Genomic DNA, 57,671 nt, shown 5'->3' with positions numbered 1-57,671 from the left:
GCACGCATTGTTCTGGATGGAATTAATCCAGCGATCGAACGGATGATGGAGCAAGTGAACAAGGACGAGAAGTTGTCCAAAGCATTTGTATCACCGGAACAAGCAACCCAGATGATGACAGAGCACACGCTGCTGGTTGTGGTGGATACACACAAGGCCTCTATGACCATGGAGCCGAAACTGGTGCAGTCTGCAACCCGTGTTGTCGTTGTGGATCACCATCGTCGGGGTGAGGAGTTCATCAATGATGCTGTGTTGATTTATCTGGAGCCTTACGCTTCTTCAGCTGCGGAACTGGTAACGGAGCTATTGCAATATATTCATGACAAAGTACAATTTACTCCACTTGAAGCTACGGCTCTGCTTGCCGGAATCACGATGGATACGAAGCATTTTGCATTGCACACTGGTTCCAGAACGTTCGAAGCGGCAGGCTTCCTGCGACGTAGTGGTGCGGACACCATTATGGTCCAACGGTTGATGAAAGAAGATCTGTCAGAATATATTGCTAAGGCAGAAATCATAAAGCATGCTAAAATGGTATACGGGAACATTGCGCTGGCGGTCACGGACCCTGGTAGCAAGATTTCACAGATGATGATCGCCCAGGTGGCGGACACATTGCTGAACATGACCGACGTGGTCGCTTCATTTGTGATTAGTGAGCGTCCGGATGGACTGATTGGCATCAGCGCGAGATCGCTGGGCCGCATGAATGTTCAAGTTGTCATGGAACGACTGGGCGGTGGCGGACATTTGACGAATGCTGCCGTGCAGCTTGAAGGAACGCTTGGAGAGGCAGAAAAACGGCTGACGAACGTACTGGCTGAAATCGAAAAGGAAGAGGGGCTGTTCGAATGAAAGTCATTTTTATAAAAGATATGAAGGGTCAAGGCAAGAAAGGGCAAGTGAAGGAAGTATCTGAGGGCTACGCACAGAACTTCCTACTGCCACGGGGAATTGCACGTCCGGCAACGGATGGCAACATGAAGACACTGGACAACCAGAAGGCAGCTGAAGAAAGAATTAAACAAGAAGAGAAAGCAGAAGCGGAAGCACTCGCGAAGAAGCTGGAAGCAGAAGTGACTGAACTGAAAGCCAAATCCGGCGAAGGTGGTCGTCTGTTCGGCGCTATTACCAGCAAACAGATTGCAGAAGCTTTGTCTAAAAAAGGTCTGAAAGTAGACAAACGCAAAATTGAGCTGGACGAGCCTATTCGTACACTCGGCGTAACACAAGTAACTGTCAAGGTTCACCCTGAAGTGAAGGCAACCTTGAAGGTACAGGTAACGGAAGAGTAAGATGGGCGGCGAAATGTTATTCGACCGGATTCCCCCGCAGAACCTGGAAGCCGAACAGGCCGTGCTGGGTGCAATCCTGTTGCAGGGTGAAGCCCTGATTACAGCGATGGAACGGGTGCAAACCGAGGATTTCTATGATAAGCCCCATCAATTAATCTTTGAAGCGATGATCCAACTTGGCGAGGGAAATCAACCGATTGACCTCGTTACACTGACCTCGCTTCTGAAGGATAAAGGTGAGCTGGAGGACATCGGCGGCGTTAGTTATCTGGCTAAGCTGGCTCATGGTGTACCTACAGCTGCGAACGTAGACTATTACGCTCAGATTATTGAAGAGAAATCGATGCTGCGTCGTCTGATTCGTACGGCAACACAGATCGTAAGCGAAGGATATACAGGCGGCGAAGATGTTGCAGCCATGCTTGGAGAAGCTGAACGTCGTATTCTGGAGATTTCCAATCGTCGCTCCAGTAGTGGTTTTATAGCCATTCAGGACGTATTGATGGAAGTATTCGATAAAGTCGAAACGCTGCATCAGAACCGGGGAACGACAACCGGCATCCCTTCCGGCTTTATCGATTTGGACAAGATGACTGCCGGCTTCCAGCGCAGTGACTTGATCATTGTAGCGGCGCGTCCATCCGTAGGTAAGACTGCCTTCGCCTTGAATATTGCTCAAAATGTAGGCATCCGCGCGCAAGAAACGGTAGCCATCTTCAGTCTGGAGATGTCGGCTGCACAGCTCGTACAACGGATGATCTGTGCGGAAGCCAACCTGGACGCGGGAGTTCTTCGTACAGGGGAATTCAAAGGGGATGAAGATTGGCAGAAGCTGACGATGGGTATCGCAGCTCTCAACGAAGCTAATATCTATATCGATGACACACCTGGTATCACGGTAGCCGATATTCGTGCCAAATGCCGTCGTCTGAAGAAGGAGAAAGGTCTGGGTATGATCCTGATTGACTACCTTCAATTGATTAGTGGACGCGGTAAAGCCGGGGAGAACCGTCAACAAGAGGTATCCGAGATCTCACGTACACTGAAGCAGATTGGCCGGGAACTGGAAGTTCCAGTTATCGCCTTGTCTCAGCTGAGCCGGGGTGTAGAGCAGCGTCAGGATAAACGTCCGATGATGAGTGACTTGCGGGAATCGGGTTCGATTGAGCAAGATGCCGACATCGTAGCGTTCCTCTACCGGGATGACTACTATAATCAGGATACCGAAAAGAAAAATATTATCGAGATCATTATCGCGAAACAGCGTAACGGTCCGGTAGGTACAGTAGAACTGGTCTTCCTGAAAAACTTTAATAAATTCGTCAACTACGAGAGGGCGCACAATGACGCCTTCGCGATGTAACGGGCAGGTGCTGACGGCTCTGATCAGGAAGCAAACTCGTCTGTCCCGAAGATCAACTATTAGAGCAACTGAACTCATTCATGTGTTATAAATACCAGATATAGATTCACATTAAAATAGATATCCTTGAACCGGTGATAGCAGTCAAGCAAGATTGGACTGAGGTCTCCGGTTTTTTGTGTCGAAATTATGGGTAAATCCCGAACATTACGGTTGTACTATATCTAATTGTTCGCCATTTGATTTGACTTTGAAAAAGGGTACTGGTACACTAATACTGCTGCGTTAAAGCAGCGCAAACCTTCCCTTGAATGTAACGGAAGGACATTTTTACTGTCCGTTAGCACGCTTCTCAGTCGGTTTATTGCGTAACATGCCTGCCGGGATAGAGGACGGACAGACCAATACAAAGGTGCGCAAGGCACCCACGGAGGAATGTTAACTATGTCAACGGTAGTTGTAGTGGGAACGCAATGGGGAGACGAAGGAAAAGGTAAAATCACGGATTATTTGGCGGAGAGCGCTGATGTGGTGGCTCGTTATCAAGGTGGTAACAATGCGGGTCATACAATTCTGATTGATAACAAAAAATATAAACTGACGATGATTCCATCAGGGATTTTCTACACGGATAAAGCGTGTGTTATTGGTAACGGAATGGTTATCAACCCGAAGGCACTCATCGAAGAAATTAACTATATTCATGACAACGATTTTACAACCAAGAACTTGTCCATCAGTGAGCGCGCACATATTATCCTGCCATATCACATGGTATTGGATGCACTCGAAGAAGAGAGCAAAGGTCCGAACAAAATTGGTACGACTGGCAAAGGAATTGGCCCATGTTACATGGACAAATCAGCTCGTATTGGTATTCGGATGGTTGACCTGATGGATGCTGAAGATTTCGAACTGAAACTGCGTCATCTGGTCAAAGAGAAGAACCGCGTCATCGAGCAAGTCTACGGCGGCCAGCCTGTTGATGTTGAAGAGATTCTGCAAGATTACCTCGGATATGCTGAAATTCTGCGTCCATATGTACGTGATACATCTGTTGTTCTGAACGAATATATTGATGAGGACAAAAAAGTACTGTTTGAAGGCGCACAAGGCGTTATGTTGGACCTTGATCAAGGAACTTATCCATTTGTTACATCATCCAATCCGTCCGCAGGCGGCGTATGTATCGGTTCTGGCGTAGGCCCGGCTCGTATTCAGCAAGTCATTGGAGTAGCGAAAGCTTACACAACCCGTGTAGGAGATGGCCCATTCCCTACGGAATTGCATGATGCAATCGGCGACCAAATCCGTGAGACTGGACATGAGTACGGCACGGTAACTGGACGTCCACGTCGTGTGGGTTGGTTCGATAGTGTTGTTGTTCGCCACGCACGTCGTGTCAGCGGAATTACAGGTTTATCCCTGAACTCTCTGGACGTAATGACAGGTCTGGAAACCGTAAAAATCTGCACAGGATACAAATTCCGTGGCGAGGTCATCACACACTATCCGGCAAGCCTCAAAATGCTGGCAGAATGTGAAGCGGTATACGAAGAGATGCCAGGATGGAGCGAAGATATCACCGGAGCGAAGAAACTCGAAGACCTGCCAGTGAACACACAGAATTATGTAAAACGTGTTTCCGAACTGACAGGCATTCCAATTGCCATCTTCTCCGTTGGTCGTAACCGTGAGCAAACAAATCAAGTTCTTCCAATCTACGAGTAATCGAAGAAATAGAGAGATTGTTTCTTGAATTATAAAATAGGATAGACTGCCGACTTAGGCATGTTAAGCCTCCAGTTGTTGCTTTTATAGCGATGACTGGAGGTTTTTTGTATGTATATCGGATATAATCCCGAGATTTCCGTCAATACTGGTTAACAGTAGAGTCACAGATCCCGACATGCGCATGCTAGACGGGGGGATAATCGGAGGGAGAGAACGGAATGAAGTTGCTTGTGTGGTTTGTCAAAATCGTGCTAACCGTGTTGCTGGTCAGTTCACTGACACTGCTCACGACCGGATTAATTGTACAGTCATATGCGAAGTCGCTACTCGCGAGTTTCAATATTCAGTGGGAAGGTCAACCCATGGGGTTAACCGCCATGTTCCAAGGTGCCTTGGGCGGTAAAACCAGCGAAGGGAATAAATCGGGAAATGGGACAACAGATCAGCCGACAGGAGCGGACGAAGAGCAGGTTCCAGAAGATGCTGTTTCAGTTATGGGGAATGGTACGGAGAGCGGTAAATCTGGCGTAGATGCAGGCAACGATGCGTCCCAGGGGAGCGGTTCGGGCGAGGGTGAAGGTTCAGGTACAGATACGAGCGTAGGATCAAACTCAGGCGCAAGTACAGGCAATGGGACGGATACAGGCACGGGTAATGAGTCGGGAACAGCCCAGGGGAGTGGTCCAGCTTCGGGGAACGGAACCGGAACGACTAGCGGCGGTGCTTCCTCAGGTAATGATGCTATCGTTGTATCACCGGATGACATCACAGGAGCGAAGGACAAGCTGCCCGCAGAGGAGAAAGAAAAAATCTTCAGCTTGCTCATGAATAAGCTGCCGCAGAAAGAAATGCAGCAGATCTCAGGCGCCATGGAAGGTGGCCTAACGGAACAGGAACTGCGTGAGATTGAACAGGTGATCTCGAAGTACCTGACCAGTGAAGAGTATGACAACCTGATGGAAGTCCTACAAGCAGAATAAAATAAGCAGGCGTGCTCTAGTTGGGCATCGCCTGATTCATATTGTAATGGACTTGTCGATGGTGATTGAATATAATCTATTTAAATAAATGCTGGAAATTTTATGAATATAGAATTAGATACTTAAGCATTCTAGTTTTAAAGCAAATAGTGCTTATGTTTATTTTATTAGCTTATGTAGGAGGGAACATTGTATGAAATATAAAGGTAAAGAACACGACATATAAAAACGAATTTGCGACATTGCAGGAAGCTTCCGCCCAATTCGTGGACCTCCATTCATAGGTGCATTCAAGAGATACGATGGACTTGTGTTTATGAATACACTAATTGGAGGTTTTATTGAACATGAACTTATATCAATCTAATTCAGAACTGTCAGTAAAAAAGTTTACCGAGGCGATGAATGAGCGATTCGAGCAAGGGTTGCAAGAGGCGGATCAGCCGTTTAGTGGTTGGGATTTTAGCTATGTAACTGGGAGTGAGCGACTTCAGAGCGGAATGTTGCCTTGGTCTTTTGGAACGATGGCGCGCCGATTGTTGAATCAGACAGAACGAATGCTCGACATGGGGACTGGTGGAGGAGAAATGTTGTCCAGACTCCTTCCACTTCCTCCATACACATGTGCGACCGAAGGCTATCTCCCGAATATACCGATTGCAGAGGAACGTTTACAGCCGTTAGGTGTGAAGGTGTTTCAAGTGACTGATGATTCGATACTTCCTTTCGCAGACGGGGAATTCGATCTGATTCTTAATCGGCATGAGTCGTATGATGAGCAGGAAGTAAGGCGGATTCTATCGGTAGGCGGATTATTTCTAACTCAACAGGTAGGTTGGTCAGATTGCAGGGAGATCAATGATCGACTCGGCATTCCTATGCCAGCGGATTACGCTGGATGGGAGCTGGATCGTGCTGTTCTTCAGCTGGAACAGTGTGGATTCCGTATTTTAGAGAAATGTGAAGCAACTCCCGCGCAACGTTTCTATGATATAGGCGCACTGGTCTATTATCTGAAGACCATCCCATGGCAAGTACCTGATTTTAAGGTACAACAGTTCCGTGATCAATTAATGGATATTCATATGGAGATGGAACACAATGGATTTTGGGAAGTACAGCAGAAACGATTTGTAATTCTTGCAGCGAAAGAATAGAGACATTAATGTTAAATTATAAATTGTCATGAGATGAAATCCAGTTTACGAGAAACCAAAAACAGGTTGTTTACCTTATCCCTTATCAGAGTTAATCTGGTGAGGGATTTTATTTGTATTTTTATGAAAAATAAAGCATATTTCACTGGGTCTTAGAACCTAGTCTTAAATTGTGAGTAAAAGTACATAGTATAGCGGGTGTTGAGGCATAATGGGTGATGGATTAGCCGTACGATCTTATGGATAATACAGGGAAACCAAGCGGGGCGTGGCTTTGCGGTGTGACGTGTAGAGTTGAAATGAGTGTAAAACCTGTGTTAAAGTATACGGGTGTGATAAAAGGTTAAAATTTTGACACTTTTACGAGCGCAGTTAAAGTCCTGATTTTGCGGACACCCAATACAATTATCAACGAGCATGGGACAGACACGATGGGTGATGTCTTGACAGAAATGCGAACTGAGAAGTGCTGAAAAGGAGAGAATCATGAAAGGTTTCAGAGGCATACGCCAACCGGGCAAAGACCGGGTACACGAACAATCCGGGGAACACCGGACGGCCGAAGACAAAAACAACATGAGCATGTCCACCTTCAGTGTGAATAAGAAGCGCGTTCTGGCCTCGCGCAAATGGATCATTACAGCAGCTTTTGGTGTATTCATCGCAGCATCGCTCGGGTTCGCAGGCAAACAATATGTTACTGCAAACACCGTGCCGTATTATAAAGTCATGGTTAAAGGTAGCGAGATTGGTACCATTGCAGATGAAGCACAATTACAACAACTATTTACAGACAAAACCGAGGAATATCAAAATAAATATCCGGATGCAGAGATGGTGCTGAACACGGATGGCATCACAACTGAAACGGTAAGAGCCTACAAACCTGAAGTGAACAGTGACGAGACGCTGGACAAACTGGGTGACATGCTGACAGCCTACGCCAAAGGTGTGGAGCTTAAGGTAGACGGTGAAGTCATTGGTATTGTGAAAGATCAGGCAACAGCGGATGCAATCCTGGAACAAGTGCAGAGCAAATACATATCGGCATCGGCTGTGCGAAGTTCGCTTAAGACGAAGTCGGTATCGGCTAACTCCTCGAAGAAAAACGAGGGACCAAGTACAACCCTGAAGTCGGTAGGCATCAAGGAAGACGTAGCGACAGATGTGGTGAAGGCTGATCCAAATAAAATATGGGATGTGTCCGAGGCGGTTAAAGCATTAACCGTTGGTAAAGACGCGCCTGTAACTTATGTGGTTCGTGAAGGAGATACGATCTCTTCGATTGCGGCCAAGTATGACATTACACAAAGCGAGATTCGTAAGCATAATCCAGGTATCAAGGAAACGTCGCTTCAAATCGGAGACGAACTGACCCTGACCGTTCCGAAACCGGCGGTAACCGTTAAATCGGTTGAGCAGGTTGTTGAACAGATTGAGATCAAACCGCAAGTGGAAGTGCGCAAAAGTGCTGAGTTGAAAGCAGGTACAACTAAAGTCGTGCGCCCAGGACAAAGCGGGTTGAAAAGCATGCAGTACCGTATAACCAAAGAGAATGGTGAAGTGGTTCAGGAAGAGTGGCTTGGTCAGGAAGTGATTAAAGCAGCTGTAACTGAAGTTGTCCTTAGCGGGACCAAAGTGGTTGGTGAGGGCACAGGTGAATTTGCTTGGCCGGTATCCAATGCAACGATGAGTAGTAGCTATGGACAACGGTGGGGGCGCCAGCACAAAGGTGTCGATCTGGTAGGTAACCGCGATGTGAAAGCGTCTGACGAGGGTGTAATTACGTTTGCTGGACAGAAAAGCGGCTATGGTAATGTCATCATTATTAACCACCGAAACGGATACGAAACACTGTATGGACATCTGAACAGCATTGGCGTTAAGGTTGGACAAGTGGTTGAAAAAGGCGAGAGTATTGGCGTTATGGGCAACACGGGTCGTTCGACCGGAACACATCTGCATTTTGAGATTATTAAGAATGGAACGGTAGAAAATCCGTTAACGTATCTGAACTAATAGAACTTAAGGAAGCAAGGTTGGCAATGATGCTGGCCTTGTTTTTTGCTGCTGTAAAAAAATTTCAAATGAAAGACCTTTCAAGCCTCTGATCGGGATGTGACGGTGCTTCAGGTATGTTAAACTAGAGAGTATATACAACAAGCTAGAGGAATCAATCAACCAGGCTTTGGTACAAGCTGAACATAGAAGATAGATATAGACGCTAATGCGGATTAAGCAGGATATAGGGGTGAATTCAGCCGATGCAGGGGAAGATTTTGGTGGTGGACGATGAACAGCCCATCGCAGACATTCTAAAGTTTAATTTGGAAAAAGAGGGGTACGAGGTCATCTGTGCATTTGATGGCATTCGTGCGGTTGAACTGGCGTTATCCGAAAAACCGGATCTGATGCTGCTGGATCTGATGCTGCCGGGCAAGGACGGTATGGATGTATGTCGTGAGGTACGTGCTCATCTGGAGATGCCGATCATTATGCTTACCGCCAAGGATGGCGAGATCGACAAGGTACTCGGGTTGGAATTGGGTGCGGATGATTACGTGACCAAGCCGTTCAGTACGCGTGAGTTGCTTGCACGGGTGAAGGCACAGATGCGCAGACGGCAAAAGCTCGCGATTACGGCAGAAGCGCCGGAAGATGAGGAAAAGCAGGTCATGCGGCTATTTGATCTGGCGTTTGATATGGACATGTATACGGCTTACAAGGGCGGGGAACCGCTCGATCTGACCCACCGTGAGTACGAACTTCTCTATTATATGGCGAAGCACTCCGGCAAGGTTATGACACGGGAACATCTGCTGCAAGCGGTATGGGGATATGAATATTTCGGCGATGTACGTACTGTGGATGTCACGATCCGTCGTCTGCGTGAGAAGATTGAGGAGAATCCGAGCAAACCGGAAACGATTCTGACACGCCGCGGGCTTGGTTATCTCGTGCGCAGTGCCAAAAGCGTGGGGATATAATGGGCCGATTCGCGCGATTCTCGTTCTTTCGAACGATTCAGGCGAAATTGATTATTATCTATGTACTGCTGATTCTGATTGCGATGCAATTGATCGGCGTTTATTTTGTGAGCGCGATGAAGAACTCGCTAACGAGCAACTTTACAGAAGACTTGCAGGCGCGTGCGGAGATGCTGTCAGTTCTCGTAGGAGAGACGATGGCGGGCGGAGAAGCAGAGGCTGGCGAGGACAAAACGGAAAATCTGCGTGTGCTGGTGAATAACCTGTTCAACATTAACGGTGCCGAGATTCAGGTACTGGATGCCAGCGGAAAAGTACTGACGACCTCGCTAAGTTCACATTCAGACTATGTGGGGCGCAAAAACACCCAGACCGTTGTTAGCCGTGCGTTGCAAGGCATTCGGGACAATGAGGAATATATCGTGGATGAGGATAATGTTCGCAAAAAAGTTGTCGCCAAGCCTGTGCTGTCTGGCGGCAAAATCATTGGTGCGGTCTACATCGCAGCATCCATGAACGAGCTGTATTCTACGATGGAGGGAATCAACAAAATCTTCATCTCCGGTATCCTGATTGCCTTAGTGTTAACGGCAGTGCTTGGCGTGATCCTGTCCCATACGATCACGCAGCCGATTAAAGAAGTCACTCGGAGAGCGACAGCGGTCGCAGAGGGTAACTTTGATCAGCAGACACCTGTATTCGGCACGGATGAGATTGGTCAGCTCAGTCGGGCTTTTAACTATATGACCAGCAGACTTCGGGATGCACTCTCCCAGAATGAAGAGGAGAAGGAGAAACTGACTTCCATTCTGACCAATATGAGTGATGGTGTGGTAGCTACGGATGAGTACGGGAAAGTCATTCTCGTAAACCGTCGTGCCAGCAGCATACTGGGTATGCATCCTGCGGATATTGAAGGAAGACATTTTGCCATATTACTCGGCATTGATCCGGAGGATGCGGAAGCTCTCGCGAGTGGGTTCACAGGTTCTACGCTGCTTCAGATTGCACCCGCAGGACAAGAAGAGCCTGTGGTCATTCGGATGACGTTCACACCTGTTCATCGGCGTGAACGGGGGATCACGGGAACTATTGCCGTACTTCAGGACGTTACCGAGCAGGAAGAGCTTGAGGCATCCCGGCGTGAATTCGTGGCTAATGTATCCCATGAACTGCGTACACCATTGACTACGATCAAGAGTTACGCGGAAGCGCTGGATGATGGTGCACTGGAAGACCCGCAGCTTGCCGGTCGTTTTGTTGGTGTTATTCAGAACGAGACGGAGCGAATGATACGACTGGTTACGGATCTGCTACATTTATCGCGGCTGGATTCCAAAGAGGCTTTGCTGCGGAAACAACCAACCGACATTCTGGAAATGCTGGAGGAAGTGACAGATCGCTTCTCGTTCCAAATGCACCAGAAGGATATTCAACCTGTACTATCTGTGGAGAATGATATTCCAGCTGTCCCACTGGATCGCGACCAGATTGATCAGGTGCTGGATAATGTCGTGTCCAATGCGCTGAAATATACATTGGAAGGCGGCACCATTACGATTGCAGCTAGACGCAGTGATGAACATGCACTTGCCATCTCGGTATCGGATACTGGAATGGGTATCCCACAGCGCGATTTGGATCGCATTTTTGAGCGGTTTTATCGGGTGGACAAGGCTCGTTCCCGCAGTATGGGAGGCACAGGGCTAGGTCTGTCCATTGCCCGGGAAATTGTGAAGGCACATGATGGCAGCATCTCTCTGGAGTCCGAAGTAGATGTAGGAACGACAGTAACGTTCACACTGCCGATGCGTGAGAAAGGGGGTGAGCACCTTGAAGGAACGGATTAAATCCTTGGTGCTTGCTGCCCTTGTTGTAGCCAGTCTGGTTCAGAGTTATTTTCTAATCTATCGTTTGCCCGGAGGCGGGGATTCCATTGTGACGTCAGAGACGAACTATGTGAAGACGGAAAATATGGGTCAGGAACGCAATATTGAAGAATTGATCTTCCCCGATCAGATGATTATTCATCTGGGCGAAGATAAACATACGGTGTTTTACCCTGGCAATACGTTCTATCAGTTGATCTATTCAAGGTTGCAGGGGCGGGCGTTCGATGATTTTCAGCGCCGTAGCGTGCAATCGGTGAATTGGGATCAGATTCGCAAGGAGAACCCTGGGTTTGAGCTATCGTTCAAAGAAGGGATTCCCGTAGCATTGTTGCAGCGGGTAATGAGGCTCGGGACGGATTCCTTATTCCAAGGGGAGACCATTAACCGAATCTCGATCTATACGGCTAAAAATGAAACGAAAGCCCATGCGCTGTTCTTCAGCGCCAAGGGAGATGTGGTATACGAAGCAACGCAGGCTGACCTTACAGTACAAGACGTACAGCAGCATGTTGACTTCGGTACGAACTGGACGCCATATACCTTGATGGATGGCGGTTATTATATCCCGGCGGAACCTCTGGAGACGATTGAGGCGGATGTGCCAACAGGTCAGTTCACTGTTGAGCAGATGCAGCGCAGTCTGTTCTTCGATCCAAGTATGACCCGGAACATCCGGGAAAAAGACGGGTCTGAGATTTACACCGACAGTAAACGTAGTCTACAGGTAAAACAGGAACAGCGCTGGATCAGTTACACCGATCCGGCGGCACCGCCTGCGGGACAGATTGATCCTGCGAAGGATGCGTTGTCTGCTGTTGATTTTGTGAATCAGCACGGGGGTTGGAAAGGCCGGTCACGCATGATGCTGGGGACCGCGGACAGCAAAACACGGCTTGAATTCCAGCAGTATTACGGCAGCTATCCGATTATGGATTCCATGCAGTTCCGCTTCGGCACGATCAGTATGGAGATGCAGCAGGAGACGGTATCCAGTTATGAACGATCGCTGGAATACCTGAACGAAGGTGCAGAGACCAAGAAATCGGTCAAACTGCCTGGCGGAGACAAGCTGAAGGCTCTTATTCAGAAAGTAGCCGGTGAGAATCGCCAGGTCGTGGATGTATATCCAGCGTATCGTCCTTCTACGATTGAAGACGGACTAAAGCTGATTCCGGTATGGGTTATTCGCTTCGGAAATGGTGAGGAGACTACCGTATCTTGATGCATTATAGTCATTAAACTGAAGAGTAGCTGTACTTTATCACTACGAGTGCAGAATAACCTTCTGGTCTATAGATGTGAACTGCCTAAGGGGGATGATAGTTTCCCTTGGGCATCGGTCTAACGGCTAACGAATCTGACACGCCTTAAATGCTGAATTAGCCTTAAATGCAAAATCTAACGAATCTCAGCGACGTTATTCCGGCAGAAAACGAGTGAAAACCGATGAAATGCCTACAAATGATAGAAATAACTTCTCTCAGATTCGTTAGATTACAGACTTGTGGAAAATAGGGCAAATAAGGCGTGTGGAGTTCGTTAGCAAGCAGGCAACATGGATAGAGATCAATTTTCCAAGAGGGTTTGAAAGTATTTTAGCCAGCTAACTGAGGGAGGTGAAAGTTTTGGATTGGGGACGGGCCAAAAATGTGTTGATCTATGCCTTTCTGCTGCTCAATCTGGTGCTGGGATACCAGATCTGGATGGATGCGCGGGAGACGGCCGGAGCCAATCTGGACTTCACCTCACTGGCAGACAATACACAGCAGGCGATGGAAGAGAAGGGCATTCAGGTGCTGGCTCCGATTCCAAATGAAACGCCGAAGTTGCCGAAGTTGTCCTATGAGTTCATTGAAGAGGACAAGGCAGGTGTTGATATGGAGCTGGAACAGCCTGTAGATAGCAAGCTGATTTTCTCGCAGAGTGAGCTGGAAGATGCATTACAGCGAGAGATTCCACAGATCGGGACATACCGGCTGGATCAGCTGATGGCCGAGGATGGGGCTTTTGTGCTTCACCCACTGGTGGATGGCAAATGGCCGCTCTTCAATGTGAGTCTGGAGTTGTTCTACAGCGACCAGAAAATAAAGGGTTACCGTCAGACTCCGGTGCGAATTACAACCGCAGAGGAGAGCGATCAGCAGGTGCTTCCGGCGTCGAAGGCGCTGGGAACGCTGATCGAGAACTTTTTGCCAAATGATGCAATTGTCAAAGATATTCAGCTGGGCTACTACGGCCAGTTGTTCAATTCAGATATACAGGTAGCGATGCCGGCATGGCGGTTCGTGCTGGAAAGTGGCGAAGTGTTGTACGTGCAGGGCATCAGTGGGGATGTATTCAGTCCCAAGACAGACAAACCAGGGGAGTAATGCGTTATGGGGATATATTTTACCGTGTTATCCAGCGGTTCGACAGGTAATGCCACGGTCATACAGCATGGGGGGACCTCTCTCATGATTGATGCGGGTCTTAGTGCGAAGCGATTGGATGCACTGTTTCAGGAAAGGGAGATTTCTGGGGCAGAACTGGACGGGATTCTGGTTACACATGAACATTCCGATCACATTAAAGGACTAGGCGCGATGTCTCGGAAATATAATTTACCAATCTACGCGAATCTGAATACGTGGGCGGCACTGGAGAAGTCGGTTGGGGCGATTCCAGAGGAAAACCGGAGGGTATTTGAGACAGGTGAAAAACATGATTTTGGGTCACTGCGCGTGGAATCCTTCGGGATCTCGCATGATGCGGCTGAGCCGGTAGGGTACACATTCGATGATGGTACGGAGAAGCTGTCTGTTGCAACGGATCTCGGGTACATGAGCGACAAGGTTCGCGATGCGATCGCAGATTCTGACGTGCTGGTGCTGGAGGCGAATCATGATGTCGAATTGCTGCGTATGGGGCGTTATCCATGGAACACCAAGCGCCGGATTTTGAGCGACATTGGGCATTTGTCGAACGAAGCGGCAGGGGCAGCGCTTAGTGAACTGATGAACGGACGCATCAAGCGCACGTATCTGGCACATCTTAGCCGAGATCATAATATGATGGACTTGGCGAAAATGTCGGTGCGCGACGCGATGGAGAGCCGTGGATGTTTTTATCGGGATCATGAGTTCAAACTCTGTGATACGTATTATGACCGTCCTACGCCATGGGATAGGGTAGGTGAGCCATAAAGCTGTCCAGTTCGGCGGCTTTGCGCTCGACTTCCTCGCGGGTTAGAATGCCTTTATCAATAAGCAGTTCGATGATGGTACTCAGTGCAAGGGTATTACGATAGTGTTCTTCCTTGAGATCGGCCAGCTTGGCCGCCATATGAACTTCGTCCATGGCTGTGAGTGTACGCGTGCGATCCATGTATACTTCCTCCTCTATGAAGCTTCGAATTGTCTTTTACTATTATTGTAGTCAGGCTGGGTGGAAAACATTCCTCTTTTTGCCGCTATAATTTGTGTGATAAGGCGTGTATGCTGAACCTGTGACTATACAAGGATGAAAAAGTTCTTCATATTTACCAAAATCGCGCTTAGCGGACCGGATTTTGTGGTGATAGATACTATGGACCTTTATTGTTAAGCGCGTTATAGCGGAAATGTGCGTTAATTTACGTAAATATGCAACTTTTTGAGATTTGATGTGTTTAGTATATGAGGAGCATTGTGATTTTGGCTGTTTTGCGTGTGAAATGGCATGTCATAGAATGCGAGAGCATGATTGATAGAGTCACTGACAGAATGGCGTGTCCGTTCTGTTGTACATAGACGCTGTATCTTGATTTGATGCCGGGATGCGGCGATATGCTAGACCATTTTATAAAAATGCAAAAAAGCATGGGAAACCGTTGGAGTCTTCACGTAACGAAGACGACAGAAGAAACCTGAAGAAACAAAGTGTTCGCCTTTAGGAACAAATTTTTACCTTGAAAGAGGGGATCAAAAAAATTTGTGAGTAACAGCGATCGGAAGGTTCGTCTGTTGGCGGAGTGGTGTATGTGAGAACTCCATCGTTGAACCATGCGACAACTTAGGCGGCAGTCAGGGTCTTGATGCGTGACAACGAAGGGGAGAGGATCACGATGGGATTGTTTGGAGACGATTTTTATTCAACCAAAGTATCAAGACGCGCCGAACCTGAACAGAAAGGCAAACTTCAGATCATCCGCCCTGGAGGCAGAGCACGTGGACGTGACCGCTGGAGCAATCCGCGCAGATCGCGTATGGGAATCAGCTCCACAGTGAAAGTAGCTGTGATTAGCTCGGTGATCAGCTCCATCGTGACCGTCATGCTGTTTAGCTTCATCACACAGCCCACATCGTTACCGCTGGCTAATGCTACAGGTAATGGTGGTGGAGGCGGTGCACAGACAGCGCAGGCAGCTGATCCATACGACCGGATTATCCAGGCAGCGGCGAAGGTACGTCCTTCCGTGGTGAGCATCGTGAACCATAAAACGGGCAGCAGCCTGTCGATGGAAGATTCCGCGCTTGGCTCAGGGGTCATTTTCAAGAAGGAAGATGGCAAGGCCTACATTATGACCAACCACCACGTTGTGGAAGGTGCGAGTGATCTGGAGATCGTGACTGTGGATGGGGAGACACATAAAGCGAAGCTGGTTGGTAAGGACCGTGTGAGCGACATTGCTGTATTATCCGCAGAAGATAAAGGGTTGGGTGCAGTGGCGGAGATCGGTGATTCCAGCAAACTTCAGCGCGGTCAAACGGTGCTGGCGATCGGAAACCCGCTCGGTCTGGGCGGTACGCTGACCTCCGGTATTGTCAGTTACACGGATCGTATTCTGCCTGTATCGATTAATCAGGATGGGGTATACGACTGGGAGCAAAACGTGATCCAGACGGATGCGGCGATTAACGAAGGCAATAGCGGCGGTGCTCTGGTCGATCTTAATGGTAAAGTGGTCGGCATCAACACGATGAAGATCTCAGATACGGGTGTTGAAGGTCTCGGCTTCGCGATTCCGATGAACGAAGTGATGAAAACGGTAGATTCCCTGCTCTTGAACGGCAAAGTATCTCGTCCATACCTGGGCGTGTACACGGTCGATCTGAGCAACCCTTATGCACCACTGGATGACGAGCAACGCAAGGATCTGAAGCTGCCATCTCACGTGGACAGCGGTGTGGTTGTGCTGGAAGCATCCGGTCCGGCATCTGAAGCAGGTATGAAGCTGAATGATGTCATTACGGAATTTGATGGGCAGAAAATTACCTCCACGCTGGATCTGCGGAAATATCTGTACGATCAGAAGAAAATTGGGGATACGATAGAAGTGACCTTCTACCGGGATGGCAAAGCGGAGAAAGTATCCGTGAAGTTGACGGATAAACCGGAGTAAGGGAAGATCAAGGAAGCCTATACTTTTGCTTGGATTGAAATAAGGAAAGCTAGAAGAGTGATCAGATCAACTGACCACTCTTTTTTAGTTGTTGGTTCAGTATTATGCTATGGGTGGACGTATTCATTCGACAGTAAATGAGTAGATTAACCATTTTTATGTAACCATGATCAGTTAGACCCGGAGCGAAAGGAGCAGATACATCAGACTTGGGCTGTGGTAAACTGTTGTCAATATGTTCGGACGGTCGCTGATGCAAATAACATCTCTTTGTCGATCACATTTTTATTTCAGAATGGAAGGGGTATTTATAATGAAACGATTGAGGAAAAAGATGCTTGGGGGAACGAGCTTGGCGCTGTCCCTGTTTGTGCTATCTGCCTGTGGATCTGAGGTTGCTACGACAGGAGCATCGGTGGATACAAGTGCTCTGCAAGAGAAAATTGCTGGGCTTGAGAAGAAATTAGTGGAACAGGGAGCCAAGAGCGTTGAACAGGAGCAAAAGATCGCAGCACTTGAGACCAAGTTGAATGAGTTAAGCACAAATATGATTGCGGTAGGCGAGGCTAGTGGTCAAACGCCTGTAGCATCAGGAAACAACGGATCGGCCGGGAAAGGCGATGGGGTGCTGATTACGTTTGCCCAGTATGAGAAGCTTGAGGTTGGCATGTCTGTAGAAGATGTCATCGAGATCCTCGGCGGCGAAGGTGAAGCGCTGAGTGAAGCGGAGAATATGGTGGTCTACAACTATAAAGGCACAGCCGGCAATGGTGCCAATGCGGTTATTGCTTTTCAAGGTGGCAAGCTGTTGACGAAGGCACAGTCGGGATTGAAGTAAAAGAGTATGGGTTAGAGGCTATTCCTAGAATGGAATGGAACAGAATAGGGGAATACGTAACTCTGTTTTCGCAATTCAGGCGTAGGCGCAGGATTCATTCGCTATATGAAGTGATTGTTACTGTTACAGGAGCATTCTTTTCGTGGTACCGTGGAGGTATCGGGAAGGATGCTTTTGGTGTTCTTTTACGGCGTACGGAGGGGTTTGGGAGATGTTGGGCACGATAAATTAGGACTGGGGGTTTCTTTTCGGTGGCAGGTGTGATAGAACTGAGAAGTGGCTATCCTGTAATAGGATACGCGGTTGTGAATCGGGAACATAGCTGGTTACAGAAAGGATGCTTAACGGATGTACGTTGTATGCAAAGAACACGTGGACATTGCCATCGACATGTTTGTCGATGAGTATGAGGACGCTCCAGATATCGTTGATCTGAAGGAGACGGAATTTGCCGATTGGGACCCGCCTGCGAAGTGCGCCGAGTGCGAACAGCACGCGGAATTCCTCGTCGTTTAGCGTACTGTAGGACTTAGACGGCTGAACGCGTGACTTAAGGTGGCGCTTCGGGCTGACTTTCCATCCGGTATGAACATCACAGCAAGAAGCCAAGGAGAGCGTGATGAGCGCTCTTTTTGTGTTTGTGGAGGAATTGGTGTGATTGTTGGTAGGCAGCTTGGAGTTGGGCAAGGGTTGTGGGGGATGAAGGTGGAGATGGGGAGAGTAGGAGAAGATTCAGGTAGGTAGGTGTCGAGTTCCGAATTGGGAGTGAGTAAGGTTGTAGCAGACGTGCAAGGTGCGTGGGTAATAGAAATGGAAGTACGGGCATGGGGGAAGGTTACGTTGGGTAACAGCGATGTGGGTAAGGACTTGGGTGTGGATTGGTCGAGTAGCGCCGCTAACGAACCTGACGCACCTTATTTGAGGCAAACACCACCTAGTTGAAATCTAACGAATCGTAGACACGTTATATTGCTGAAATGGTCTCAAAAGAGGAGGGGAAAGATAGTTTTGACTGAGATAGCGTGTTTCAGATTCGTTAGATTTTAAAGTAGCCGAAATGAGGCTGAATAAGGTGTGTGTGATTCGTTAGAATTTGAGAAATGTGTAGTATAGGTAATACAGTTGTGACAAACGAGATGCTTTGAAAGCATCTTACTTATAGAATATTGCGCAAGCAAGACAATTTAGGAGGAATGATTTTTCGTGTTTATTCAGATTATCGGCGTAGGCAAATTGAAGGAAAAATATCTGACGCTGGGCATTCAGGAATATGCCAAGCGGCTCGCCCCGTACATCAAGTTTCAGATGATCGAGGTCGCAGACGAAAAGGCGCCCGATACCCTGAGCGAAGCTGAGGTTCGGGCGGTAAAGGAGCGCGAGGGCGAACGCATCCTCGCGCATGTGAAGAGCGAGGCGCATGTTGTCGCGCTCGCACTGGATGGCCAGCTCTGGAGTTCTGAGGAGCTGGCATTGGAGATCGACAAGCTCGGCACATATGGGACGAGCCATGTCGTGTTTGTCATCGGAGGAAGCCACGGGCTCTCCGATGAGGTGTTGCGCCGTGCGAAGCAGCGCTTGAGCTTCGGGCGCATGACCCTGCCGCATCAGCTTATGCGGCTGGTATTGGTGGAGCAGATTTATCGCGCGGTGAAGATAAATCGGGGGGAACCGTACCACAAGTAAAGCACATTGGGAGGTGATAGCGAGAAATGCTGTCCGCTTCGTGGTAGCAGGGAATCCCCTCGGACTTGCAGAAGGGTAGACTTGAGATATCCATGCTAATTTAACTTTAATGCTTAAGCTTTCTGGATGCGCCTTTGGTATCATGAACATGCCTATCATCCTGTTACATCTGAGGGGGAGGAAGTTGCTTGTGAACATGGACAATTACTATAAATATGAGGATGTATCTGTATTAGATGATGCCAATTCAGCGCTAGATAGTGAGGCAGCTCGGTTGGCAACTTTGATTTACAAGCATACTTCGCAGGATGGGACCTATGCTTCACCGATCCATGGTCTGTATGTGAATCGATATTCGCAAGTAGAAGCGGCGGATGATGTTCACACTATGTTATCCCCGGTAATCTGCATTGCAGCGCAAGGGAAAAAGCGAATTACCGTAGGCAAGGATGCTTATGAGTATGGTGCTTCGCGAGTGTATATTGCCCCCGTTGCCTTGCCTGTTGCGATGAAAATCATGCAGGCCAGTCACCAAATACCGTTCTTGGGGATAGGTCTATACCTCGATCCGCAAAGGATTGCTTCGTTGCTGCCGATGGTATTTCCTAATGGTTTACCGGAGGTTCGCAATCGCAGTGCGTGCTACGTCATAGAAGCAGACTTGGCCATGATGAACGCCGCTGCAAGATTGATGGCTTGCCTGTCCTCTCCCGATGATGCTCAAATGCTGGCTCCATTGGTGAAAGACGAGATTTATATCCGCATCCTCCGTAGCCCAATCGGTGTTTATGTTGCCGAGACTGTTCTGGCGGAATCGGGCATGCAGCAGGTTGCAAAAGCGATTGATTGGCTCCAAAATAACTTTTCTCAGCCGTGGAAAGTAGCGGATTTGGCGGAGCTGGTCCATATGAGCGAATCGTCGTTTCGCGAGTATTTCAGATCGGCTACTGCGATGAGCCCTCTGCAATATCAAAAGGTGCTGCGCCTGCAAGAGGCGAGGCGTCTAATGTTATCCAGCTCCATTGACGCAACTACGGCGAGCCGGCGTGTAGGCTATTTGAGTGATTCCCAATTTAGCCGCGATTACAGCCGATTTTTTGGGTGCCCTCCAACTAGAGATATCACAAGGTGGCGTCAGGACCAGCAAAAGTTGAAGTGAAACGCACATGTAAACGGCTTTTCAAATTTCCGCGGGCATAGAGCCTAGCGGATTTTTCCTTTTTAAGCGGCGGAATCTGTTGAATCAGGCAAAAACTCCGATGGAAAAGGCAAAGACCGCAGTAGTCAATCCCCTATACTAAGAGTAAACATCCTAACGATAGAAAAGGGGATTTCTGAAAATGCGTGTATTGGTTACAGGGGCGACAGGATTCATCGGAGGGGCGGTCGTTCGCGAACTGCTGGATGCCGGTCATCAAGTGGTTGGTCTTGCCCGTTCTGAAAAAGCCGGCAAACGGCTTACGGCACTGGGTGCCCAGGTTCAAGTCGGTTCGATTGAGGATTTAGCAGGCTTGCGCAAAGTGGCTGCTGCAGTAGACGGGGTCATTCATTTGGCCTTCTTCCACAAGTTCTCGCATGCGGGCCTTCCAACTCGGCTTAGGGTTTTATTCGGAGGGAATCCTCGTCATGTAGTGATGCGATTTATGAAGGCTGCAATTGAGACCGATAGGCGAGCCATCGAGACACTTGGCACCTCCTTACCCGCCGGTGACCGGGCGCTTGTCGTCGCGATGCCTACGATGACGCTTACTCCCGGTCGTCTCGGATCGGAGGCCAGCGCTGGGGATCCTCAATCGCAAGGTGGATTACGCATCATTTCAGAACATACCACCCTAGACTTGGCGAATCGTGGGATACGTTCCTCGATTGTACGCCTCCCACCGATCGTACACGGTGAAGGCGATAAGACGGGCTTGTTCCCAAATCTGGTGGACATCGCTCGCAAGAAGGGGTTCTCCGCCTATACAGGCTCCGGTAACAACCGTTGGCCATCCGTGCATCTACTGGATGCGGCGCGCCTTTTTAGACTCGCCTTAGAACATGCTCCGGCAGGGTCCCGGTTTCATGCAGTGAGCGAAGAGGGCATTCCATTTCAAGAGATCGCCACGGCTTTGGGCCTCCATTTGAACTTGCCGGTCCAAGGTATTGGGGTTGAAGAAGCAGGTAAACATTTCGGATGGCTTGCACCCTTCACGAAAACGGATAATCCGGCGTCCAGTGCGTTGACGCAGCAGCGTTTAGGATGGAAACCAGTACATCCTACCCTTTTAGATGATATTCGGAAGGGGTATTATTTCTAACTGTAAAGCTGGGAGGACGCGAAGATCCGTTTGCACCAAAAGTACGGCAGGAAACTTGACCACGACAAGCGTTGAATTTGTATGTCCCTTTCTGGCCGATGCCTTAATCGAGAAGATCGGTATTGACTCTATAGCCACTATAGGGTTTAAAGGGACAACAGCTTCACGGTGCATCAACGGAGGAGGATAATTCTAATGGGAAATAAGATGATTCGGGCACTCGTTCTCATTCTTGCATTTTCGATTGCCGGATACGCAATTGTTCAGTATGGCGTGCTTAAAGCTAGTGATGCAGGACTTGTCTCTTTCAAATTGCAAAAGCCGAATTTTGAACTCAAACCATGGTTATATGTACTATACATCCATATTGTTACCGCGATATTTGCCTTGATCATAGGACCCTTTCAACTATTTATGAAGCCAACGAATGATAGGAAACGTTGGCATCGCCTACTGGGGTATGGATATGTTCTTTCGATTACAGTTAGTGGGATCGTGAGTGTTTATTTATCCCTTTTTGCCACGGGAGGTTGGATTGCCGGGCTTGGGTTCATGTCGCTCGATGTATTGTGGGTTGCGACGACGCTTATTGCAACGAGAAAAATTATGGCGAAAGACATCCAAGCTCATAAAGCATGGATGCTTCGCAGTTATGCGCTTACTTTTGCAGCGGTCACGCTTCGAATCTGGTTAGCGCCGCTGAATCTTCTGCTTGGCGATTTCGAGGCGGCGTTTCGGGTTGTCGCTTGGGTTTGTTGGATTCCTAATCTGCTCGTCATAGAAGCCGTGATTTCCAGAATGAGGTTGCGGCAGCGGCAATGATTTACAACTGCCAGCTACAGAAGGAACGCTAAATGCGCTCCTTCTGTACAATTAACCATGTTACCACAAGGGCCTCAAAATCAACCGTCCGACGGGGCGTACTTACCCACGTCCGGCTCAAATGCCGCTCCACTCGCCAGATCCAGCCCTACATGGGTGGTTCCGAGTTCATCGGTCAGCACAATCATTCGCGACCCGACGACGGGAACGCGGTCCTCGCTGGTGCGCATGTGTGCTGAGACGACACGAGGAGCACCGTCAACGATATAATTTACCTCAACCGTGAACATCGGAAAATTAAAGAGCCAACTGTTAGTAAAATTCACGGCGGTCAACGTCCCGGTATATGACGAACCCTCCACGCGGAGTCGCTCGATGTCCGCCTGACGCCGCCGGGCGTGAGTTATAGAGCCGGGCAACCGCAGGAGTGCGATGGCGGCCCAGAGAGCGAAGGCAGCTCCGACGACGGCGCCGACCTCTTTTGGGATCGTCGGCGACGTCGCTATTGCCTTGAGATCGAAGGGGCGCGATGGATTGCTTGTTAGCGTCCATTGCAGGAGGGCTCCCGCGATTACGGTGAGTCCTCCTGTGACTCCTAGCGACCCGAACAGACCAGCTATCCTGATCTGTCCAAACTGATCGACTGCACTTGAGTACAATCGGCTTGTCACACCGATCGAGAGGAAGAGCAGCACCACGGCGACGCTCACAGTGACTGGATGACTGAGGAATATGCTAATCGCCGGTGTAGGTGCTAGGCCGAGCAGGGCGCCGAACGGCACGGAGCCTGTTAGTGCCCACAGTACAGCGGATGTGAGCAACCACGGCAGCAGTGGAGCCACACGTCCTATGAGTCGTCCCGGCTGAAGCGTAGTCATCCGTCCGTTCCTGTCCGTCGTGGAGAACAATGGCAGCATCACAATGTGCTCTTGCTGACCCTCCGCAGCATCCCTCATCGACCATCGCCCTCCCGAGAAAAGTAATCGTACCCTGAGCAGCGGGGGGATTCCCTGCGACGCGGCCGGGACGATCAATTATAAAATGAATGAGTTTCTTCCTTTTTTCTTCCTCATTATTGAACGTCTTTTTGTAGGTGTTATGATATTCTAGGTGTTGTAATAGAAAGTTAAAATTCCTGTTATCTTTGTACTCAGCCATACATAACCACCCCGTTAAGCTAAACCGTGCCACAAGTAACAGCGGAATAGCGGATTTACCCAAAAATATTCAATCACCTGAAATGACAGGACCCTCAATAATAAACTAAATCTCAAACTCAACACTACTATTTCTGATTAACTCGAAGGGACCAGGTGTAACATCTGCATCGGGTCTCTTTGTTCCGAAGAAATCGGAGTCAAAATGATATGGACTGCTGTCCGGCTCCTCAAATTTCATGTTGGCGTGATAAGTCTTTCCAAGCAGATCCGTGGTAACTAACATTTCAGAGGTACCCCGAAGCAATTCGGGATCATGGATCTGAATGTGCACCTTACCTACTGCAGGATCAATCTCAACGATTATATCCTTCTGAGTATATATCTTTGCATCGGATTCATGAGTACTTGGAACCGCATCGTTAAGAAATACATTGCCACCCATAGCCACCGGAAGAACGGCATTGCCTATAAAGAAATCCTTCGCCGCATCGCCAAGCTCAAGAAGCTCCTCTTTGGTATATTCCCACCATTTCTTATCTTTCACATTAGGATGTTGATCGTAGCCGCCCAGTCCCACAGCATGCAGATAACATATGGAATTGTCCGGAACCCCGTCCATGACCGTCTTCCCGTCCTCTCCAACTTCATCCCTTGATTTAAGGGGAAGATGCTCAAAGAAGGTAATAGGAACAGGTTCTTTATTCGCATCGTTATCACCCAAGAAGATATTGTTGTAATACCTGTCATCGCCTCCCGTGATATTGGAGTATCCGGCCATGGCTGTCTCGTGAGGGAAGTGATATGGCGTGATACGGGTAATCTCGGAACGAACGACAAATCGGCCTGCAAATAAATTATGAGCAAAGGCTCCGCCCTGGGCCATATTTCTGAAATTCATCGGGGAGAGAAATAGATTATGATCAACCATATACGGACCATGGCAAACCTCAACGAAGAGGTCTTCCGAAAGATTGTCAAAAAATACATTACGGCTGATGCGAGTACCCTGTGCTTGCCAGTCCAGCCAAAGCGCACGGTAACAGCTATACATTATATTTTCGCTAATTTGAGTATCCAGTGAAGCATGCAGTTTAATTCCCGCTACTTCGGCACCGTGTCTGAGTCGTTTGTGGTGAATATTATAAATACGGTTCTGATAAATGTGGCTGAAGGCTGCTCCCATATGACCCACAATACCTGCCTGTTCACAATCATGAATCACATTACCTCGAACTGTGTGACTGCCGATGTTATCTTTATGCCAGCCGGAGCGTAATGCTTGTAAAATAACTTCCTGCTCGCGTTGAGTACCACCTTTACTATGCTTCTCCAAAGACTTGGTGTGCCCTGTACCGATTTCGGTACCCAGGCTAATACCAACGCATTTGGATTCACTGATGATATTGTTTTCAATAATCCAGCCCTTGCTCCAGTGAGGACCAATTAAACCTTCCTGATAGTCCGTAGGTGGTGCCCATTGGGGGGAAGCTTGACGAAGAGTGAAACCGCTTACGGTAATGTAGTCCAGACCTGGTTTTTCAGGCCAGAAGCAATAAGGACGTACATTAATTTCTACATTTTCCTTACGAGGATCTTTTCCGCCAAAATTGGCCCAGATTTTGGTTGTCGTAGAACCAACCTCGGCATACCATTTTAACAGTGAATCCTTGGGATACTTGGCTTCGGGCCAAACCTCAGGGTTGTTAACGCTTTCAATACTATCGCATTCATATAATGATTTGCCATCCAAATAGACATCACCGAGATGAATTGGGAAGTGTCCGTCAAACAACCAGTCTCCACTGAGCTCCACCTCAAAGGGATTACGGACGGAAAAGATGGAATTGAGCACTTCTGTGCTCCAAACATGGTCTCCTTCAGACTTCCAGTTGGTAATCCGCTCAGCTCCTGTTATTACGACTTCCCCGTCTCCCGCGGATCGATATACGATTCTATGCTCCGCTGTTCCCCCATTAGAAGGGTTAACCCATTCCCTGTAAACTCCCGCATGAACAATAACGGTATCACCAGCCATGGCATGAGCCGCAGCGCGTGATATGGTACGCAGGGGTTGATCTGCTGTTCCTGTTCCTTGATCATTCCCATGGTTAGATACATGATATTCCATATCAACTCTCCTTCTATTTAAAAATGTTTGTTGTATCTCGTTATTATACTAGAAAATAAATGTATTGGGAGAGATAGGAATTCAGGTGTCGGGCTAAAGGTTACTGATATAAGGTAAGCCACATCATTACCCTATGAGGTTGTGGTTTTTTTGTTTTTCGAAACTTTAGATATTGTTAAAAGCTATAACCAGCCATGTTTTTTTCATATAACAGGCATTCCTTTTGACCATGCTATACTCATTAGAATAAAAAGTTAGAAGGAGAAATACTTATGATACCTTTTCGTAATGATCATGTAGGCAGCTTTCTACGCCCTGCAAACTTAAGCCAGGCACGTGAACAATATAAATCAGGCAACATCACATATGAAGAATTAAGAGCTGTGGAAGATCAAGAGATTATTCGAATTGTTGAAAAGCAAAAGGAAAATGGCGTATTGGCAGTTACGGACGGTGAATTCCGCAGAAGCTGGTGGCATTTTGATTTTCTGGGCGGCTTGGATGGCGTAGAACTATATGAGGAAATTGATGGACCTCAATTCCATAATATGCAAACTCGCAAGGGTGGAATTCGTGTTGTTGGTAAAGTAGATTTCTCGAGTCATCCCTTTGTTGAGGATTTTGAGTTTTTGAAAAAGCATGCAGGTGACGCAGTAGCGAAACAGACCATTCCAAGTCCCAACATGCTTCTATATCGATTGGAAAATGAAGCCAATATCTATACGGACCGAGAGCAATTCCTTCAGGATACGATTGCGGCGTATCAAAAAGCCATTCAAGCTTTTTATGATGCGGGATGTCGATACCTGCAATTAGATGATACCGCTTGGGCAGACCTGTTCTCAGAAGCTGGTCACGATAAGCTGCGTGCCAAAGGTCTGGAACCGGCAGAAGAGTTGAAAACGATGCAGCGAATGATTAACGAAACTTTGGCTCATAAACCGGCGGATTTAGTTGTGACGATGCATATTTGTCGTGGTAACTATAAATCAAATTATTTCTCAACGGGTGGTTACGAGTACGCTTCTGAAGTTATCTTTGGTGGCTTAAACGTAGATGGATTATTCCTGGAATTTGATGATGAGCGCTCAGGTGGCTTCGAGCCTTTACAATATGTGAATCGAACAGATTTGAAAATCGTGCTTGGTTTACTTACTTCGAAGACAGGCGAGTTAGAGGATAAAGAACAGATTAAAGCTCGGATTGCAGAGGCGGCAACCTATGTACCACTTGAGCAACTTTGTTTGAGCCCACAATGCGGCTTTTCGTCTACAGAAGAAGGCAACATTTTAACGGAAGAACAACAATGGCGTAAACTTCGTTATGTGAAGGAAATTGCAGAAGAAGTTTGGAAATAATCCATCTAAATAACGGAGGGGATCTAAAGTGACGATCCAAGCAGACCAAGAGACAGTTATCGTTGAAGCGTTCATTAATGGTCAGAATGTAAAATCCCTTTCGCAGGTAGCAAAAGAGAATCCGTCCAAACCAACGGAGATCGTAGGCTATTTCCCTGTCACTACAAAAGAACAAGCGGTTGAAGCGATTGAAGCGGCGGCAGGAGCTTTTAAAACATGGAAGAAGACCTCCATTGATGAACGCATTATGATGATGCGCAAGGCGATTGAAAAGATTAGAGCTGCTGAGAATGAAATTGTGCATTTGCTGTCTAGAGAGCATGGCAAGCCGCTGTATGATGCACACGGTGAAATTTATGTTTCGTTAATGTGGATGGAGTTTGCTTGTAATGAAGCCAAATCGGCTCTACAGGAAGAGATCAAAGAGCATGAGAATGGTAAAACGATTCTTTCCTATGATCCAATGGGTGTGGTGGCAGCGATTAGCCCATGGAACTATCCCATTGCTTTGTCTACGATTAAGATTGCTCCTGCCTTACTTGCGGGCAACACGATTGTGCTTAAACCAAGCCCATTTGCGCCACTGGCGGCAGCGAAGGTGGCAGAGATTATCGCTAGTGAGTTCCCGGCTGGGGTAATCAATGTCGTTCATGGTGATGCGGATGTGGGCGTTGAACTGACCACGAATCCCCATGTGACAAAGATCGCCTTTACAGGTGGAACGGAAACAGCTAAGCATATTATCAAAGCAGCTTCGGAAACGATTAAGGATATGACGCTTGAGCTTGGTGGTAATGATGCGGCGATCTTCTTGGAAAGCTTTGATATTCATGATGAACGAGCAATGCGCCGGATTGTCATTTCTAATTTCTTAACAACAGGACAGATCTGTATGATCGCCAAACGTGTGTATGTACACCGTTCTATTTATGATGAGTTTGTGGAAAAATATATAGAGGCGGCAAATCGTTGGATTCGAATTGGTGACCCATTTGATTCAAATACGACGATAGGTCCGGTTAATAACCTGAAGCAGAAGAATGTCGTGCTTGGTTTGGTTGAAGATGCGCAAAAGCGCGGGGCTAAGGTCATCCCTCTCGGCCAAATTCTGGATCAGAAGCTATTTGATCAAGGTTACTTCTTACAACCAACGCTTGTTTTGGGTTGCGATGTTCATGATCCGATTGTCGTGGAGGAACAGTTTGGTCCAACGGTTCCGATTCTGCCATTTGACGATGAAGAGCAGGTTATTCATCTACACAATGAGAGCATATATGGATTGACGAGTTCGGTGTGGGGCAAAGAAGAAGATGCCATCTCGGTCGCACGTCAACTCGAAGCTGGAACGACCATGATCAATACCGCTGCTGTGCAGGGGCTCGACGTTCGTTTCCCTTTCGGTGGCTTTAAGCAATCGGGTATTGGTCGTGAATACGGCGCGGAAGGGATCCGCACCTATACCGAAAAGCATGTCATCAACGTTCCGAAGACACTGGATCTTCCGTATATCCCAGAATAAATCGTATAGAAGTTATTCAAAAAGGCTCTAATTTTGCGCTTTGTTTACTGATTTTAAGAATCAGTATACGGGGCGTTTTTTTGTCAGAGCAGTTTGACAGTGGTGACTTTTAGAGAAAAAATAACCCATATCTGATGGAGGTGACGCTGAAGAAATAAAGAAGCCACTCCATTGATGGAGTGGCTTTGTACGTACTTAGCTATTATACGAGGTGAACGGCGGCTATCTTCTACCTAGTGTCTCCCAAATACCATGGAGCCATGAGTCGAACTCAGCATCTTTGTCGCCCTCGTAAGTATCATAGAGATCCAGACGTGTCTTTTGCAATTTTTCCTTAAATTCCTCAAATGTGTGACCTTCAGGAAGGCTTTTTTTGATTCGTAGCAAAATCTTGTTAGTACCTTTAAACAGCTCGCCTTTGTTTTTGTCAGGCATTTGTACATCTTCATCCAACTGCTTCAGCTTGAAATATGCGGCTTCACGCACTTGGAACACTTGATCATTTTTCAAAACATGCTGAAGCAACTTAATGGTAGGGGCTGTATCCCAGTTTCCCAATTCGTTCACCGCATTCAGTCTGTCTCTCCAGCTTGAAGTCCGATTAGCCGCTCGTTTGAGCTCTTCAAAGTTCTCCGGTAATTCATTCACTGCTCCAATATCATGGTTGTTCGTCAAAATTCAATCTCCTTAATCATCGCCATCTCGGCAGAATGATGAATGTTATTTATGTGATCACTATTATAGCACGAACCTGACTAAACTACTCCTATGAAGCCGATTGGTTAGCCTTTTCCTTAATGGAGTCTACCATAAACACCCAACCAATTAGTCCACATAAGACAAAACCAAACGCATGCAGAGATCCATAGATAGGAATAAAATCGAGTATGGTTAAGGAGTACATATTTTTCAGTAACGGATAGAAGATGGAAATGACAACAACCGTGTAAAAGGCTAGGCAAGAAAGGCCTAAGAAGAAGGCTGCCTTAATATCCAAAGCATTTTTCCTCAAGTAAGCAAGGAGATAAGCGGTGTAAACCACAATATTGCAGGCGAATAAAGCGACACCAATGTATTCAATTGGCTTGGAGAAAATCATACCCGTAGCAATCAAGACTGGTCCGATGATATCAATGGCAACGACCCAGGGATACCAGCTTTTCTTCGTCATGATGCGTCCCAGTGCACCAATAAAAATGGGAACGATTGCAGATGAAAAATGAAAGTGAACCGAGCTTAACGCGTGCGTTGCCGGATTAGCTTGGAAGAGGTCCAATTGATATTGATATAGGGTAAACCAAATGCCCCCGATAAAAAAATAAACGAGCCCCGCGCCAATGGCTACTTCCGCTGCCTTTCCTTTAGAGATCACAATCGTGGTCAAGCCATAGATGCCAAGCAGCAGGGTGAACAGTAGCCACCCAAGGGACAGAATCCCTGGAATTGTGGTACTTTCTAACCCCCATATCTTACTACTCATTATCGAAGCTAGAGTAAGAAGCGCAGCGGGAAATTGAAGCCATTTCATAGCAGCATAAATCACTCGTTGATATGTATTCTTAGCATCATGGTTCAAAAGTAAAATCACAAGAGGCACAATGACTAAAGCCGCAAAAAGCAGAAATTTATCAACAAGTTCGAATTGAAAGTGATCCAGATAAAATATCAGAATGGTTATGATTCCACCGGGAAATGTGGGTGATTTTATGAGTTGCTTCAAGGAACTATTCATGGGATTTCCTTTCTAACTATGTTTATCGTAAGACCTGCCTGCATTCAGTTATGTAGTGTTTCTTTAGTATAAAACGGCAATTCTCCTTCTAGTAGTCTATCACATTTATTTCTCAAAATATGAACATAAACTTATCTTACTGAGCCTGATAACACCCGAAGACTTTGGTCACAGGTGTACAACCTATGTCATGGACATACGAGTATAGCACTGCTATAATGGACATATGAACACATATGACAAAATATTGGCAGCAGCTCTTAAGGTACTCGAGGAGGATGGCGGAGCCCAATTTACGACGCGAGCCGTAACTGCAATCGCTCAGGTTACGGCTCCTACACTCTACCACCATTTCGGCAATGCCGATGGTCTCCTGAGTGCAGCTATAGTGGAAGCGTTCAAACAGTTATTGGAAAGCAAGATTGCCGCAGTGGAGTCCCCCATTCCAGAGATGGCTCTTCGTCAAGGATGGGATGACTATGTGCGATTCGCGGCAACCCGTCCTCGGATTTATGCGGCGATGATGGGGAGGTTGCTCGAGGGCGCCCATATTGAGGCGGCAGATCATTCGTACCAAGCACTAGTGCACAATGTTCAGAGAGTCGCCGTTGAAGGCAAATTGGCTGTGTCAGCCCAGGCTGCGGCAGATCTGGTCTGGGCTTCCGCCAATACGGCCTCTTGGCTGTATGTGACGGCCCAGATTCGTAAGGCATCCCCACCCCAACCCGAAGTCGTTGATCTCATTCGGGAAAGCGTAATGCAGATCATATTGATCCAAAGTCCGGACGCCGATTCAAAATGAGGGATTCGATGACAGGGCCTGGGGACTTCAGGCAAAGCCCTAATTTAGAAGAAGTAAAAGAAAGATCGCTTATCCAACCTGGACTTCCAGGAGGATGGCGATCTTTTTTATGTTTGGATAATGCGACATTAAACGCACCCCCATTTCCATAAGTTCAACGCAACGATAAATCTCAACCCCTCCCGCCATAGTACTTCGTGAGCTTCGATTGCATCACGCAAAGCCCGTCAAAACGATGTTCGGGCAGCAGGACAACGCTTCGAAAAAAAATTATAGCACTGCTATAGACAATTTTATATAGCGCCGCTATAATATTCGTATAGCACCGCTATACCATGATCCATATCTTATCAAACCTAGGAGGGTTATTATGTCATTCAAAACGCAAGAACTGGTCATGGTCACAGGAACGTCCAGCGGCATCGGTAGGGCTACCGCGGAGCAGCTGGCCGCTGAAGGATTTCACGTTTTGGCGGGGGTTCGTCGTCAGGAAGACGCCGACAAAATCAAACGCAAAAATATCGAGCCGGTGATCGTCGATGTTACCAATATAGACTCACTAAAGGCGCTGGCTGAACGGGTGGAGCAAGATCCGCTTGGTCGCCCTTTGCGGGCAGTGGTCAACAATGCCGGCATCGCCGTTAATGCACCTCTTGAAATGGTTCCGCTTGATGAATTTCGCCGCCAGTTTGAAGTCAGTGTGATCGGACAGGTGGCGGTTATACAGGCACTTACCCCGGCCTTGCTGAACAGCGGCGGTCGCGTGGTCAATATTGGTTCGGTTGGAGGCAAGATCTCCATGCCTGGTTTCGGAATTTATTCGGCTGCAAAGTATGCTATGGAAGCGATCAATGACAGTCTTCGCAGGGAGATGTCCTCTTTTGGTCTCAAGGTGATCATGATCACTCCGGGTGGTGTTAGCACTGGCCTGTCGGAGCAAGGGATTACGACAGCAGACCGGCTGGCCAAGTTGATGACACCGGACCAACACCATCGTCATGATCGTCTCTTTGACGCCGTGAAGGCTCAGGCAGAAACGTGGGCAAAGGACGGTATTCGCCCTGAGAAAGTGGCAGCAGTGATTTCACGCGCAATCCACGAAAGAAAGCCCCGCACCCGCTATACGGTCGGTTCCGATTCGGCACTGCTGACTCGACTGGTCCGTATTCTCCCAGACAAACTTCTCGACCGGATGCTCCGCAGCCAGATGAAACTGCAGTAATGGGCATTTTCACATACCCTCTTGGACAAAAAGCTATACGAAGTGTTTATACATTAGGAGGAATTAGCATGAACGATACAAAGAACCGTTACGTTACTGTACTCTGGGAGGCGAGAGCCAAGGCAGGGAGAGAAGCCGAGATGAAGGCATTCATGACTGCTGCTGTCACTCCGTCACGCAACGACCTGGGCAACATTGACTATGAGGCTCATGAGGTAGAAGGCCAGCCGGGCACATTCATCATCTACGAGCGCTGGGTAAACCGGGATGCCCTCGATCGGCACCTAAGCGCCCCCCGGATGCAGGAACTGGTGCCTCAGCTCTTAGAGCTGATGGAGGGATCCATTGAGGAAGGAATTCGACTCCTGCAACCGTTCCGCCCAGCGCAGTAAAATGCAACACCGCACGGAACTTATTAAGTTCTGTCTGGAAAGCGTGACAGATATTTTCGTGAGCGGTTAAAGACTTTAGTGGAGGAGGCAACAATGCCTAATGATACTCCTATTGCGTAAAAATAAGACTCTAAGCGCCTCATCCTTATAATCAGTGTTTGACGATTAGAGCACCAGGAGGTGCTGACTGCATTCCAGAAGAATGCAGTCTTTGTAGCGATTAAGATTCCGTGTAGCAGTGGAAGCTTCTTTCCTCCCAGACACTGCGAAGTAACGGGGAGAAGGTTAGTAGCATCGGCCGCTACCTCACTTGAACCGATCCATTAATTAAAGGATGTACTTTGATTTCGTAGTCAACATTAATTTTCATATTTTCCCAATACTTCAACCATTGCTCTTCCGTTATTTCTTTAGAAAATGGCTTAAGCGAATGGGTTCCGACTTCTAAGGGATCCACTTTCCACCGTTGCATTTTTTTTATTAAATCTGACGTTTGTTCCTCAAGGTAGACCTTAACTTCATGAATTAACTGTTCCAATTGTTTCTCACTTTGAATATCCAATTCTCCCTGATATTCCTCCATTCTTCCTTGCAATCCCACATGCAAGGACAAGGTTGAATAGTCCTCTGATAATTTCATGCGAACATTGGATCGAACACGTCCTAAACTGATAGATAACTTTGGAATGGCCAAGACTTTTAGGAAATGATCATTATCCAGAAGTTGAAAAATATTATCGTCCAAGTCTTGAATGACCATGACTTCTTTATCGTTTTGGAATAAGGCTGTTCCTAGGTAATCGAAATTGTTCTTATCGGAATGAAAAACGGGCAGGATCGGATCCTTAAGAGGGGAGTATAACATCTTCATAAATTGATGAATATCGACGATGCTCATTTCACCTTGGTTATGTTTCTCGTAATGTTTTAACATCCGATAAAGAAAATAATCTTGGTTTTCTTGCTTCGTCAATTGATTTTTTATGTATTCATCAAAATCGCCTCTGACAATCAACAAGTAGACACGCGTTGAAATATCGGGATCAACCAATATCGTATTGATCATCTTTTCAATGCCTCCCTTTTTTGCCAGCTCCTCATTGATTAATAACATTCGTAGCTGCCCCTGCTTCAATTCCTGATAATAAATTAAATTAAATTCCCTGCCTCCCTGCTTTAACAGATCAACTTCCTTGGAGAGAAGACGTTTTTTTTCTTGAATGAGTGGTGGAACTAAAGTGCTGATTTTCAACTTTCCTTCTGTTCCCTCGCCAATCGACCAGAACACCACCGGAGCGATCTCCTCTATTAAGTTGTTCTCGACATAAGGAGAAGAACAGCCCGCCATCCACATAAGACATACACTCGCTAATAAACCATAGTGCTTGTACGGTAGCATACCTACATACTCTCCTTTCGTTTAACTGCAGTGAAAAGGATCGCAGGAACAAGTAAATAAATGAATGCGCCGAGCCAGATTTGAATGTTCAGTAACATCTTTTGACCCGGAATCGTTTCCCATAACCATTGATCCATTAAGATGATGCTCATCAAAATGATGAACCAACTCGACAAAAATCCGATCCGAGTCGCGCCTTTGTTCATTTTTCTCATAAAGACTCTTCCGGCTCCATATAAAGACAACAGAAGAATTGAAATGTCAAACACATAATTAAACATATGGAAGGAGATAAGGATGTGATCGATTCGTTCTAAACCGCTCGTTTGAATGTAACTTCCCATATATCCTATTGGAAAATTGATCTTGCTTAAGAAGTTGGAACCGTAAAACAATACCGAAGCAATGAACAATAATGAAAATTCTATGATCGTCAGCATGTTTCCAATCACCAGATATTTCGATATTTTTTTATTGGAGCTTAACCATGGAACCATAAAGACCAGATATACTGGACCGGAAAAGGCCGACCAAATAAACAGCAAACCCTGCCATGATTGTCCCGACCATTCAGTGGGGATGAGAGGATACAAATCGCGGTAATTTGCAATCGGAGGAAAGAAAAAAGGAATAAACATGATTACGATCCAAGCCCCGCAAAGAAAGGCGATGATGACAAAACGCAATGTTTTTTCCATTCCATGTGAAGCCACAAATAAACTGATCAAAAGAATCATTAGGATCAGCCATTTTTTATTCATCGATGGATATATAAAACTATGGAGCATTTCAACGTATCCCAGTGTGATGATTGAAATTTTGAACAATATGATCAAAAAACCAAGTATCGCGAAAACCTGAACTGCCCGTTTGCCAAAAAGCTGCAAAAATCCTTGATAGCCCTTCGCTGCATAACTGGAATTAAACCATTTGGACATCATCATCAAGTTAAGTTGGGACAGCAGTCCCATCACGATAATTCCCCAAACCATATACGAATGGACCAAATAAACGGGCATGATTAAAATAAAATAATGCATTTGCATGCGATTGACCAAAAAAAGAAAATAAATTCCACCAATAGGGGAAGTTCGATTGTATAAGAATAAACTTCTCACTTCTTCATCTCCTTCCGCGATTTCCGCAGTGGTTTTAGGTATTTCGGACGTGTTTTCATCCAAATTAAAGGGCCGCGGATAAAGAGATCGATCCAATCCTTCCCATGAAAAGGAGAAATCGGGGCTAAAAAAGGTTGACCTAATGACGTTAATCCATGGAGATGTGCTAGAATCCCAATCAGCCCGATTACGATTCCCGGCAACCCAAGAAACGATGCAAGGATAAGAAGAACAACTTGCAACAGCACCATGGATTTTGTCATTTGATAATTGGGAACTAAAAAGAAAGCAATAGCCGATATACCCATCAATACAATTAACACCTTACTTGCAAAGCCTGCTTCGACAGCCGCTTGTCCAATGACGATACCACCGATAACCCCTAGCGTTTGACTGGTTTTGGTCGGCATTCGCAAGCTCGCTTCTTTGATGATTTCCAGCGTTACGATCATGAATAATCCTTCCACAAACGGAGTAAAGGGCAATTTGCTTCTCGATTCCAATAATACGAAAAGAATAGGGAGTGGAACCATTTGGTAATGAAATGTTGTTAACGCAACATAAAAAGGAATCATCGTCAAAGAAACAATAAAACTCCCATACCGGATTAAACGTAAAAAACTGGCTATCGGCCAACGAAGAAAGTAGTCTTCTGGTGATTGGAATAGATGAAATAAAGTAATAGGACACACTAGGGCAAACGGTGAATTGGAGACCAATATTGTCAACTTTCCCTCACCTAATGCGTAGGCGCAGGCATCCGGCCGATCCGTTTGTAGAAACTGTGGAAAGACCGTATGATTATGATCTTCAATAAAAGCTGCAAGCTGAGAGGAGTCTAAAAATTGATCAAAATTCACACTATTAATTTTATCTCTTGCGAGGGAAACGAATTCTGGATTAGTTAATCCGTCTATGTACATTAACACGACTTTCGTTTTACTTAATGAACCGATCGTGAAGCTTTCCGTTTTTAACGTCGTTATAGGTAAACGCCTGCGCAACATGGTAATGTTTTTATCGATTTGTTCACTGAAGCTGTCTTTCGCTCCGTATATAACCGTTTCCGTTTCGGAAGGTTCTACTGCACGACCAAGAGGGTTTTCCAGTTGCACACTTAACCATTGATTGTTGACTGAATCATTTAGAAGAATGAATCCTTGCATTATTTTTTGCTCTGCATCTTCGATCGATATAACTTCTGAAAGTTTGGAGTTGGTTAAGCATGAAGAAAGCGAATTGCCGGCAGATTGCTGAAGTGGCTGAATAATCGCCTCGTTTAAACGCTCTTGATTGATTAACGTTTTTATGTATAAAAGATGGACTGAAGCACTGGGACCCATTCTGTGCTCAACAACTTCGGCATCATCCATATGGTTTAATTTCTCTTTTAATTCATCAAGCCATTTGGACATATGATGATTATTCATTTGGGGGCCGTATTGTTCTACCATAGTCTTCTTCTCCTTCCTTAAAGTAATCAAAATCATTTCGTGTTATCTTGCTCTGTAATCGGAAAATTATACAACCGTTTATTTGCATTTCAAACCGCATGACGTTTCAGAAAGCAGTTTACGATCCTCTTAAAGTAAAAAAAACGAACATGCTATTGTTGTCCAGCGATATCTAGAGATCAGAAAAAAAGAACGGTCTCCAAAGACCCGTTCTTGGCAAGCAATAAAGAAAGGTACATACCCGTTATGAGTACAAGTTAACATGGAGAGCTGTCCATCAGGGTACAATGCCCCGTGGAACAGCCCCTCTTTTCATGCCATCATCTAAGGCTTCAGGATGAATTTAATGCACTCATCCGCATGGTTATAGAAAGTGTTATACGCATTATGCGCCTGATCGAGCGGCACTTTATGCGTGATGATCTCCGTGGGATCGAACTCGCCTGCCACAATTTTTTGATACAGCATCGGCATGTAATGAATCACGGGCGCCTGTCCCATAGTCAACTTTACGTTTCGTTCCCAAATGTTTCCGAACATAAACTGGTTGTATTTAGAACCGTATACCCCCGTAATCTGAATCGTGCCGAATTTCCGTACCGCATTCATCGCGATGTTGATCGGGCTGAGCGTTCCGCCAACCAGCTTGGCCTTCTGCTCTTCCTCCTCCAAGGGGGTCTTCTTGCCGTCCATTCCAACGCAATCGATGACGACATCCGCACCCCCGCTCGTTATTTCTTTTATATGCAGCCCCATGTCTTCGAAATCTTCAAAGTTGAAGATTTCGACATTATTCATTTTTTTGGCATGGTTCAGTCGGTACGGAAGATTGTCGACCGCAATGACCCGTTTAGCCCCTTTCATCCAGGCAAATTTTTGTGCCATCAAGCCCACAGGGCCGCAGCCGAGCACCACCACCGTATCTCCCTTCTTCACGCCGCCATTGTCCACGCTCCAATAGGCTGTCGGCAGTACGTCGGATAGGAAGAGGAGATTCTCATCCTCCAATTCGCATGACTCCGGAATAACGAAGGGCATAAAATTGCCGTACGGCACGTATAGCAATTCGGCTTGTCCGCCCGAATAATTCCCGTAACGTTCGGTAAATCCAAAGTAAGCTCCCGTATCCACTTGGGGATTGGGGTTGGAGTTGTCGCATTGGCTCTCCATTTCATGCTGGCAGTAATGACAGCTCCCACACGAGATATTGAACGGGAGCACAACCCGGTCCCCTTTTTTGACTTTTGTCACCTCGGGGCCCACTTCTTCGACAATGCCCATCGGTTCATGTCCGACCACGTATCCGGGTTGGGCTTGAATCGCCCCCTGGTATATATGAAGATCGGAACCGCATATGGCGGTCGAGGTGACCCTGACGATAATCCCGTCGTTTTTCTGAATCGTTGGATCCGGGACCTGCTTCACTTGCATGTTCTTCATTCCACCGAATGTTACAGCCTTCATAATCGCCCTCCTGTAATAACATGCTTTGAATTCTGCACGAATGGATCTATTATGGAATTGGAGCGTGAGGAATATACATTCGATGTTTTTTCTGATATTGCTACACCATTATTTGATGAAATCCCTATTTCGTGGGGTTGTGTGCGGAGATCAATATTTATTAATTAAGGCAAGCCAGACGTTTCGGGTACGTTACTTTAGCAAAAACCAGAAAAGAAAGGGCCATCCCACAAAGGGATGGCCTTTATATTTATCTCTAATTGCAATTATCGAATCACCGATTTATCGAGAAACCTCATTTTTTTATACTCTCTGCAAACAGGTTTTTAAATGAAACCTTCTAATACAATTTTACCAATCGTCCTATTGCTCTCCAAAAATTTGTGGGCTTGACGGAGATTCTCTGCTGAGATGGGTCCAAGAACCTCGGTCAGTGTTGTCTTTAATTTTTGATGGTCCACAGCATCAGCAATACGATTAAGCAATAGATGCTGCTCAATCATGTCATCTGTTTCGTAAATAGCGCGAGTAAACATAAACTCCCATACGAAGGTGACGCTTTTTTGCTTAAGCAATTTGAGGTCCAGCGGAGAGGTTGGATCATCAATTGCGCATACAACGCCTTGCGGAGAGATAGCTTCGCTAATACCGGCCCAGTGTTTTTCCAACGCATTCAGGCAAAAAATGTACGGAACGTTTGTAAATCCAATTGCTTGAAGTTGTGGAAGGAGCGGTTCATGGTGATTAATGGTATAGTCCGCGCCCATCGATTTAACCCAGTTAACCGTTTCCGATCGGGAAGCAGTTCCGACTACAGTAAGCCCCGCTTGTTTTGCAAGCTGAATGGCAATGGAACCTACGCCCCCGGCTGCACCAATGATCAGCAGAGTCTTTCCTTTATTGAGGCCCGGATCTTGGGAAATAGACATTCGGGTAAATAACGCTTCCCAAGCTGTAATGGAGGTTAGGGGAAGAGCGGCGGCTTCCACAAAACTTAAGGAAACAGGTTTGCGCCCGACGATTCGTTCATCGACCAGATGGTATTCACTGTTTCCGCCTTGTCGTGCAATACTGCCAGCATAAAAAACTTCATCTCCGGGACGAAACAATGAACAGTCCGGTCCTGTCTCTTCCACGACCCCTGCTACATCCCAACCTAGAATTTTAGGGTTTTCCTCCACTCTTTCCTTAGGAGCTCGTACCTTTGTATCTACAGGATTGACCGATATGGCCGCAACTTTGACCAAAATGTCACGACCTGTTGCTTTAGGTTTTTCTACAACTATGTCCACCAGGCTTTGGGGATCGTCAATTGGAAGGTAACGAGTTAATCCTACCGCCTTCATTGTAGTCATGATGAACCACATCCTTTCCTTATTAGTATGCCCTTTATTAGTACTATATTGAAATGATCACTAGCCTTAAGGTCTTAAGCATAAATGAATTTTAGTTGAATACAGAGGTGAAGGCCAATTAAACGAATTGATTTGAAAAGTAACGCCAGGAAGATCATATAAAGGAAGGAACGATGAGTGGAGGCTTAATTGTTTGATTCCGGAATATCTATTTCTTTTATGATTTCTGCTATCCGATTTTTTCCCCATTCATACATCATTTCAACGATAGGAAGTAGAGTCATTCCCAATTCAGTCATGGAATATTCCACTTTGGGTGGAACTTCTGGATAAACTTCGCGATGAACTATTCCATCTTCCATCAGTTCTCTTAATTGATTCGTTAATATTTTATGAGATATTTTTGGAAAAAGCCTTTGGAGATCACTGAACCGATAGGGTCCTTCTACGCCCAAATGCCATAAAATAACAATTTTCCATTTACCACTTAGAATGGATAAGGTAAGTTCTTTTTCACAATTATAATCACCATTTATGATCTTTTCTTTAACTTCATCTCTAAAAGTATCTGGCATAAGCTCGTACCCCCTTATTCCTATCAATTGTAACCTGTAGGTAACCTTCTTACACAAAAGTGCATTCTTCACAGTGAAGAAAACAAGCATTAGAATGAAATAGTCGTCTTACCGGCAAATCTTTTTCACTAATTAGGAGGAACTACAAATGAGTAAAAAAGCACTCTTTATTATACCACCAGAACGTTTCAATGAGGACGAATTATTTCAACCAAAAGCCGAATTGGAAAGCAACGGAATTGATGTGACCATTGCAAGTACAAAAACAGGTGAAATCATAGGGGATTATGAAGGTAAAGCAACTGCTGAGGTCATTTTCTCAGACGTTATTGCTTCTGATTATGATGTTGTATCCGTTATTGGTGGATCCGGCACGAACGATCATCTATGGGGGAATCAAGAATTACAAGATTACTTGAAACAAGCGTACACGGATAAAGTTCTTGTAACAGGAATCTGTGCAGGTGCGGTTACTGTAGCTAAAACCGGTTTACTTACCGGAAGAGAGGCTACTTGTTATCCAGTAGATGTACAAAAAGATCAATTAAAAGCCAATAAAGTAACATATGTTGAAAAACATGTTGTTGCTCATGATGATATTATCACTGGTGATGGTCCGGATGGCGCTAAAGAATTTGGAGAAGCTTTAGTAAGAGCATTAAGCTAATTCTACATTTCCTCCTTGAATTTTTATATAATCGAAGCCTACGGACTTAATTCCGTAGGCTTTTTGCTAGTTTTATGGAGAACAGGGTACGGCATATGGCGCAGAACGGAATTAAGGTGACCCGGTATGCAGATGACATCATGAATCTGGGGAAGAGTAAACGAGCAGATTAAAATAAGTAAAACTATGAAACCTCAAGTATCCATATAAAGGCTTTAAATATCTGCAATTCCAATCACCTTATTTGTATATGTTAAACAAAAAAGAGCCTCACCTTGGTGAGGTTTCTTGAAGATTATAATGAAACTACTAATTACTATAATATGATTCAAACCAGTGTTTTAATTCGTCACTCATGATCTCATAATCCATCTCAGTTCCCTCTGGGTGCAATTCGATTCCTCCAGATGGTCCGAAAATAACGATGTCTAGGCTCGTTTCATCTGTAAATGTAATTTTCCCAGCATTGTTTGATCCAAAAGCATTACCTGTATCAAAAGGTCTAAGTTCTGCATCTTGTATCATATCAATAACCGTATGTTTTTCTTCCTCGCTTAATATCGTGGGATTAAACATACCGATACTGATTTCTTTTACTTGTCCTGCATCGAGTTTCTCATTAAACTGTTCTTCCCACTTACGCTCTGCCCCGCTGCCTGTGGAACAACTTGAAACAATCAGAATAAAACCGACAATTACAAAGACAATACCTGAAATCCGTCCAGCACTCAGTGCTAAATCACTTGGCTCCGCATTTTTAAACTTCCATCCCAGTCGCAAATACCAAGTAAAGTAAGGCCAAATCGCCATAATTAATCCGATTATTAAGACTAAAACACCTATAACTCCTGTCAAATAACCACTCCCTATATATGTTAATTATTCTATTTAATACGACATAAACATATTAAAGTTTCTAATATGTATCACAACCCTAGCTAAACTTCAGTAATCTATCAGCTTCCTTGGAAAATAAAAAAAGAGCCGCGTATCCGCAGCTCTCCATTTAACTTTAGCGACCGCCCGTATTAGAAGCCCAGACCGGAATCCAACTATTTGGATAATAGTCATTGGTCAGGGTTGTGTTATAGAGAACTAGATTACCATCACTTTGCATGACTAGTGTGTCACCTGTTGTGTTAGATGGTAAGCTGCCCCCATGATGACCTGGAATCCATGAGGTGGTGTTGGGAGACCAAGCAGCTACCTGTACAGAAGTATCAATCACCAAAACTTTATCCCATCCCCAACCAGTGTAATATTCGTATTTACCTGTAGCCGGGTTGAAACCATAGCGATAACCATATTGGTACACATCTTGATATTTCATGCCATATTTATACATGACGGGTTTCCCGTATTGTGGTTCAAACTTGAACGAAAGAGCCCCACTGTTACTGGTACCGCTACTCCAAAGAGAAGAACCATTCTGATAGATGACAAAATTCCCGTCATTCTGCCAAATGGCTGAAAATCTTCCATCTTGCGAAGTGAGATAGTCTCCCTTAGCCATACTTTGGCCGATCGTGAGCTTATCTCCAAGATAGCCGGCAGAAGCGGTCGCTGGTACGGCAAATGCAAGAATCAACAAGCAAGCCAAAAAAACTCGAAAAGATTTGGGGAAAAATAGATGATTCATTGGACACACTCCTATATTCCTTAGAATGGTTGAGGCTTCGAACGTAATACAATAAACCCTTACAGATAAGGCAAATGGCGATGCAGTGTTCGGTTAGGAGTGGTGAAAGAGCAATCAACACATCCCCCAATGATAATTAAAGGGAAATCAGATATACAGCGCTCTCCGGTTCACCTCCTTTAATAGACAAAATTAGTGGCTTGAATGCACTATATGTAAATGGATGTGTTACCTAGAGTGGAGGGGGTGAGAGCTCGATGGAAACTTGTTATTCAGCTGACTATGTAGGTGATCGCTCAGATATATTACTTTTTATTCCATTATAGCAACTAAAAAGATAAAATACATTATTTTCTACGAAAATCTATCTGTTCAATAGAGGAAGACATCAATCAATACTGCTACTAGTTCGATCTCGACTTACGGTTCATAGTTTCTGCTTGGGAAATGATTTATTTTTATTTGTGGGTATAGGAATTCGAACGTATGTGTCGAATTGATTAGATTAAATTTGAAGTATTTAAGAGGGAATTGATTTTATTGAGTAGTCCAGAGAGCGTTAAGAGGAGGAGCATATGTATTTAAGGAAGAAGATTGGAATTATTGTTCTGGTGGTATCCCTAATGGCAGGATTGTTGTGTCTTAAAGCATCAGATAAGGTGTATGCTGCGACTCCAACATCAACAATTTCGATGGAATATACGCTGCTGGGAATTGGCAGCACCGCAAAGGTATTCTTTACGTTCTCGGAACCGGTACAAGGGTTGGACAATGGAGACTTAACGGTTCCAGAAAGCGGCACACTGACTGCACCGGTCTCTTCGGATGGAGGTTATACGTGGACGGCAACTCTCACACCTATACCAGATATTACAGATGCGACCAACGTCATAACCCTGAACAACGAAGGTGTGATGAATCTAGGCGGTATTGTAGGTGTGGGCACGTCCGCTTCGAGTAATTATACTATTGATACATTAAGACCGACAGCAACCATTGTTGTAGCCGATACGGCTCTAACCGCTGGGGAGACATCACTGATCACCATCGCATTTTCCGAAACAGTGACCGGCTTTAGCGTTGCCGACCTATTAGTAGAGAATGGTACGGTGAGTGACCTTAGTTCCTCCAATGGAGGTATAACATGGACCGCGACATTAACGCCAGATATTGGTATCACCGATGCAACCAACATTATCACGCTTGATAATACGGGCATTCGTGATATTGCAGGCAATACGGGCACGGGGACAACGCCTTCGAGTAATTATGAGGTCTATACCGCCCGGCCAACGGCAACGATTGTCGTAGCCGATACAACGTTGAATATTGGCAAGACGTCTGATGTGATCTTCACCTTCTCTGAAGCAGTGGCCGGTTTTACGCTTGCCGACCTTGTGGTGACAAATGGAACCATTACCAATCTGGTTACGAACGACAATATTACGTATACAGCAAAATTGACCCCTACCCCCGGCATCACTGCGGGAACGAACAAGATTACACTTCATAATACGGGTATAGAGAATCAAGGCGGCATAACAGGTATAGGTACAACGGATTCCAATAACTTTGCCATTGATACGGTCAGACCGACAGCAACGTTTGACGTCGCCGATATGATCCTGACTGCCGGCAAGACATCAGAGGTCACCTTTACGTTTTCGGAAGCAATTACTGGCTTTACCAATGAGGACCTGACCGTTGCAAACGGCACGCTGAGTGCTGTGCATACATCTGATGAGGGGATTACATGGACTGCGACATTGATACCAACTGTAGGTATTGATGATGGAACCAATGTCATCACGCTTGATAATTCGGGTATTAGCGATATTGCAGGCAACGCAGGCACGGGAACTACTGCTTCGAATAATTACGCGGTCTATACCTCCCGACCAACGGCAACGATTGTTGTAGCTGATGGAACGCTTACTCTTGGCAAAACATCCTTGGTAACAATCACATTCTCTGAGGCGGTGTCAGGTTTTGATAATGCAGATCTGACGATTGCAAGCGGTACACTGACTACTGTCCGTTCAACCGATGGGGGAGTGACATGGACAGCAACGTTAACCCCGCAAGCGAATGTGAGCAAATCGGTCAATGTCATCACTCTTCAGAATACGGGAGTGTTTAATGGTGCAGGTAACGCAGGTCAGGGGATAACGGAGTCCAATCCGTACTCTGTTTTTACTGTACAGCCAGTACAAACAACAAGTCCGAGCAGTCCTTCTGCACCAATGGCCCCGATAGACAATACAGTCAAATCAACAACGGGTAAAATAACCGTTCCGATTGGTAAGTCAGGGTTGGTTAGCCTGGGTAAAGAGATTCAAATCTCAATTCCAGCAGGGGCATCATCTCGCGAGCTGATATTATCCATTGATAAAGTTTCTAATACGGAACCTTTGCTAACAAATAAAGAAATTCTGGCCAGCCCGGTATTTGAACTTATGAAGAATTTTACGGAGAACTTCCTCATACAGGTGAAACTGACATTTACATTTGATTCAACAGGTCTTGAGCGTCATCATTCGGCAGCTGTTTTTTATTTTGATGAAGCGAACAAGACATGGGAGAAAGTAGATGGAGATATTATTCAAGGGAATCAAATCACAGTCGAGGTCAATCACTTCACGAAGTATGCTGTCCTTGTTGTTGATCAAACTAGTGGAAAGCCCATCTTGAATACTCCAGTTGAACCGGCGACGGAATTGGACTTTAGCGACATCTCTGGACATTGGGCTGAAGCAAGAATTCAACAAGCGTTAAGCAGCGGTATAATTACCGGATATCCAGATGGAACGTTTAGTCCGGGGAAGAACGTTACACGTGCTGAGTTCTCAGTCATGCTGATGAACGCGTTGAATTCACAAAAAGCTGGGGCAGAACTGGTATTCTCAGATACAACGGAAATCGTATCTTGGGCCAAATTGGCAGTCTCGCAAGCAGTGCAGGAGGGCATTCTTAGCGGTTATCCCGACGACACGTTCCGGCCGAATGCCAATATCACACGTGTCGAGATGGCCATGATGGTTGCGAATGCGCTCAAGGTACCTACTACAGGCAATGCTACAACATTTTTTTCAGATGAAAAATCTATTCCTGTATGGGCAAAAACCTCTGTGGCAGCGCTGAAGGAACTTGGCCTTGTCGAAGGAATGGGAAACAACAATTTCATACCTAAATCACCAACCTCCAGAGCAGAGGCCGTCGTTCTATTAATGAACATGTTAGAGCATAAAGGAATCGTAGTTAACTGAGCAGTATCTCAATCTCTATAGAGTTGAAAGTAAACTTGGATGAAAGATACTCTTGTTGTTGAACGTGATGAGCTAGTTTATGAGCCGTTATATGAAGGTAATAAAGGCACCCTGCGGGGTGTCTTTATGTTTAGTCAGTAGTAAACATACCTCTTCTCTATCAATCTCCGAAATATTTTTTACATACATTTAATATAATCTATGACTTTTCTGAATTGAACTATGGTAAAATATCTCAGGATCGATAATTGGAGAGGGGTTTTGTAATTCATGTCTTGGAAAAACGTTCTGGGCAAAAGCACAATTCGTATCGCTACTACTGCACTATTACTCACACAACTGCTGGGGGCAGCAGGTTCAGTCTCTGCCGCAGGCAATGATGTAGAGGTACACTTGATTGGAATCAATGATTTTCACGGTCAGTTAGATACCACATCAATCGTTGGTGATAAAAAGGCAGGATCGGCTCCAATTCTAGCAACCTACCTGAAAGAAGCTCAAGCGAAATATGAACATTCCCTACTCTTCCATAATGGAGATTCTGTTGGTGCATCTGCTCCGGTCTCATCTATGGATCGCGACGAGCCTACCATGGAATGGATGAATATGATGGGATTTGATGTAGGGTCCCTGGGGAATCATGAATTTGACCAAGGTGTTGCTGCTTTGAAGGCACAGATCTTTGGTGGCCTGGATCCAAAAGAAGGTAAGGTAACACATGCTAGTGCAAAATTTGATTACGTTAATGCAAACGTCATTGAAACCGCTACCGGAAAAACACTGATTAAACCCTATGTCATTAAAGAAGTAGGCGGAGTCAAAATTGGATTCATCGGACTAGTGACCAAATCAACACCTGCCAAAGTATCCCCATCGGGTACAGCTGGTGTGCGTTTCTTAAGTCCGGAAGAAGAAGTTGAAGCCGTTAATAAATATGCAAAAGAATTGCAAGATCAAGGTGTAGAAACGATCATCGTTTTGGCGCATGATCCAGCAACCACCAAAGAAGGCGTAACGACTGGTGAAGCAGCTGATCTGGCAAAAGCTTTACCAGCAGATTCCCCTGTTGACGTGATCGTTGCAGGTGATAATCATGCTTTGGCTAACGGTGAAGTGAACGGAAAGCTGATCGTTCAAGCGTATTCTTATGGTACGGCTTTTGAAGATATCAAGCTGATGATTGATCCTGCAACGGGCGATGTAACTGAAAAATCAGCTACGGTTACAACGACTTTCCAAGAGGGTGTGAAAGAAGACCCTGAAACATTGGCAATTATCAAAAAATCATTGGACAAGCATCCTGAACTGACGAAGCCAGTGGGTACAACGGATGGTTCTGTATTGCGTACAGATGCCTACAATAATGAAGCGCCTCTAGGCAACCTGATTGCAGATGCAATGCGTCAAGCAGACTTTGGAGATAAAGCAAGCGCTGCTGACTTTGCATTTATGAATCCAGGTGGTATTCGTGCGGATTTACCAAAAGGCGATGTAACCTTTGCTGATCTTGCAAAAATCCAACCATTCGGTAATACATTAGTGAAACTGGAGCTGACTGGCGAACAGGTTAAAACCTTGTTGCAGCAGCAATGGGGTACTAATGCTGACGGTACACCAAACACCAAGACACTACAAATCTCTGGTTTGAAATATGCTGCAGATTTCAATAAGCCTGTTGCAGAGCGCATTACTGGACTTAGTCTGGAAGACGGCACAGCCATTGATTCTGCAAAAACATATACGGCTGTAGTTAACAACTTCATGGCTGCAGGCGGAGATAACTATAAAGTGCTGCTGGATGCTAAATCATCCTTGGCAGGTCCGATCGATCTGGATGTATTCTACGATTACATTGTGGAAACATTTAAAGGCGGTAACATTGAAGCTAAAAATGAAGGGCGTATCACAAACGTGGCTGTATCTAATGAGCCGACAGAAACACCTGCGACAACAGAAGTCATTTCTCGTGCTGAATTTGTAAGTGCGCTGGTGGATATGTTGAAATTAAATGAAGTAACTACAGCACCTGCATTCAAGGATGTAGCGGCTAATGCGACCTATGCAGATGCGATTGCTGAAGCTACGCATGCTGGATTCATTCAGGGCTACGGTGGAAACTTCTATCCTGATCGGGATATCACACGCGAGGAAGCTGCTACAATTCTTGCTAAATTGGTAAAAGGTCAAGCTACCGATAAAGAGACTGCCACGATTATTGCTAGTTTCGAAGATGGTAAATCCGTGTCTGCCTATGCAATGAAGCCTATGGCAAAACTGATTAATAAAGGTATTCTTGGTGGAACAGATCAAAAATCCCTTCAACCAAAACAAGGCCTTACTACTAACGATGCCAAAGTATTGATTGAAAAAACAGTTGCAGCTAAAGCCTCATAATGTAGAACTTATTAAACCTTATATTAAAAGGGGTTCTTTCTGGTAAGGAAGAGCCCCTTTTCCTTTTTCCATATGGATTCTAGAAGAGGTAGACGATGTTCTATCATTTACTTCAGGTTGATCGACAAAAGGTTGTTTCTATGATAGGGTTGAGGCATCCCAAAGGCATTCTACTCTTCCGAGTAGAGTGCCTTCATGTATATCATGGGAGCTTACATTAAATGTATTTTAAAATCAAATCGGATAGTATTTGGAGGTGGTGATGCTATGTTTCTCTCTTTAGCCCCAACAGGGGATGGTTGGATGCGTATGAAAAATGTGAAAATATCATTTAATAAAGAGGAGCGAACATAGCATGACTACTCGTTTTCAAGCGGAGACCCGCATTCCATTAAATTCATCCCGACTTAGGGATCTACGTAAATCCGGGCGGTTGCCAGGCATTGTTTTTGGCAGAAATACGGAGAATGAGATGGTTCATATTCCAACAATAGATTTTCAAAAATGGTTGAAGCAAGGAGCAACTGGTTTTATTGAATTGCAGTTTGAAGAGAAAGGCTCATTGACCGTATTATTGGAAGACCTCCAACGCGATTCGGTTACACGAGATTTGCTTCATGTGGATTTTCAACAGGTGCAAACTCATGAGATTATGCGTACTAAAATTCCTGTAAAGTTCAACGGCACACCGATCGGCACAAAACAGGGCGGAGTCGTGCAAGTTCAATTAGCTTCTATTGAATTGGAGGCATTGCCGAGACACTTGCCAACGTCGATTGAATTTGACATTAGTGATATGGAACTTGGAGAAACGCTACATGTAAGTGATGCAACGTTTGCACCAGATGTGACGGTGATCTCTGAGGGAAATGAGTCTCTTCTCTCTGTAGTTAAACCTTAACAATCCCAAATTCGCAGAGCCGAACAACTCGAAATTAGCCGTACGGATAATAATCTGTACGGCTAATTTGTGCTTTCATTCGCAAAATTCAGGTGTAAAGTAGGTAGACTCAGGAAAGGTGACCACTATAATGGAAATAAGATACATAAATAGGGAGGTGAGCGAAAAGAATGGACAAATTAAAGAATAGCGGATTCTATAAACTGAAGTTCTTCATCACTCCTCAGGAGTTTAAAAGTCTTTTGCAGCTTTTCGAGCAAAGACAAGCGCAATTTTACCGTACCAATGCGGACCGGACAGCGTATGATTATGATCAGGTGTACGAGGCGTATCAAACGTTTTATCAGTATTTTACGGCAGGAGAAAAGAGAAATGATGTCCACGCCTTCTTTGTTTACTCGATTTCTGTTGCGTCGAATCAAGAAAGTTCCGGATTTTTTGTGAGAAATGAAGGTGTATCTTTTCCATATCACGGACAATGGGCAGAGGAAGAACTGCCGTGCATCATGCTTTCATTTCCGAAAGGCGTTCAGGTTAATTTGGAAGACGAAAAAGGAAAATACTATATATATGAGGATATCCGGGATCATATGCCGCTGACCTATGCGTTTTTTGATGAGATTAGAGACTCTATCCAAAAAATAGCAAAGCCGCTTCGCTTCTCGGCACAGGACACAAATGCGATGAAGGTGCAGAAGCCCTCTGTACGTATAAGCCATGATGCGATGCATGATTTGAGCCAATCGTGGAGATTCAGTAAATATGGACTTGTGATCCAGGGCAAATAGGAGGGGGACGAAATGATGTTCGCCCTAAAGCTTATCTGTACCTGGGTACTGCTAGTTGCCTCATGTTCAGCAGTATGGTGGAGCTTCAGAACAGAAAAGCTTATAACCGTCTCTTGGCTGGTGTTTCTGCTACCGGCTGTCTTTCAGCTTGTTACGGCTTTCCGGATTGGTCCAGGCCAAGCAAAGTCACTCATCGTGTTCGGCTGCATCAATCTGGTGTTTGCTGCCCTTGTGGGTGCGGGTGTCTGGTATCTAGTCCAAATAGCCAATTCATATCGAAGGGGCAAATGATCAACGAATGGAAAGGGGAACTCTATTCATGAAGCCAATGCAAGAAATAGAGACACTGGCCATAGAAATCGCTGCTGCCGCCAGAAAGTCTTTTTGCACCCTTTTTGAAAATGGTGAACGTTACTATTATTGTACGTTATACACTACTGGCGAAGGACATGCGCCAAGCATCTCTGCCTGGTCGTGGGAAGCTTTGGGGTTGGAATCGGCTAGGCAAGCAGAGGAAAGTGATACGCCGGTATCCACGATTGCGGATCTCATCAAATGGTCGTATGCGAATTCGCCCTATTGTTGTTTTGGGGATGATCACTTTGACGGTGTCAAACAACGATTTAACGCGCGTCCTTCTATTACGGATCTAGAGATCGATGATTGGAATGTCGAGTTTAATTTGAGACTGAAAGCCATGGAGCTGGCAATGAAAATGCTCGATGATAAAGGCATATTTGCCTTGAATCAACCTCGAGAGTCTGTATGTGTCCTTGTTGAGATCATGCCGCCGGATAAGATCAATACCGAAATTGCCTTACGTTTGAATCGGGCGGAATCTCCGGCTATGCAAGCATGGTTGGCGGAGGCGGCAGAATAGAAGTATCTGCATTTGGGGAGTTTTGACCGTCTATGATGTACCGTTTCGACTCAATTGGCCCAATAAGATGATACTGACAGTAGTTCTATAATTCGCGAACCACCTTTGTATAGTAAAGGGTGGTTTTTTTGTGTTTGAGTTATGACATCAAGCTACTAGTTTCCCTCTACCACTGTACAAACACACTTTTTCTACCTTGTCCACATTTATACCTCACCAAAACTATTTAATTGCATTTAATAGACTATCAATAAAAAAGGAGGTTTTGAGAATGGGAAATAGAAGACCTGGAGCACCAAGAGGTGGTTATGACCCCGTTCAGATCTATAACTCGACTTCATTTAATGCGAGTGGAGTAGTGGAGTATGCATCTATCTTCTGTAGCAATGATAGATATAGTGTTCAGCGTGACGAGACTTGGAGATCTTCCGACCGTGGTGTGTGCCTGGTAACTAGAATCACCGCGACGGTTAGAACACCGAGTGGAAATATTGAAGCCGAGCCGTATACCTCTTCAGGTACGTCGTACAGCCAGTTCGCCATTATACAGGTAGGGGTAAATCAGTTCCGAGTGACGCGTGTTACAAGTGCGATTAGAAAATGCCGGAAATAACCGAAGAGGGTTAATATCAAGAACAGATACTAAACAGGAAGAGACGACTGGCCATGAGTAAAAGGCTGGTCGTCTTCTTTTGCTTTAATGTTCTTTGTACCATAATATTCTGCGGTGCATCGAGGAATCTTTTAAAAGTCGGAAAGGCCGTAAGGCTGGTTGATAATTGCCTTCGATAATCCAAATTCGCCGTTTCTTGTCGATGGCTATATCGAACCCGACTTGTCTAAGCATAGGGTAATGCTCTCCCAATCGTTTGGCAGCTAATCGTGCAACTTGTTCCGCTCTGACAAGTAAGCGTCGATCTCCAATTCGAGCTAGTCTCAGTGCTTTAAGAACTGGAATGGGGCGGTTATTCACATTGGTGACTTGGTATCCTTGTGCTGCGACTTTAGCATAGGAACCTGTCACGTTCCAAGTGGACGAGGAACTCTTTTTGCGCTGAACCATGATCCGAATGTCGAACGGCCTGTGTTTAATTTGAGCAAGCTGCAGACGCTTTTGGACAATATATTCATCACTTTTGATTGTTTGTTCGAACCATCGAGTAACTGCTCGTTGTCTCTCATGGTGACTGTGTTATTTTCATTTTGAATACGATAAGCATTTGCACCGCTTCGTTTAATGAACAAGATACCCCTTCCGTAACTGCCATTACGAGGTTTCAGTACAACGCTGGGATATTGAAGAAGCATCTTCGTTAGCGTATGCTTCTCAATCAACCGTGTTTCTGGCAACCGTTCAGCGAGAGAGGGCTCATCGCGCAGAATGCCATACTGCAACCATTTGTCTCTTTCGAATAACATTGGAATCACAGCCTTTTTCTCAATCGTCTATGGTAATTCTAATCCAATTCCGTGATTCGCATAAGTGACCATTCGTCCAGATTTGTAAGTTAAGAACGTGTAAAGGGATTTTTAATCAGATGGATATGGCTGAGAAGCCTTACTGGAGTATTACAGTTCTCTAAAAGAAGGTATAACTGCTCGAACATAAGATGAACTATTACGAGAAACGAAGGCATTCTGGGGAGGCGTTCATTCACGCTTCGATTGGCTTACGCAGGCGTACTTCTATCACCACCGTGGACAACTGCATGCCATGCTGGTACATGTGCTGAAACGAGAGCCAAATGTGCAATTGTTCGAGTAGTGCCAGACTAACCCTCAACTAGTATTTTTCACCTATGAATTGGCTTATAAAAGAGTGCAACTTTTTTACCAATATATATACAAGTTATTCGTTTACTGTATACCTTTTCGATGTTATACTCACAATATTCAAAAAAGAATCTGTGAAAATATGTCGAATTGAGGCTTATCAGGATGATTATAGGTAGACAAAACGGCGAAACGATCATCCTCATTCCATCACTTGAACCGGATGAGAGACTTCCAGCCTATGTACGGCAATTGCGAAAGTATGGATTTACTAATATTGTTATTGTGGACGATGGATCGGGTGAGGCCTACCAGTCGATTTTCGAGGAACTTCGTGAGAACGGTTGTGCTCTGCTAACACATGCGGAAAATCAGGGGAAGGGTGCGGCACTCAAGACCGGATTTCAGTATATTGCACAGCAATTCGATGCATCTTCCTTCGTCGTAACCGCTGATTCAGACGGACAGCACGCGGCTGAGGATGTATACCGCATAGCCCAAGAAGCCAGGCTTCACCCGGACTCGTTGGTGCTCGGGGTAAGGAACTTCAGTGAGGGGAACATACCGCCAAAGTCCCTGTTAGGCAATCGGATGACCTCCTTTATTTTTGCCATGCTGTATGGTAAAAAGCTGTCAGATACCCAGACTGGGCTTCGTGCCTTCGGTCCCGGGTTACTTGCGTTTATGCAGGATGTTCGCGGCACTCGATTTGAATATGAGCTGCAGATGCTCATCTCGTGCATCCAATCGGGCATTCCGATTCATACCATGCCAATCCAAGTCATTTATGAAAATGGCAATGCAGGAACACATTTTAAAGCAGTCCAGGATAGTGCCCGAGTCATGGGTGTGTTGTTCTCCAATTTCTTCCGCTTTATCTCTTCTTCCGTAGCCAGTTCTGTTGTTGATTTAGGTATTGCCTGGTTTTTGATCGACGCGTTGCGGCCCGTGTTGGGTGAGCAGCACTATCTAAGAATTCTGCTTGCAACCGTGATTGCGAGAGTGATTTCCATTGTAGTCAACTATGTACTGAACAGACACTTTGTATTTCGCAAAGAGGATAGCCAGGGAAGTCTATGGCGTTATCTGACGTTATGCGGAGTGGTGATCTTGCTGTCCAGTACCGGCGTATATATATTCCATACCGTTCTCTTCGTAGATGAGAAATTGGCGAAATTCGTCTGTGATGCCTTGCTGTTCCTGCTCAGTTTCCAATTGCAGCGAAGATGGGTATTTGCAGCAAGGAGGAAGCAGCTGTAGTGCAAAACGAAAAAAGGCAGAATATCTTTTTTATCATCACGATGATCCTGATGTCGATTTATCTGGTATGGCGTACGTTCTTTACGTTGCCATGGGGTGAAGGCGTTCTGAACGTCATTTTTGGTATGCTGTTGATTGTTGCTGAAACGGTCACCGTACTGACAACCTTTGAATTATTCTTTCAAAAGATGCAAAAAGAACGTACACAGCTCGACTTTCCAATCGTTCCGCCGGAATATTATCCGGATGTGGATGTATTTATCGCTACGCATAATGAGCCCGTTGATCTGTTATATAAAACCGTTAATGCCTGTACATTCATGGATTATCCGGACAAGCAGAAGGTTCATATCTATCTCTGTGACGATGGAGCAAGACCTGAGGTGGAGGAGCTTGCCAGACAGTTTGGCGTGGGATATCTGGGGTTCCCCGGAAACAAGGATGCCAAGTCTGGTAATCTGAACAATGCACTGAGCAAAAGCTCTTCTCCGCTCATTGCAACGTTTGATGCAGATATGATTCCACAGCACACCTTCCTGATGAAAACGGTCCCCTATTTCCTGCTCTCTACGTTTATTAAGGAGAACGGGGAATGGCGTCCTCGCCGAGAGGATGAAATGGACCCTACGTTCAAGCTTGGACTGGTACAGACCCCGCAGAGCTTCTACAATCCGGATCTATTCCAGTTTAATCTGTATGCAGAGCAAGGCATTCCGAATGAACAGGATTTCTTCTCCAGAGAAGTGAACATCCTGCGTAATGCCTCCAATGCGGTAGCCTATACAGGAAGTAATACGATTATTTCCCGGCAAGGTATGGAAGACATCGGAGGTTTTCCGCTCAATACGATCACCGAGGACTTTGAGACAAGCATCCGCTTGCAGCAGGAAGGTTACATTACTTATGCGACTCAAGAGGTTCAAGCTGCCGGGCAGACAACAACAACAGTGAAGAGCATGATTAAGCAGCGGATTCGCTGGGCACGGGGGATTATTCAGAGCCTGCAGAACACGCGCGCACCCATATCCGGGAAGCTTCCTTTCTGGACGAGAGTGACCTACTTAAGCAGTTTCTTATACTGGTGGTCCTTCTTTAACCGTTTGATTTTCATTATGGCGCCTATTTTGTTTGCGTTATTCGACTTCCAGATAGTGAATACCACCTTCTGGCAAATCTTAATCTTCTGGCTTCCATCTTATTTCTTCTATAGTGTATCCATGCGATATCTGTCCAGCAATATTCGGAATCAGCGCTGGAGTCAGGTTATCGATACCATATTTATGCCTTATCTGATCTGGCCGGTTCTCCTGGAAACGCTGGGCATTCGTGAGAAAAAGTTCAAAGTTACCAACAAAAGCAGAGCAAGCGGTCGACAATGGATGTCTGCTCTTTTATATGCACTTCCGCATATCTTCTTGCTGTTGCTTTCCATTGCAGCCGTGATTCGGTATGTCAATGGCAAGTACGGTATTGCGCTGTTCTTCAGCAGTATCATTATTTTCTGGCTGATTCATAACATGATCGCACTATGTTACGCCCTGTTCTTCATGATTGGCCGTCGTGCGTATCGGGAGACAGAACGGATTCGGGCGCAGGAAGATGTTACGATTCACGACCAAGCCAACAATCTGCGCTATCAGGCCAAGACGGTGGATGTATCTGAACAAGGTATTGCCTTCTATGTCCCTTATCCCATTTATTTGGCTGAGCAAAAGATCATTTCTCTGGTCGTCAAAACCGACCGGTATGAGGCCAATCTCGACGCAGTCATCGTTTATGTGAAACAGGATGGAGAGGGCTGGCGTTACTCCGCAACGGTTCAGCCGATTGATGAGAATGATAACCGCCAATACATGCAGATCATCTACGATCGTAAACACTCCTTGCCAGAGCAGATGAATCTGTGGGATACGGCTTATGACGATATGCTACGTAATGTGAAAAAACGGATTGTTCAACCCAGATCGGATCAGCGGAAAATGCCGCGGCTTTCCCTTCAGCTTCCAGTTCATTTTACCAATGAGGCTAGCTGTACGCTGCGCAGCTTCAATTATCGTTTCTTTTCCGCGACGGGTTTCCATGGGGATATTGCAGCAGGAGCGGTGGTTACTTTTTATACGAAGAGTAATATTGAAGTCATTTTGCAACATACGGGAAAAACGACAGCCCGTGAGCGCGAAGTGCTCCTCTCGGTGGAGAATATCGATGATATTGTAGAGAAGGGCCTGATCGACCAATTGCTGACTGATTTGATTCAGCCACATTCCGATCGTTCCACCAGAGAGGGTTAGGAGAGATAAAGATGCTCATTGTGCTTCATTTTCTGATGGGAGTTTTATTGATAATCTCATTTGTTGGTTATATGCAGTTTGTTCGGAAGACACTTGCACTACGGTGGGAGTTTATCCCTGTAATTGTGTTTTCCTCGATTGCCTGCATCGTATATTTCGCTGGCTTGGCAGGTCAGCTCTTTATAGGAAGTATTATCGTGTTGATTATAGGGTTGGTGCTGTATAGAGGCAGTGTGGTCGGCGCTTTGCGCCAAGGCATATCTTTTCGCATGTCCTTTTCCATATTTCAATTTTCATTCCTGGCAGGGACTTTTGTTTTCTTGTTGGTACTCTTTCAGAACCAATTAACACATTACGATAATTTCTCCCACTGGGCTGTCGTTTTGAAGCAGATGCTGAGTACAAATGCCTTTCCGACGTCAGACTCCAATCTGATAGATTTTAAAAACTATCCGCTCGGGACTTCGTCATTTATTTATTATGTCTGTCGCTTCATGGGGCATTCCCAGTCCGTGATGCTTTTGGCACAAGGTCTGCTTATCTTTTCCTGTTTTTATGCCATGTTTGGCATTGTTTCAGAGAAGAAACGCTTTCTTTTGTACGCTTTTCTCGGACTTGGGTTATCTACGCTTTCTTTTTTCAATCTGACGATTCGGATCACTAATCTACTCGTGGATTTCTTGCTTCCAATCTATGCGCTCGCGATCCTGGCGGTTATATACCAATATCGTCATGAGATCAAAAAGGCATGTATTGTTGTTCTTCCGCTTGCCGGGTTGCTAACCATCATCAAAAGCACAGGGATTATTTTCGCCGCGATCGGCCTGATCTTCCTGGTGTATACATGGTTGAGAAATGGGCAGCGCTCGAACTGGAAAGTCGGACTGGCTGTGCTTGGTACCATTGGTGGTTCATTACTTCCGTATTTCGGCTGGAGCTGGCGAATGGCGACGGTATTCCAAGGGATTGATAACAAGTTCGAGGGAACAGCCTCGGTGATCAAAGCGGGCAAGACGGGAGAACAGAAATGGGAGATTCTGACGCTCTTCCTGAAATCAAGCATAGATATCACGTCCAGGCCTGTGCTCGGCATTGTACTTTTCCAGCTTATCGCGATCGGAGCTTCGGTATTTGCTATCGTTGTGCTCAAGAAGAAATGGAACTTATGGAAAGCATTAATTGCTTTGGACGTTGTTCTGTTACTGTACTATGCAGGTATTCTGGCGCTGTATCTCTTCTCCATGCCACTGGATGAAGCCATTGTCCTAGCAGGCTTTGAGCGTTATGCATCGAGTATCGTGGTGCTGTTCGCCGGGGGGCTGGTATTGTGCGCTGCGATCGACCTGGAGCGTTCATTCCACTATCGGATCGGTGAAGTGCCTGATTATCAGTCCTTTAAGACGGTCAAGACGAAAGGTCATTATCAAAAAGGCATTATCGGCTGTATGGCTGTTGCGGCAACCATCCTTTTATCGGAATATAACGGGATCGTCTCGATTGCCAAAAGCTATGATACAACGCTCCCTTACAAGATTCATGCGGTTACCGGTGATCGGTGGTACCCAGGTGGGCAGGAGGATAACAACAGATATCTCTTCTACGCCTCAGACAGGGACCAGCAGGTCACGAATTATTACATGCAATATGTAGGAAAGTATTTCTTGTATGCTCCACATGTGGACGGGATCGTGTTGTTCTATGAGGACAATATGGACAAC

48 protein-coding genes and 1 pseudogene (2 of these 49 only partly in view) are annotated in these 57,671 nt (G+C 45.7%); 35 read left to right on the top strand and 14 right to left on the bottom strand.

Going from position 1 to position 57,671, the window contains the following annotated elements; translation table 11 throughout:
* The 12 genes from NKT06_RS31380 to NKT06_RS31325 form a co-directional block, all read left to right on the top strand.
* A protein-coding gene (locus NKT06_RS31380) for a DHH family phosphoesterase (protein ID WP_253442262.1) crosses the window boundary here: on the top strand, positions 1 to 861 show its 3' end. The gene continues 1,131 nt to the left of window position 1, outside the view; only the last 861 of its 1,992 coding nucleotides appear in the window; its start codon lies off the left edge, out of view; its stop codon occupies positions 859 to 861.
* Positions 858 to 1,301 (top strand): 50S ribosomal protein L9, encoded by a 444-nt coding sequence (gene rplI / locus NKT06_RS31375; RefSeq protein ID WP_062836541.1) that lies wholly within the window; start codon positions 858 to 860, stop codon positions 1,299 to 1,301. The genes NKT06_RS31380 and rplI overlap by 4 nt, the downstream gene beginning before the upstream one ends.
* 1 nt (position 1,302) lies before the next feature.
* Entirely contained in the window at positions 1,303 to 2,664 is a 1,362-nt protein-coding gene (gene dnaB / locus NKT06_RS31370; protein ID WP_253442260.1) for a replicative DNA helicase, read from the top strand.
* 444 nt (positions 2,665 to 3,108) lie between these two features.
* Complete coding sequence (locus NKT06_RS31365) at positions 3,109 to 4,395, top strand: adenylosuccinate synthase (protein ID WP_091012210.1); 1,287 nt, start codon at positions 3,109 to 3,111, stop codon at positions 4,393 to 4,395.
* 221 nt (positions 4,396 to 4,616) lie between these two features.
* The gene (locus NKT06_RS31360; RefSeq protein ID WP_253442258.1) at positions 4,617 to 5,378 is read left to right on the top strand and encodes a hypothetical protein; all 762 of its coding nucleotides are present in this window, start codon (positions 4,617 to 4,619) and stop codon (positions 5,376 to 5,378) included.
* Between the two features lie 401 nt (positions 5,379 to 5,779).
* Positions 5,780 to 6,535: a class I SAM-dependent methyltransferase gene (locus NKT06_RS31355; RefSeq protein WP_253442946.1), complete on the top strand. Its 756-nt coding sequence runs from the start codon at positions 5,780 to 5,782 to the stop codon at positions 6,533 to 6,535.
* Positions 6,536 to 7,021: 486 nt separating this feature from the next.
* A complete protein-coding gene (locus tag NKT06_RS31350; protein ID WP_253442256.1) occupies positions 7,022 to 8,554 on the top strand; it encodes a peptidoglycan DD-metalloendopeptidase family protein in 1,533 nt (510 codons plus the stop codon).
* A 245-nt stretch (positions 8,555 to 8,799) separates the two neighbouring features.
* Positions 8,800 to 9,522 carry a response regulator YycF gene (gene yycF, locus NKT06_RS31345; RefSeq protein WP_074092884.1) on the top strand — a complete coding sequence of 241 codons (723 nt, stop codon included), beginning with the start codon at positions 8,800 to 8,802 and terminating at the stop codon, positions 9,520 to 9,522.
* The gene (walK, locus tag NKT06_RS31340) at positions 9,522 to 11,372 is read left to right on the top strand and encodes a cell wall metabolism sensor histidine kinase WalK (RefSeq protein ID WP_253442254.1); all 1,851 of its coding nucleotides are present in this window, start codon (positions 9,522 to 9,524) and stop codon (positions 11,370 to 11,372) included. Before yycF ends, walK begins: the two co-directional genes overlap by 1 nt.
* Positions 11,356 to 12,636 (top strand): YycH family regulatory protein, encoded by a 1,281-nt coding sequence (locus tag NKT06_RS31335; RefSeq protein WP_253442252.1) that lies wholly within the window; start codon positions 11,356 to 11,358, stop codon positions 12,634 to 12,636. The genes walK and NKT06_RS31335 overlap by 17 nt, the downstream gene beginning before the upstream one ends.
* A 403-nt stretch (positions 12,637 to 13,039) precedes the next feature.
* A complete protein-coding gene (gene yycI / locus NKT06_RS31330) occupies positions 13,040 to 13,783 on the top strand; it encodes a two-component system regulatory protein YycI (RefSeq protein ID WP_253442245.1) in 744 nt (247 codons plus the stop codon).
* Positions 13,784 to 13,789: 6 nt separating this feature from the next.
* Complete coding sequence (locus tag NKT06_RS31325) at positions 13,790 to 14,596, top strand: MBL fold metallo-hydrolase (protein ID WP_091035273.1); 807 nt, start codon at positions 13,790 to 13,792, stop codon at positions 14,594 to 14,596.
* Here NKT06_RS31325 and NKT06_RS31320 read toward each other — a convergent pair.
* A complete protein-coding gene (locus tag NKT06_RS31320) occupies positions 14,565 to 14,777 on the bottom strand; it encodes a hypothetical protein (RefSeq protein ID WP_253442243.1) in 213 nt (70 codons plus the stop codon). The two genes, NKT06_RS31325 and NKT06_RS31320, sit on opposite strands and share 32 nt — an antisense overlap.
* Before the next feature lie 718 nt (positions 14,778 to 15,495).
* On the opposite strand from NKT06_RS31320, the gene NKT06_RS31315 reads away from it, so the two are divergent.
* From NKT06_RS31315 to NKT06_RS31285, 7 genes are all read left to right on the top strand, one after another.
* Positions 15,496 to 16,773, top strand: a complete 1,278-nt coding sequence (locus tag NKT06_RS31315; RefSeq protein ID WP_253442241.1) for a S1C family serine protease — start codon at positions 15,496 to 15,498, stop codon at positions 16,771 to 16,773.
* Positions 16,774 to 17,086: 313 nt separating this feature from the next.
* A complete protein-coding gene (locus NKT06_RS31310; protein WP_253442239.1) occupies positions 17,087 to 17,611 on the top strand; it encodes a hypothetical protein in 525 nt (174 codons plus the stop codon).
* A 348-nt stretch (positions 17,612 to 17,959) separates the two neighbouring features.
* Positions 17,960 to 18,127, top strand: a complete 168-nt coding sequence (locus NKT06_RS31305; protein ID WP_017691462.1) for a CxxH/CxxC protein — start codon at positions 17,960 to 17,962, stop codon at positions 18,125 to 18,127.
* A 687-nt stretch (positions 18,128 to 18,814) separates the two neighbouring features.
* Entirely contained in the window at positions 18,815 to 19,294 is a 480-nt protein-coding gene (gene rlmH, locus NKT06_RS31300) for a 23S rRNA (pseudouridine(1915)-N(3))-methyltransferase RlmH (protein WP_017691463.1), read from the top strand.
* Positions 19,295 to 19,490: 196 nt separating this feature from the next.
* Positions 19,491 to 20,453, top strand: coding sequence for an AraC family transcriptional regulator (locus NKT06_RS31295; RefSeq protein ID WP_253442237.1), 963 nt, complete (start codon positions 19,491 to 19,493; stop codon positions 20,451 to 20,453).
* A gap of 181 nt (positions 20,454 to 20,634) precedes the next feature.
* A complete protein-coding gene (locus NKT06_RS31290) occupies positions 20,635 to 21,594 on the top strand; it encodes an SDR family oxidoreductase (RefSeq protein WP_253442235.1) in 960 nt (319 codons plus the stop codon).
* Positions 21,595 to 21,789: 195 nt separating this feature from the next.
* A complete protein-coding gene (locus NKT06_RS31285) occupies positions 21,790 to 22,416 on the top strand; it encodes a DUF2306 domain-containing protein (RefSeq protein ID WP_253442233.1) in 627 nt (208 codons plus the stop codon).
* A gap of 80 nt (positions 22,417 to 22,496) precedes the next feature.
* Here the strand turns inward: NKT06_RS31285 and NKT06_RS31280 are convergent, their stop codons facing one another.
* Complete coding sequence (locus tag NKT06_RS31280; protein WP_253442231.1) at positions 22,497 to 23,372, bottom strand: hypothetical protein; 876 nt, start codon at positions 23,370 to 23,372, stop codon at positions 22,497 to 22,499.
* 307 nt (positions 23,373 to 23,679) lie between these two features.
* The gene (locus NKT06_RS31275) at positions 23,680 to 25,704 is read right to left on the bottom strand and encodes a right-handed parallel beta-helix repeat-containing protein (RefSeq protein ID WP_253442229.1); all 2,025 of its coding nucleotides are present in this window, start codon (positions 25,702 to 25,704) and stop codon (positions 23,680 to 23,682) included.
* A 272-nt stretch (positions 25,705 to 25,976) separates the two neighbouring features.
* Between NKT06_RS31275 and NKT06_RS31270 the strand changes: the two genes are divergently transcribed.
* Together NKT06_RS31270 and NKT06_RS31265 are read left to right on the top strand one after the other, a co-directional pair.
* Positions 25,977 to 27,062 (top strand): 5-methyltetrahydropteroyltriglutamate--homocysteine S-methyltransferase, encoded by a 1,086-nt coding sequence (locus NKT06_RS31270; protein WP_253442224.1) that lies wholly within the window; start codon positions 25,977 to 25,979, stop codon positions 27,060 to 27,062.
* Positions 27,063 to 27,090: 28 nt separating this feature from the next.
* Complete coding sequence (locus NKT06_RS31265; protein WP_253442222.1) at positions 27,091 to 28,581, top strand: aldehyde dehydrogenase family protein; 1,491 nt, start codon at positions 27,091 to 27,093, stop codon at positions 28,579 to 28,581.
* A gap of 222 nt (positions 28,582 to 28,803) precedes the next feature.
* On the opposite strand, the gene NKT06_RS31260 is transcribed toward NKT06_RS31265, so the two are convergent.
* Complete coding sequence (locus NKT06_RS31260) at positions 28,804 to 29,256, bottom strand: HEAT repeat domain-containing protein (protein ID WP_253442221.1); 453 nt, start codon at positions 29,254 to 29,256, stop codon at positions 28,804 to 28,806.
* 91 nt (positions 29,257 to 29,347) lie between these two features.
* The gene (locus tag NKT06_RS31255; protein WP_253442218.1) at positions 29,348 to 30,313 is read right to left on the bottom strand and encodes a YndJ family transporter; all 966 of its coding nucleotides are present in this window, start codon (positions 30,311 to 30,313) and stop codon (positions 29,348 to 29,350) included.
* Positions 30,314 to 30,539: 226 nt separating this feature from the next.
* On the opposite strand from NKT06_RS31255, the gene NKT06_RS31250 reads away from it, so the two are divergent.
* The 3 genes from NKT06_RS31250 to NKT06_RS31240 all read left to right on the top strand — a co-directional run bounded on the left by NKT06_RS31250 (position 30,540) and on the right by NKT06_RS31240 (position 32,729).
* Positions 30,540 to 31,115, top strand: coding sequence for a TetR/AcrR family transcriptional regulator (locus NKT06_RS31250; protein WP_253442216.1), 576 nt, complete (start codon positions 30,540 to 30,542; stop codon positions 31,113 to 31,115).
* Positions 31,116 to 31,485: 370 nt separating this feature from the next.
* On the top strand, positions 31,486 to 32,337 hold the full coding sequence (locus NKT06_RS31245) for an SDR family oxidoreductase (RefSeq protein ID WP_253442214.1): 852 nt from the start codon (positions 31,486 to 31,488) through the stop codon (positions 32,335 to 32,337).
* Between the two features lie 68 nt (positions 32,338 to 32,405).
* On the top strand, positions 32,406 to 32,729 hold the full coding sequence (locus NKT06_RS31240; RefSeq protein ID WP_253442212.1) for a putative quinol monooxygenase: 324 nt from the start codon (positions 32,406 to 32,408) through the stop codon (positions 32,727 to 32,729).
* A gap of 301 nt (positions 32,730 to 33,030) precedes the next feature.
* Here NKT06_RS31240 and NKT06_RS31235 read toward each other — a convergent pair whose 3' ends face one another.
* The 6 genes from NKT06_RS31235 to NKT06_RS31210 all read right to left on the bottom strand — a co-directional run bounded on the left by NKT06_RS31235 (position 33,031) and on the right by NKT06_RS31210 (position 40,094).
* Positions 33,031 to 34,128: a Ger(x)C family spore germination protein gene (locus NKT06_RS31235; RefSeq protein WP_253442210.1), complete on the bottom strand. Its 1,098-nt coding sequence runs from the start codon at positions 34,126 to 34,128 to the stop codon at positions 33,031 to 33,033.
* 2 nt (positions 34,129 to 34,130) lie between these two features.
* Entirely contained in the window at positions 34,131 to 35,309 is a 1,179-nt protein-coding gene (locus NKT06_RS31230) for a GerAB/ArcD/ProY family transporter (protein WP_253442208.1), read from the bottom strand.
* Complete coding sequence (locus NKT06_RS31225; RefSeq protein WP_253442206.1) at positions 35,243 to 36,700, bottom strand: spore germination protein; 1,458 nt, start codon at positions 36,698 to 36,700, stop codon at positions 35,243 to 35,245. The genes NKT06_RS31230 and NKT06_RS31225 overlap by 67 nt, the downstream gene beginning before the upstream one ends.
* Positions 36,701 to 37,024: 324 nt before the next feature.
* Positions 37,025 to 38,164 carry a zinc-dependent alcohol dehydrogenase gene (locus tag NKT06_RS31220; RefSeq protein ID WP_253442204.1) on the bottom strand — a complete coding sequence of 380 codons (1,140 nt, stop codon included), beginning with the start codon at positions 38,162 to 38,164 and terminating at the stop codon, positions 37,025 to 37,027.
* Positions 38,165 to 38,490: 326 nt separating this feature from the next.
* Entirely contained in the window at positions 38,491 to 39,519 is a 1,029-nt protein-coding gene (locus NKT06_RS31215; protein ID WP_253442202.1) for a zinc-binding alcohol dehydrogenase family protein, read from the bottom strand.
* 185 nt (positions 39,520 to 39,704) lie between these two features.
* Positions 39,705 to 40,094, bottom strand: coding sequence for a winged helix-turn-helix transcriptional regulator (locus tag NKT06_RS31210; protein WP_253442200.1), 390 nt, complete (start codon positions 40,092 to 40,094; stop codon positions 39,705 to 39,707).
* A 148-nt stretch (positions 40,095 to 40,242) separates the two neighbouring features.
* On the opposite strand from NKT06_RS31210, the gene NKT06_RS31205 reads away from it, so the two are divergent.
* Positions 40,243 to 40,761, top strand: coding sequence for a DJ-1/PfpI family protein (locus NKT06_RS31205; RefSeq protein WP_253442198.1), 519 nt, complete (start codon positions 40,243 to 40,245; stop codon positions 40,759 to 40,761).
* Between the two features lie 309 nt (positions 40,762 to 41,070).
* On the opposite strand, the gene NKT06_RS31200 is transcribed toward NKT06_RS31205, so the two are convergent.
* Both NKT06_RS31200 and NKT06_RS31195 read right to left on the bottom strand, forming a co-directional pair.
* Complete coding sequence (locus NKT06_RS31200; protein ID WP_253442196.1) at positions 41,071 to 41,616, bottom strand: DUF6199 family natural product biosynthesis protein; 546 nt, start codon at positions 41,614 to 41,616, stop codon at positions 41,071 to 41,073.
* A gap of 157 nt (positions 41,617 to 41,773) precedes the next feature.
* On the bottom strand, positions 41,774 to 42,400 hold the full coding sequence (locus NKT06_RS31195; RefSeq protein WP_253442194.1) for a hypothetical protein: 627 nt from the start codon (positions 42,398 to 42,400) through the stop codon (positions 41,774 to 41,776).
* Positions 42,401 to 42,975: 575 nt separating this feature from the next.
* Between NKT06_RS31195 and NKT06_RS31190 the strand changes: the two genes are divergently transcribed.
* The 7 genes from NKT06_RS31190 (at position 42,976) to NKT06_RS31160 (ending at position 51,242) form a co-directional block, all read left to right on the top strand.
* Positions 42,976 to 45,666, top strand: a complete 2,691-nt coding sequence (locus NKT06_RS31190) for an Ig-like domain-containing protein (protein ID WP_253442192.1) — start codon at positions 42,976 to 42,978, stop codon at positions 45,664 to 45,666.
* A gap of 270 nt (positions 45,667 to 45,936) precedes the next feature.
* Positions 45,937 to 48,060, top strand: coding sequence for a 5'-nucleotidase C-terminal domain-containing protein (locus NKT06_RS31185; protein WP_253442191.1), 2,124 nt, complete (start codon positions 45,937 to 45,939; stop codon positions 48,058 to 48,060).
* 355 nt (positions 48,061 to 48,415) lie between these two features.
* Positions 48,416 to 48,961, top strand: coding sequence for a 50S ribosomal protein L25 (locus NKT06_RS31180; protein ID WP_253442190.1), 546 nt, complete (start codon positions 48,416 to 48,418; stop codon positions 48,959 to 48,961).
* A gap of 170 nt (positions 48,962 to 49,131) precedes the next feature.
* Complete coding sequence (locus NKT06_RS31175) at positions 49,132 to 49,749, top strand: hypothetical protein (protein ID WP_253442189.1); 618 nt, start codon at positions 49,132 to 49,134, stop codon at positions 49,747 to 49,749.
* Between the two features lie 12 nt (positions 49,750 to 49,761).
* On the top strand, positions 49,762 to 50,040 hold the full coding sequence (locus tag NKT06_RS31170; RefSeq protein ID WP_253442187.1) for a hypothetical protein: 279 nt from the start codon (positions 49,762 to 49,764) through the stop codon (positions 50,038 to 50,040).
* Between the two features lie 28 nt (positions 50,041 to 50,068).
* The gene (locus NKT06_RS31165) at positions 50,069 to 50,629 is read left to right on the top strand and encodes a DUF4303 domain-containing protein (protein ID WP_253442186.1); all 561 of its coding nucleotides are present in this window, start codon (positions 50,069 to 50,071) and stop codon (positions 50,627 to 50,629) included.
* Positions 50,630 to 50,900: 271 nt separating this feature from the next.
* Positions 50,901 to 51,242, top strand: a complete 342-nt coding sequence (locus NKT06_RS31160) for a hypothetical protein (RefSeq protein ID WP_047841001.1) — start codon at positions 50,901 to 50,903, stop codon at positions 51,240 to 51,242.
* 84 nt (positions 51,243 to 51,326) lie between these two features.
* Here NKT06_RS31160 and NKT06_RS31995 read toward each other — a convergent pair.
* A pseudogene (locus NKT06_RS31995) lies at positions 51,327 to 52,048 on the bottom strand (YheC/YheD family protein).
* Positions 52,049 to 52,567: 519 nt separating this feature from the next.
* Here NKT06_RS31995 and NKT06_RS31150 point away from each other — a divergent pair.
* The 3 genes in view from NKT06_RS31150 to NKT06_RS31140 are tightly spaced (at most 11 nt apart) and all read left to right on the top strand, a layout consistent with a single transcriptional unit that may run on beyond the window.
* Entirely contained in the window at positions 52,568 to 53,662 is a 1,095-nt protein-coding gene (locus NKT06_RS31150; protein ID WP_253442182.1) for a bifunctional glycosyltransferase family 2/GtrA family protein, read from the top strand.
* Entirely contained in the window at positions 53,662 to 55,953 is a 2,292-nt protein-coding gene (locus tag NKT06_RS31145) for a glycosyltransferase family 2 protein (protein WP_253442180.1), read from the top strand. Before NKT06_RS31150 ends, NKT06_RS31145 begins: the two co-directional genes overlap by 1 nt.
* A gap of 11 nt (positions 55,954 to 55,964) precedes the next feature.
* A protein-coding gene (locus tag NKT06_RS31140; protein WP_253442178.1) for a hypothetical protein crosses the window boundary here: on the top strand, positions 55,965 to 57,671 show its 5' portion. 147 nt of this gene lie beyond the right edge of the window; the window shows 1,707 of its 1,854 coding nt (coding positions 1-1,707); it begins with the start codon at positions 55,965 to 55,967; its stop codon lies beyond the right edge, outside the window.

The organism is Paenibacillus sp. 1781tsa1 (genome assembly GCF_024159265.1).
In the GTDB taxonomy this organism is placed as follows: Bacteria; Bacillota; Bacilli; order Paenibacillales; family Paenibacillaceae; genus Paenibacillus.
Note: the sequence above shows the minus strand (reverse complement) of the source record. Positions and strands in the feature narration are given on the sequence as shown.

Coding starts and splice junctions, on each gene's coding strand:
- rplI (WP_062836541.1), top strand. CDS start 858: ATGAAAGTCATTTTTATAAAAGATATGAAGGGTCAAGGCAAGAAAGGG.
- dnaB (WP_253442260.1), top strand. CDS start 1,303: ATGGGCGGCGAAATGTTATTCGACCGGATTCCCCCGCAGAACCTGGAA.
- NKT06_RS31365 (WP_091012210.1), top strand. CDS start 3,109: ATGTCAACGGTAGTTGTAGTGGGAACGCAATGGGGAGACGAAGGAAAA.
- NKT06_RS31360 (WP_253442258.1), top strand. CDS start 4,617: ATGAAGTTGCTTGTGTGGTTTGTCAAAATCGTGCTAACCGTGTTGCTG.
- NKT06_RS31355 (WP_253442946.1), top strand. CDS start 5,780: ATGAATGAGCGATTCGAGCAAGGGTTGCAAGAGGCGGATCAGCCGTTT.
- NKT06_RS31350 (WP_253442256.1), top strand. CDS start 7,022: ATGAAAGGTTTCAGAGGCATACGCCAACCGGGCAAAGACCGGGTACAC.
- yycF (WP_074092884.1), top strand. CDS start 8,800: ATGCAGGGGAAGATTTTGGTGGTGGACGATGAACAGCCCATCGCAGAC.
- walK (WP_253442254.1), top strand. CDS start 9,522: ATGGGCCGATTCGCGCGATTCTCGTTCTTTCGAACGATTCAGGCGAAA.
- NKT06_RS31325 (WP_091035273.1), top strand. CDS start 13,790: ATGGGGATATATTTTACCGTGTTATCCAGCGGTTCGACAGGTAATGCC.
- NKT06_RS31320 (WP_253442243.1), bottom strand. CDS start 14,777: ATGGATCGCACGCGTACACTCACAGCCATGGACGAAGTTCATATGGCG.
- NKT06_RS31315 (WP_253442241.1), top strand. CDS start 15,496: ATGGGATTGTTTGGAGACGATTTTTATTCAACCAAAGTATCAAGACGC.
- NKT06_RS31310 (WP_253442239.1), top strand. CDS start 17,087: ATGAAACGATTGAGGAAAAAGATGCTTGGGGGAACGAGCTTGGCGCTG.
- NKT06_RS31305 (WP_017691462.1), top strand. CDS start 17,960: ATGTACGTTGTATGCAAAGAACACGTGGACATTGCCATCGACATGTTT.
- NKT06_RS31295 (WP_253442237.1), top strand. CDS start 19,491: ATGGACAATTACTATAAATATGAGGATGTATCTGTATTAGATGATGCC.
- NKT06_RS31290 (WP_253442235.1), top strand. CDS start 20,635: ATGCGTGTATTGGTTACAGGGGCGACAGGATTCATCGGAGGGGCGGTC.
- NKT06_RS31285 (WP_253442233.1), top strand. CDS start 21,790: ATGGGAAATAAGATGATTCGGGCACTCGTTCTCATTCTTGCATTTTCG.
- NKT06_RS31280 (WP_253442231.1), bottom strand. CDS start 23,372: ATGAGGGATGCTGCGGAGGGTCAGCAAGAGCACATTGTGATGCTGCCA.
- NKT06_RS31275 (WP_253442229.1), bottom strand. CDS start 25,704: ATGGAATATCATGTATCTAACCATGGGAATGATCAAGGAACAGGAACA.
- NKT06_RS31270 (WP_253442224.1), top strand. CDS start 25,977: ATGATACCTTTTCGTAATGATCATGTAGGCAGCTTTCTACGCCCTGCA.
- NKT06_RS31255 (WP_253442218.1), bottom strand. CDS start 30,313: ATGAATAGTTCCTTGAAGCAACTCATAAAATCACCCACATTTCCCGGT.
- NKT06_RS31250 (WP_253442216.1), top strand. CDS start 30,540: ATGAACACATATGACAAAATATTGGCAGCAGCTCTTAAGGTACTCGAG.
- NKT06_RS31245 (WP_253442214.1), top strand. CDS start 31,486: ATGTCATTCAAAACGCAAGAACTGGTCATGGTCACAGGAACGTCCAGC.
- NKT06_RS31240 (WP_253442212.1), top strand. CDS start 32,406: ATGAACGATACAAAGAACCGTTACGTTACTGTACTCTGGGAGGCGAGA.
- NKT06_RS31235 (WP_253442210.1), bottom strand. CDS start 34,128: ATGCTACCGTACAAGCACTATGGTTTATTAGCGAGTGTATGTCTTATG.
- NKT06_RS31225 (WP_253442206.1), bottom strand. CDS start 36,700: ATGGTAGAACAATACGGCCCCCAAATGAATAATCATCATATGTCCAAA.
- NKT06_RS31220 (WP_253442204.1), bottom strand. CDS start 38,164: ATGAAGGCTGTAACATTCGGTGGAATGAAGAACATGCAAGTGAAGCAG.
- NKT06_RS31215 (WP_253442202.1), bottom strand. CDS start 39,519: ATGACTACAATGAAGGCGGTAGGATTAACTCGTTACCTTCCAATTGAC.
- NKT06_RS31210 (WP_253442200.1), bottom strand. CDS start 40,094: ATGCCAGATACTTTTAGAGATGAAGTTAAAGAAAAGATCATAAATGGT.
- NKT06_RS31205 (WP_253442198.1), top strand. CDS start 40,243: ATGAGTAAAAAAGCACTCTTTATTATACCACCAGAACGTTTCAATGAG.
- NKT06_RS31195 (WP_253442194.1), bottom strand. CDS start 42,400: ATGAATCATCTATTTTTCCCCAAATCTTTTCGAGTTTTTTTGGCTTGC.
- NKT06_RS31190 (WP_253442192.1), top strand. CDS start 42,976: ATGTATTTAAGGAAGAAGATTGGAATTATTGTTCTGGTGGTATCCCTA.
- NKT06_RS31185 (WP_253442191.1), top strand. CDS start 45,937: ATGTCTTGGAAAAACGTTCTGGGCAAAAGCACAATTCGTATCGCTACT.
- NKT06_RS31180 (WP_253442190.1), top strand. CDS start 48,416: ATGACTACTCGTTTTCAAGCGGAGACCCGCATTCCATTAAATTCATCC.
- NKT06_RS31175 (WP_253442189.1), top strand. CDS start 49,132: ATGGACAAATTAAAGAATAGCGGATTCTATAAACTGAAGTTCTTCATC.
- NKT06_RS31170 (WP_253442187.1), top strand. CDS start 49,762: ATGATGTTCGCCCTAAAGCTTATCTGTACCTGGGTACTGCTAGTTGCC.
- NKT06_RS31165 (WP_253442186.1), top strand. CDS start 50,069: ATGAAGCCAATGCAAGAAATAGAGACACTGGCCATAGAAATCGCTGCT.
- NKT06_RS31160 (WP_047841001.1), top strand. CDS start 50,901: ATGGGAAATAGAAGACCTGGAGCACCAAGAGGTGGTTATGACCCCGTT.
- NKT06_RS31150 (WP_253442182.1), top strand. CDS start 52,568: ATGATTATAGGTAGACAAAACGGCGAAACGATCATCCTCATTCCATCA.